Annotated in this window: 43 protein-coding genes and 2 pseudogenes (1 of these 45 cut by a window edge); 25 read left to right on the top strand and 20 right to left on the bottom strand. The window is 41.7% G+C overall.

What is annotated here, in order from left to right; genetic code table 11:
* Nucleotides 1–130 precede the first annotated feature (130 nt).
* The 3 genes from ACYRY3_RS27275 to carA are packed head-to-tail and all read right to left on the bottom strand — an operon-like array spanning nt 131 to nt 1,971.
* On the bottom strand, nt 131–307 hold the full coding sequence (locus ACYRY3_RS27275) for a hypothetical protein (protein ID WP_460204764.1): 177 nt from the start codon (nt 305–307) through the stop codon (nt 131–133).
* Between the two features lie 50 nt (nt 308–357).
* Entirely contained in the window at nt 358–759 is a 402-nt protein-coding gene (locus ACYRY3_RS27270) for an STAS domain-containing protein (RefSeq protein ID WP_460204763.1), read from the bottom strand.
* A 45-nt stretch (nt 760–804) separates the two neighbouring features.
* Complete coding sequence (carA, locus tag ACYRY3_RS27265) at nt 805–1,971, bottom strand: glutamine-hydrolyzing carbamoyl-phosphate synthase small subunit (RefSeq protein WP_460204761.1); 1,167 nt, start codon at nt 1,969–1,971, stop codon at nt 805–807.
* A 189-nt stretch (nt 1,972–2,160) separates the two neighbouring features.
* Here carA and ACYRY3_RS27260 point away from each other — a divergent pair, with 189 nt between their 5' ends.
* Complete coding sequence (locus ACYRY3_RS27260) at nt 2,161–3,288, top strand: retropepsin-like aspartic protease family protein (RefSeq protein ID WP_460204760.1); 1,128 nt, start codon at nt 2,161–2,163, stop codon at nt 3,286–3,288.
* 123 nt (nt 3,289–3,411) lie between these two features.
* Here ACYRY3_RS27260 and ACYRY3_RS27255 read toward each other — a convergent pair whose 3' ends face one another.
* A complete protein-coding gene (locus tag ACYRY3_RS27255; RefSeq protein WP_460204759.1) occupies nt 3,412–4,035 on the bottom strand; it encodes a sporulation/spore germination protein in 624 nt (207 codons plus the stop codon).
* 82 nt (nt 4,036–4,117) lie between these two features.
* Between ACYRY3_RS27255 and ACYRY3_RS27250 the strand changes: the two genes are divergently transcribed.
* Nucleotides 4,118–5,590, top strand: a complete 1,473-nt coding sequence (locus ACYRY3_RS27250) for an integrase (protein ID WP_460204758.1) — start codon at nt 4,118–4,120, stop codon at nt 5,588–5,590.
* A 14-nt stretch (nt 5,591–5,604) separates the two neighbouring features.
* Here the strand turns inward: ACYRY3_RS27250 and ACYRY3_RS27245 are convergent, their stop codons facing one another.
* The 3 genes from ACYRY3_RS27245 to gloB form a co-directional block, all read right to left on the bottom strand.
* Nucleotides 5,605–6,738, bottom strand: coding sequence for a DnaB-like helicase N-terminal domain-containing protein (locus ACYRY3_RS27245; RefSeq protein ID WP_460204757.1), 1,134 nt, complete (start codon nt 6,736–6,738; stop codon nt 5,605–5,607).
* 241 nt (nt 6,739–6,979) lie between these two features.
* On the bottom strand, nt 6,980–7,438 hold the full coding sequence (rplI, locus tag ACYRY3_RS27240; RefSeq protein WP_460204756.1) for a 50S ribosomal protein L9: 459 nt from the start codon (nt 7,436–7,438) through the stop codon (nt 6,980–6,982).
* A gap of 207 nt (nt 7,439–7,645) precedes the next feature.
* Nucleotides 7,646–8,419, bottom strand: a complete 774-nt coding sequence (gene gloB / locus ACYRY3_RS27235) for a hydroxyacylglutathione hydrolase (protein WP_460204755.1) — start codon at nt 8,417–8,419, stop codon at nt 7,646–7,648.
* A gap of 330 nt (nt 8,420–8,749) precedes the next feature.
* On the opposite strand from gloB, the gene ACYRY3_RS27230 reads away from it, so the two are divergent.
* The 12 genes and pseudogenes from ACYRY3_RS27230 to ACYRY3_RS27175 all read left to right on the top strand — a co-directional run.
* Nucleotides 8,750–9,907: a glycosyltransferase family 4 protein gene (locus tag ACYRY3_RS27230; protein ID WP_460204754.1), complete on the top strand. Its 1,158-nt coding sequence runs from the start codon at nt 8,750–8,752 to the stop codon at nt 9,905–9,907.
* A 37-nt stretch (nt 9,908–9,944) separates the two neighbouring features.
* Nucleotides 9,945–12,227, top strand: coding sequence for an ABC transporter ATP-binding protein (locus tag ACYRY3_RS27225; protein WP_460204753.1), 2,283 nt, complete (start codon nt 9,945–9,947; stop codon nt 12,225–12,227).
* A 34-nt stretch (nt 12,228–12,261) separates the two neighbouring features.
* Nucleotides 12,262–13,386: a glycosyltransferase gene (locus ACYRY3_RS27220; protein WP_460204752.1), complete on the top strand. Its 1,125-nt coding sequence runs from the start codon at nt 12,262–12,264 to the stop codon at nt 13,384–13,386.
* A gap of 17 nt (nt 13,387–13,403) precedes the next feature.
* Nucleotides 13,404–14,561, top strand: coding sequence for a glycosyltransferase family 4 protein (locus tag ACYRY3_RS27215; RefSeq protein WP_460204751.1), 1,158 nt, complete (start codon nt 13,404–13,406; stop codon nt 14,559–14,561).
* Between the two features lie 861 nt (nt 14,562–15,422).
* Nucleotides 15,423–16,466: a glycosyltransferase family 2 protein gene (locus tag ACYRY3_RS27210; RefSeq protein ID WP_460204750.1), complete on the top strand. Its 1,044-nt coding sequence runs from the start codon at nt 15,423–15,425 to the stop codon at nt 16,464–16,466.
* Nucleotides 16,467–16,505: 39 nt separating this feature from the next.
* On the top strand, nt 16,506–17,669 hold the full coding sequence (locus tag ACYRY3_RS27205; RefSeq protein WP_460204749.1) for a glycosyltransferase family 4 protein: 1,164 nt from the start codon (nt 16,506–16,508) through the stop codon (nt 17,667–17,669).
* A 35-nt stretch (nt 17,670–17,704) separates the two neighbouring features.
* The gene (locus ACYRY3_RS27200; protein ID WP_460204748.1) at nt 17,705–19,984 is read left to right on the top strand and encodes an ABC transporter ATP-binding protein; all 2,280 of its coding nucleotides are present in this window, start codon (nt 17,705–17,707) and stop codon (nt 19,982–19,984) included.
* A 290-nt stretch (nt 19,985–20,274) separates the two neighbouring features.
* Nucleotides 20,275–21,495, top strand: coding sequence for a glycosyltransferase (locus ACYRY3_RS27195; protein WP_460204747.1), 1,221 nt, complete (start codon nt 20,275–20,277; stop codon nt 21,493–21,495).
* A gap of 3 nt (nt 21,496–21,498) precedes the next feature.
* A complete protein-coding gene (locus tag ACYRY3_RS27190; RefSeq protein ID WP_460204746.1) occupies nt 21,499–22,461 on the top strand; it encodes a glycosyltransferase family 10 domain-containing protein in 963 nt (320 codons plus the stop codon).
* A 15-nt stretch (nt 22,462–22,476) separates the two neighbouring features.
* Complete coding sequence (locus tag ACYRY3_RS27185; protein WP_460204745.1) at nt 22,477–23,472, top strand: Npun_R2821/Npun_R2822 family protein; 996 nt, start codon at nt 22,477–22,479, stop codon at nt 23,470–23,472.
* 10 nt (nt 23,473–23,482) lie between these two features.
* On the top strand, nt 23,483–24,415 hold the full coding sequence (locus tag ACYRY3_RS27180; RefSeq protein WP_460204744.1) for an Npun_R2821/Npun_R2822 family protein: 933 nt from the start codon (nt 23,483–23,485) through the stop codon (nt 24,413–24,415).
* A gap of 478 nt (nt 24,416–24,893) precedes the next feature.
* A pseudogene (locus tag ACYRY3_RS27175) lies at nt 24,894–25,049 on the top strand (winged helix-turn-helix domain-containing protein); the annotation flags it as partial.
* A 169-nt stretch (nt 25,050–25,218) separates the two neighbouring features.
* Here ACYRY3_RS27175 and ACYRY3_RS27170 read toward each other — a convergent pair.
* Together ACYRY3_RS27170 and ACYRY3_RS27165 are read right to left on the bottom strand one after the other, a co-directional pair.
* Nucleotides 25,219–26,337 (bottom strand): 3-oxoacyl-ACP synthase III family protein, encoded by a 1,119-nt coding sequence (locus ACYRY3_RS27170; RefSeq protein ID WP_460204784.1) that lies wholly within the window; start codon nt 26,335–26,337, stop codon nt 25,219–25,221.
* A gap of 13 nt (nt 26,338–26,350) precedes the next feature.
* Nucleotides 26,351–28,177: a ScyA-related TPP-binding enzyme gene (locus ACYRY3_RS27165; protein WP_460204783.1), complete on the bottom strand. Its 1,827-nt coding sequence runs from the start codon at nt 28,175–28,177 to the stop codon at nt 26,351–26,353.
* A 777-nt stretch (nt 28,178–28,954) separates the two neighbouring features.
* Here ACYRY3_RS27165 and ACYRY3_RS27160 point away from each other — a divergent pair.
* Nucleotides 28,955–29,200 (top strand): transposase, encoded by a 246-nt coding sequence (locus ACYRY3_RS27160; protein ID WP_460204743.1) that lies wholly within the window; start codon nt 28,955–28,957, stop codon nt 29,198–29,200.
* 8 nt (nt 29,201–29,208) lie between these two features.
* On the opposite strand, the gene ACYRY3_RS27155 is transcribed toward ACYRY3_RS27160, so the two are convergent.
* From ACYRY3_RS27155 to ACYRY3_RS27145, 3 genes are all read right to left on the bottom strand, one after another.
* Nucleotides 29,209–29,541: a hypothetical protein gene (locus tag ACYRY3_RS27155; protein WP_460204742.1), complete on the bottom strand. Its 333-nt coding sequence runs from the start codon at nt 29,539–29,541 to the stop codon at nt 29,209–29,211.
* Nucleotides 29,542–30,284: 743 nt separating this feature from the next.
* Nucleotides 30,285–31,466, bottom strand: coding sequence for an alkene reductase (locus ACYRY3_RS27150; RefSeq protein ID WP_460204741.1), 1,182 nt, complete (start codon nt 31,464–31,466; stop codon nt 30,285–30,287).
* 786 nt (nt 31,467–32,252) lie between these two features.
* The gene (locus ACYRY3_RS27145; protein WP_460204739.1) at nt 32,253–33,056 is read right to left on the bottom strand and encodes an alpha/beta fold hydrolase; all 804 of its coding nucleotides are present in this window, start codon (nt 33,054–33,056) and stop codon (nt 32,253–32,255) included.
* Between the two features lie 621 nt (nt 33,057–33,677).
* On the opposite strand from ACYRY3_RS27145, the gene ACYRY3_RS27140 reads away from it, so the two are divergent.
* The 6 genes from ACYRY3_RS27140 (at nt 33,678) to ACYRY3_RS27115 (ending at nt 40,331) form a co-directional block, all read left to right on the top strand.
* Nucleotides 33,678–34,706: an SGNH/GDSL hydrolase family protein gene (locus ACYRY3_RS27140; RefSeq protein WP_460204738.1), complete on the top strand. Its 1,029-nt coding sequence runs from the start codon at nt 33,678–33,680 to the stop codon at nt 34,704–34,706.
* A gap of 61 nt (nt 34,707–34,767) precedes the next feature.
* Nucleotides 34,768–35,688, top strand: coding sequence for an SMP-30/gluconolactonase/LRE family protein (locus tag ACYRY3_RS27135; protein WP_460204736.1), 921 nt, complete (start codon nt 34,768–34,770; stop codon nt 35,686–35,688).
* A gap of 63 nt (nt 35,689–35,751) precedes the next feature.
* Nucleotides 35,752–36,606, top strand: coding sequence for a glycine betaine ABC transporter substrate-binding protein (locus ACYRY3_RS27130; protein ID WP_460204734.1), 855 nt, complete (start codon nt 35,752–35,754; stop codon nt 36,604–36,606).
* A gap of 119 nt (nt 36,607–36,725) precedes the next feature.
* Nucleotides 36,726–37,982, top strand: coding sequence for a glycosyltransferase family 4 protein (locus ACYRY3_RS27125; protein ID WP_460204732.1), 1,257 nt, complete (start codon nt 36,726–36,728; stop codon nt 37,980–37,982).
* A 57-nt stretch (nt 37,983–38,039) separates the two neighbouring features.
* Nucleotides 38,040–39,620, top strand: coding sequence for a GMC oxidoreductase (locus ACYRY3_RS27120; RefSeq protein ID WP_460204731.1), 1,581 nt, complete (start codon nt 38,040–38,042; stop codon nt 39,618–39,620).
* 585 nt (nt 39,621–40,205) lie between these two features.
* Nucleotides 40,206–40,331, top strand: coding sequence for a hypothetical protein (locus ACYRY3_RS27115; protein WP_460204787.1), 126 nt, complete (start codon nt 40,206–40,208; stop codon nt 40,329–40,331).
* Between the two features lie 152 nt (nt 40,332–40,483).
* On the opposite strand, the gene ACYRY3_RS27110 is transcribed toward ACYRY3_RS27115, so the two are convergent.
* Nucleotides 40,484–40,831 carry a hypothetical protein gene (locus tag ACYRY3_RS27110; RefSeq protein WP_460204730.1) on the bottom strand — a complete coding sequence of 116 codons (348 nt, stop codon included), beginning with the start codon at nt 40,829–40,831 and terminating at the stop codon, nt 40,484–40,486.
* 242 nt (nt 40,832–41,073) lie between these two features.
* Nucleotides 41,074–43,767: pseudogene (locus ACYRY3_RS27105) on the bottom strand (MGH1-like glycoside hydrolase domain-containing protein); the annotation flags it as partial.
* A 275-nt stretch (nt 43,768–44,042) separates the two neighbouring features.
* Between ACYRY3_RS27105 and ACYRY3_RS27100 the strand changes: the two are divergent.
* A complete protein-coding gene (locus tag ACYRY3_RS27100) occupies nt 44,043–44,447 on the top strand; it encodes a hypothetical protein (RefSeq protein ID WP_460204729.1) in 405 nt (134 codons plus the stop codon).
* 107 nt (nt 44,448–44,554) lie between these two features.
* Here the strand turns inward: ACYRY3_RS27100 and ACYRY3_RS27095 are convergent, their stop codons facing one another.
* From ACYRY3_RS27095 to ACYRY3_RS27075, 5 genes are all read right to left on the bottom strand, one after another.
* Nucleotides 44,555–44,698 (bottom strand): hypothetical protein, encoded by a 144-nt coding sequence (locus tag ACYRY3_RS27095; RefSeq protein ID WP_460204786.1) that lies wholly within the window; start codon nt 44,696–44,698, stop codon nt 44,555–44,557.
* Nucleotides 44,699–44,776: 78 nt separating this feature from the next.
* Nucleotides 44,777–45,634 carry a nitrate ABC transporter ATP-binding protein gene (locus tag ACYRY3_RS27090; protein WP_460204728.1) on the bottom strand — a complete coding sequence of 286 codons (858 nt, stop codon included), beginning with the start codon at nt 45,632–45,634 and terminating at the stop codon, nt 44,777–44,779.
* Between the two features lie 36 nt (nt 45,635–45,670).
* Nucleotides 45,671–47,677 (bottom strand): ABC transporter ATP-binding/substrate-binding protein, encoded by a 2,007-nt coding sequence (locus ACYRY3_RS27085; RefSeq protein WP_460204727.1) that lies wholly within the window; start codon nt 47,675–47,677, stop codon nt 45,671–45,673.
* 100 nt (nt 47,678–47,777) lie between these two features.
* Complete coding sequence (gene ntrB / locus ACYRY3_RS27080) at nt 47,778–48,614, bottom strand: nitrate ABC transporter permease (protein WP_460204726.1); 837 nt, start codon at nt 48,612–48,614, stop codon at nt 47,778–47,780.
* 86 nt (nt 48,615–48,700) lie between these two features.
* Nucleotides 48,701–50,053 carry a CmpA/NrtA family ABC transporter substrate-binding protein gene (locus ACYRY3_RS27075; protein ID WP_460204724.1) on the bottom strand — a complete coding sequence of 451 codons (1,353 nt, stop codon included), beginning with the start codon at nt 50,051–50,053 and terminating at the stop codon, nt 48,701–48,703.
* Nucleotides 50,054–50,861: 808 nt separating this feature from the next.
* On the opposite strand from ACYRY3_RS27075, the gene ACYRY3_RS27070 reads away from it, so the two are divergent.
* The 3 genes from ACYRY3_RS27070 (at nt 50,862) to sir (ending at nt 55,064) form a co-directional block, all read left to right on the top strand.
* On the top strand, nt 50,862–51,725 hold the full coding sequence (locus ACYRY3_RS27070; protein ID WP_460204722.1) for a DUF6671 family protein: 864 nt from the start codon (nt 50,862–50,864) through the stop codon (nt 51,723–51,725).
* 488 nt (nt 51,726–52,213) lie between these two features.
* Entirely contained in the window at nt 52,214–52,753 is a 540-nt protein-coding gene (locus ACYRY3_RS27065) for a hypothetical protein (protein ID WP_460204721.1), read from the top strand.
* Nucleotides 52,754–53,027: 274 nt separating this feature from the next.
* A complete protein-coding gene (gene sir, locus ACYRY3_RS27060) occupies nt 53,028–55,064 on the top strand; it encodes a sulfite reductase, ferredoxin dependent (RefSeq protein WP_460204720.1) in 2,037 nt (678 codons plus the stop codon).
* Between the two features lie 150 nt (nt 55,065–55,214).
* Here sir and ACYRY3_RS27055 read toward each other — a convergent pair whose 3' ends face one another.
* Nucleotides 55,215–57,671, bottom strand: partial view of an ABC transporter substrate-binding protein gene (locus tag ACYRY3_RS27055; RefSeq protein ID WP_460204719.1) — the 3' portion only. 255 nt of this gene lie beyond the right edge of the window; only the last 2,457 of its 2,712 coding nucleotides appear in the window; its start codon lies beyond the right edge, outside the window; its stop codon occupies nt 55,215–55,217.

The following is a 57,671-nucleotide window of genomic DNA, read 5'->3' as shown; positions in this document are numbered from 1 at the left end:
GTATCTTGTCTGAAGGGCATGGGCAGAAAAACAGAAGGCTTTTTTGGGGATTGGTAACCTTTTTAATTGAAGATTGCCCAACGGAAGAGTCACTCAGCTAGGACGCGAAAAACTTGCCTGGGGTGCTGACTCACCAAATCGAAGATTTGGGTGAAGGCTGAAACTCAATTCGGGCAAGGCAAAAAGGCAAACCAAAAAACTTTTTCTTCCCTTCTGCCACGGCAGTCGCGTGGCAGAAGGGGAACCCGTCCAACGCGCTGCCTCCTCTGCCAAGTGCAGTCGCGGGGCTGCGGGAAAACCCGTCCAACGCGCTGCCTCCTCTGTCCTCTGCCTTGCCCAAAGAGATTAGTCAAGCAATCAAGACTGTTTAACGTTCTCTAGAGCCGCATCTACTGATGGTTGCAGGGCTAGAAACTTCTCTAGGCGAACAAGCTTGACTGTTTGAGTGACACGGGCATTGGTGACAATTTGCAAGGTACCCTCAATGCCTTGAGCCTGCTTAGCTAACTGTACCAAAGCACCCAAGCCGGAACTATCAACAAAATCAATTTGCGACAGATCTAGAATAATGTGCTTTGGTCCCTCGTTTATTTTGCTACCAAGCACCTTGCGAAACGTCGGTTCGGAAAAGGCGTCTAACAAACCTGTGAGGCGGAATAGCTGACAGTTATCCCGAACTTCACGAGTGCCTCTCAGGCTTACCGTTAGATTAAGTGGCTCAGCAATAATTCCCTCCTCATATTTATGATGAACGCTCAAGTATAGATGGTTTTGGTGTATGTTGTCTACAACCTTTTTCTATTTTTACCTCACACCGCTCATTCCGGATTGACGAAATGTTCGCATTTGTTGTGTAAATTGCTCAAACAAATAATCAGCATCGTGAGGACCGGGGCTGGCTTCTGGGTGATACTGCACGGAAAACACTGGCAGCGATTTGTGACGGACTCCAGCAACAGTGCGATCGTTTAAGTTCAGATGGCTCACTTCTACAACAGCCCCAGGTAAAGAATCGGGATCGATCGCAAAACTATGGTTTTGGCTGGTAATTTCTACTTTCTGTTGCAAACCGGCTGGCTGATTCAAGCCCCGATGACCGAATTTGAGCTTAAAAGTTTCAGCGCCTAACGCATGACCTATAATTTGGTGTCCCAAACAAATACCAAACATGGGTTTTTGAGATCCAAGAAGTGCCTTTGCGGTTTCAATGCCTTCGGTCACAGCAGCAGGATCGCCAGGTCCATTAGACAGAAAGATCCCGTCGGGATTGTATTTCAGAATCTCATCAGGTGGGGTATTAGCGGGAACAACAATAACTCGACAGCCATAGGAGGCTAATCGGCGCAAAATATTGCGTTTTACACCAAAGTCAAGAGCAACAACAGTGAACAGTTCCCCATTATTGGCCCCATGTGTGGGATTGTATTCCCAGATTGGGTTTGTTGGTTCCGACCATTCATATATATTTGATGTGGTGACTTCTCGGACAAGATTCAACCCTTTCATGCTAGGCGCTGCCTGTACCTGTTCGAGCAGTTCCGCCTCATCCAGAATTGACGTGGAAATGCCACCGTTCATGGCTCCAAACATCCGAATCTTGCGAGTCAAAGCACGGGTATCAATTCCATAAATACCCGGAATTTCGTGGTGCTTCAGGTAATCGGGCAAGGACTGTGTCGAGCGCCAGTTGCTTGGTCGGGTACAAATATTTCGAGCCACTGCACCCCGCACTTGCGGTCTATTTGATTCCTCATCCTCTGGATTAACGCCAGTATTTCCCAACTCAGGGTAAGTGAACACGACTATCTGACCGCAGTAACTGGGGTCGGTCAGCACTTCTTGATATCCGGTCATGCCAGTGTTAAATACCACTTCGCCAATTGTGGTTTTGGTGGCACCAAATGACCAACCGCGATATGTCGTTCCATCTGCCAAAACTAGAATAGCAGGTATTGCGTCAGACAGGGGCATAAGCGATTAAAGTATAAGAGTAGGGGGTAGGGAAAACTGCGATGCATAATTATGCCATAAATCGGTGGTTTCGTCACTCGATCGCAGAATTAATCAAAACTTAAGAAATTAAAACACAAAATCTTTAAACATCCATGAGGAGTGATAGTAGATTTATAACAGCCCAGACGGGTAAAATTTTAATTAATTATGCTTCAGCCTATTTTATCCCGTGTAGCGTTAATTATTGTCTCATCCACACTAGCGGTTCTAGCGGTTGCCTGTCAGAAAGGTCAACAAGCTGCCAACGAGACTAGCGGAGATGAGTACGTGCCTACTGAAAAAAAGGTTGCCCCGCCAACTGCCATAACAGCAGACAAGCAAATTATCCCGCAACTAGAACCAGTCAGGCAACATCCGTCTGAGATTGAACTGAGTTATTTTGAACAGGGATTAGACAAAGCAGTTGGTGCTTTAAGCATCAGCCAATCTGCTCAATCTACAGAAGATTGGAATTTGGTGGCAGGTCAGTTGCAAGATGCGATCGCGCTGATGAAAAAAGTGCCAGCAGATAGTCCTTATTTCAATAGCGCCCAAGCAAGAATTATAGACTACCAGCGACAGCTGAAGTACGCAGAAAAAAAAGCAAATCCTCCGGTAAGCCAGCCCCCCTTACCTCCACCATCTAAAGCGGTAGCTGTCGTCCCTCGCCTCCCAGAGCCACCCATTCTCGATAGCGAACCACCTGTATTGGCACCACAAAAACAGTCAATAGTCCCATCAAAAACCACTGTCGTGCCAGTTAAACAAAAACAAGCATATTCGGTTCCGATACAAGTCAAACAGCCAAACGAACCACCAGTTTATAGAGCTCCCATCAAGCGAAGATTGGGTGGTACGCCAATTATTGAAGTAACCTTCAACGGCATTCAGCCTTTTGAAATGATTCTCGATACCGGAGCCAGCGGAACAGTCATCACTCAGAAAATGGCTATCGCTTTGGGAGTTGTCCCAGTTACAAGAGCAAAAGCAAACACTGCTAGTTCAAAAGCAGTCGAATTTGACGTCGGTTACGTAGAATCAATGGAAGTTGGAGGGGCTAAGACAACCCAAATTCCCGTCGCGATCGCAGGCACAGAACTAGAAACAGGGCTACTAGGACACGACTTTTTTGGCAATTACGATATCACCATCAAGCGCCACATTGTAGAATTTCGCCCGCAATCGCACTCGCCAGTCAAACCCAAAGAAGAACTTGAAGTTAACATTCCAACTTTGCCTAAAGAGCCCCAATCACGAGAACCGCTACCAATAGAAGTTCCCGAACCCAATTCTTGACGTACTCCCTGGTGTGGTCTCACTTCCATATTATGTTTGATAGTTCTCATGGTGTAGGTAGTTAACCGTGCGGGATTGACAGGCAGATCCCCGTCCCACAAGAACTATCTTTGCTTTTGCGGATTACAAAATAAGTTCCTCACCACGTTCGGTAAAGCGAACTTCCCTAATCTTCCATTGAGAATTACTCAAGAGAGTTTTGCGGAGACTGCCAAATAAAGCAAACTGCTCGCAACTTGAAAGAGAAGTGAATTGCCTCTGGGAACCCGGAGAGATTCGTAAATCAACAGTAGCAACACCATCTTGGACGTTGACACGATACCCAGACAACATAAAGTCAGCAGAGTCGCGTTCCTCAATAATTTTGCCGACAGCACCTTCTACAGGTTCCTCAGCAGGTACTGACACTTTCTGTGGCACAAGTTCTTGACATTGAGAATCACTTGTGTATAGGGTGACGTTAGTAGTTTTGTCAGAAGAAGTTTTGTTCTGCCTGGGGGAGGTATTGAGGAAAGACTCAGTTGCGGGAAATTTTGCCCTTGGCTGAAATGGTTCTAAGGTTGTTGTCGGGGTTGGAGTTGGGGTTGATGTGGCGTGTGTTTCGATGTTGTTGTTTGTACCGGCTGCTGGCGTTGTAGTATCAAGATTTTGAGAGTTCGGTCCAGAACTACAACTGCTTAAGCTAACAGCGATCGCGGCAACAACAAACGGAACAATAGGAACAATATATTTTTCTCTTGGGATCATCGCGTTTTATCCTGTTGTCCCCAAATTCTGCTAACAACTACAATTTCACTGCTATGGAATCCGTAAAAATTTAGGAAAACCTATGCCAAGCAACCAAACAAGTTCTGACGATCCCCGCAAAGCTGAGTGGGATGGTGTTCCTATAGAACAATGGGAACCATCCAAATGGAAGCAGTGGAAAGCCAAATACCCTGCTACAGACGAATTGGCAAAAATTGAACGGGAATACCTTAGAATCAAGCACGTTATTGCACAAGCGAACTCTGCTCTCAGGTTTGATAAAGTCAAAATAAAACTCAAGCTAACTAGTAGTAAAACCATTGGTTTACAAGGGACTTTTCCTTGCAAGTCAGGTGATGCTGGCAAAAATGGTAGCCCAAATAAGCAGTACACTCTTTCCTTGGGTTATGTAGCTAATGATGTCGGTGTGAAAGCCGCCGTCATGAAAGCAAGAGAATTAGATTTACTGCTCATAACAAAGCAATTTCAATGGACACCGACATTACTGGGTAAGCAAGCGCAAAAGCGCTCGCAACCCAATGAAGAAAAACCGACAAAACTCATTGGGGAATTTATTCAAGAATACGAACGGGAATTTTGGAAAACTCATGAGAAAAACCGGCAAGGAGTACGAACTTGGGAAAGCCATTACATGAGACATTTAAGAAAGCTTCCTCAAGATGTACCTATCTCTTTACAAGCAATTGAAGCAGCCTTAAAAAAAACCAATCCTCATACATCATCTCGTTTTTACTTAACTTGGCAACTAAAAAAATTCTGTAAATTTTGTAATTTTGATGCCGATAAAATTATTGATTCTTATACAACCCCACAACCATTACCTACTATTCGGAGAATCCCTTCCGATGAAGAAATTGTTCAAGGATTTACCAAAATAGGAGAACCTGTATCGCCATTCGCCAGTAAAGAAAATATCATTCTACCAGAACAATGGCAATGGATGTATGGGATGTTAGCAACCTATGGTTTAAGACCGCATGAATTATTTGCAATCAACCTAGAAGCCTTTACTCATTCCACAAATACCTTTCATTTGGTGACACTTAACTCTCAGCTAACAGAAGGAACCAAGACAGGCGATCGCAGTTGCGGCATTCCTCCAATACATCCCCACTGGGTAGAATTATTTGATTTAAAAAATATAAAGTTTTCTCAGAATAGTGGAACATTAAGTAATAGAACTGCAAAAATCTCTATTAAATTTAGAAATGGAAATATAGGTTTCAGACCTTACGATTTGCGACACGCTTACGCCCTGCGCGGACATCGCTTGCGAGTTCCCATTAAGACAATGGCAGATTATATGGGTCATACCGTGCAAGAGCATACCAAAACTTATCAAAGATGGATGAATGAAAATGCAAATTTAGAGATTTACCGGGAAGTTGTGATTCTCAGACAAGGCATGACAAAGGAAGCATTAAAAGAAAGAATTAAAGAATTGGAAGCAGAGAATCTTGCCCTAAAAGCCGAGAACGAATCCTTGCGAGGATTATTGCTTCAATATCAATTAAATCAAACTATTTCTGGTTGACCTGCATCTGTAAGCTATTCCCGACTTATGTGTACATCGTCACCAATGCTTTTGGCAGAGTGCCCGATGGAATCAAGCAATTGTGCAATTGCCTGCACTAACTTCTCTGGTTCAACAGGCTTAGAAATATGCATCATAAATCCAGCAGCTAGGGCTTGTTGTTGGTTAATTTCCCCCGCATAAGCAGTGAGGGCGATCGCAGGAATAGTTCCTCCCTGTTGGGGTGACCACTTTCTCAAAAGCCGAATCAGGGAATAACCATCCATTTCTGGCATACCAATGTCACACAGTAGCAAATTGGGAACAGACTGATTCAAGAGAGCTAATGCCTGTGCTGCCGAAGCAGCTGTTGTCACTTGTGCCCCAGCTTGCGTCAGAATGAATTCTGCCAATTCCCGCATATCCGCATCATCATCCACAACCAATATCTCTGGTAATCTATATGAAGCTGCAATATTATGGGCAAGGTTCAAGCAGAATGCAGTTTTTCCCATGGATGGGCGACCGGCGACAATAATTAAATCAGAACGTTGAAAACCACTAGTCATGGCATCCAAGTCATAGAAACCGCAGGGAATACCTGGTAGAGCGTTGCCTTGATGTCGGGTTTCGATATCTTGGAAAGTATTAATCAGCGTGTCAGAAATGTGAACTAAACCGACTTGGGGACGTTTCTGAGTCACGTTAAAAACTTTTTGTTCCGCTTGGTCGAGAACAATTGGCAGATTGGTTTCTGTCTGATATCCTAGCTGTACAATGTCGTTACCTGCTTTGATTAACTGTCGTCGTTGGTATTTTTCCATCACCAAGTCAGCTAAGGCATCAATGTTAACTGCTGATACGGTGCGGTCTACCAACATTGCCAGCTTGTTTCTACCGCCAACACGAGCTAGGATATCGTGGTCATTCAGCCAATTGATAACCGAGAGTAAGTCTGTGGGTTTACCTTGAGACTGCAGCTGTAACGCGGCTTGGTAAATATCTTTATGAGCGTTTATGTAAAAAGCGTCTGGAACTAGGCGGTCTCTTACCCTGCTAACCGCTTCCGGATCTAGCAAAATCCCCCCCAAGATGGCTTCTTCCGCTTCAATGTTTTGGGGTGGGAGACGATCCATACCGTTGCTTTGAAAGTTTAGTTCATCAAACATAAGTGAATTTGTTTATGACTTTTAGATACAAATGAACTAATTACCTTATAAACTAAAATTTGTATTTAATGCGTAAAGACGTTGCAATGCAACGTCTCTCTAAAGTTTGTATAAAATCTTACGACGAGTTCACATTTATTATCAAAAAACCTGAAAAACTGGGTTTCTCAAGGAAGATTCAGGTTGGCAACCTGAATAGCCCACTCACAACCCAGTTTTTGAAATTGATGTAAGTATCGCTTTAGCTGGCTACTACTTGAATGTTGACTTTTGCTGTTACATCTGTGAACAGCTTGATTTCAGCTTCGTAAGTCCCTAGCTTGCCAATGTCGGGTATGGTAATACCGCGACGATCTACTTCCAGCCCTGTGATTTGTTGAATAACGTCTGCTACATCTTGGGTGGTGACAGTACCGAAAATAGCTTCGTTTTCACCAACTTGTTTGGCAATGCTGAAGTTTCCTGCTTTTTCCAAAGTCGCTTTTTGCTCTTGGGCTTGTTGCTTCAGCTCTAGTTGCCGCTGGCGTTCTAATTCACGCCGACGCTCAAACTGCTTGAGAATTCCAGGAGTTGCCTGAGTTGCTAACTTTCTGGGAAGAAGATAATTTCGAGCATAGCCGGGAGCTACATCCACTAGGTCGCCAGATCTTCCGAGCTTGCTCACATCTTGGGTTAAAACTAATTGTATGCGTTTCGCCATCGTTTTTCTTGTTTCTGGTGCTTTCTCTAAAAATCTTAATCGCTTTGGCTTCAGATCGTGGCTGTATCCTAAGAAGCAAGAGCAGATATCATCAAACCTAAAGATTTTAGCGAAACCTGTGGTGCGATCGCAACTATTTTTTGTGACTATCTAACAGCTAATGGTTAATTGCCTCAAAACCACAAGCACTAACCAGTTAGCCATCAGCTAGAATTTGTCTTTCATTCCCCGCAACCACGCAAAGGTTTGTATGGGATCGTTAGTGTTTGCGGATAATTGTAATGTTGGCTGCTCCCAACGTAAAAAGGGGTTTGTCAGCTTTTCGACTCCCAGCAATGAAGGAACGGTAGCTTCTCCCCGATTGCGGAACGCCTTAACTTCTTGAAAGCGGTTTTGTAAGTCAGTGTTATCAGTATCCACAGTTAAGGCAAATTGCAAATTTTTCAAAGTATATTCGTGAGCGCACCAAACACGGGTCTTATCAGGTAACATACGAATTTTGCTCAGGGAGTTGACCATTTGGGCTGGTGTCCCCTCAAATAAACGTCCGCAACCGCCAGCAAATAGAGTATCCCCACAGAATAAATCCCCTATTTCACTGGGGTTGTTCGGAGCAAAGTAGTAGGCAATGTGAGCGCGGGTATGTCCGGGAACAAAGAGCACCTCAGCTTCTCGGTCTGCAAATTGTACGCGATCGCCCTCCTGTAAAAACACCTTTTGTCCCGGTATCCTGCCTTTGTCTTCGGCTCCACCATAAACAGTTAATTGAGGAAATTTTTGTATCAGTTCCCGGTTCCCACCTACATGGTCGTGATGGTGGTGTGTGTTAAAAATCGCTACTAACTCAGCTTTCATTCCTTGAAGTTTCTCCAAAACTGGTTCTGCTTCGGCTGGATCGACAACAGCAGCAATGTTTTGCTTCGGATCGTGTAGCAAAAAGATGTAATTGTCTGAAAGTGCTGCCAAACGGATGACTTGCATTTTCTGTCACTCCTGACGAATTGATTTATTACATTTCCAATCTTCAACAACCGTAATTTCACTGTTCTTATCTTGATTTTAATTACGATTGTCATCAATTTATCAGTAAAATTGCCCTGGGAGTCAAAGTAAATACAAAGTTACATTTATTATGTTTCCTTTTGGATTTTTATGAAAACCAAAAAATCAGTATTTTTCTAGACGGCTAATAGAAAATTATCGATTAAAATCTTTGTTCATAGCTAAATTATGTTGGAGGTGAGATGTTAAATAATTGCCATAAAACACATCCCAAAACCCTCATTTATTAACACAATCATCTTCTAGCATATGAAAGTATCCTTAGTTGTTAGTGATTTGAGCGGTGGTGGCAGTGTACGTGCATTTTTACTAGGACAGGTTCTACTTAAACTTAACTACGAAGTAGAAATTGTTGGTTTTCTCTTTGGTAAAGAATTATATGCAATTCCTCCTAAGGGCATCAAGATTGTTCCTATCCCTGGTGACAATTATCCTAAATTTCTTGGTGCAACCCGACAACTTTTACAAAAACTAGATGGAGATATTATTTATGCTGTCAAACCTAAACCTACAAGTTTTGGTGTTTCTCTCATAAAAAAAATTAGCAGCAACCGTCCTTTACTTCTTGATATGGATGATTGGGAACTCAGTTGGTACGGTGGTTTCAGTTGGAAGTATCGTCCAAGCCCCAAACAATTATATAGAGATATATTTAAAAAGGATGGAGCATTGAGGTTTCCCGACCATCCACTGTACATCAGTTGGCTGGAAAGTTTAGTAAATCAGGCAAACAGAATAACTATAGATACTCAATTTCTCCAAGACCGTTTTGGCGGTGTCTACTTGCCTAATGGCAAAGATACTGCAATGTTCGATCCCAGCCGATATGACCCTGAGGTCAGCAGAAAGCGTTATGGTCTTTCGGAGTATCGCGTTCTCATGTTTCCTGGGGCACCAAGACCACACAAGGGAGTTGAAGATGTTTTGATAGCTTTAGATCTCTTAAACCAGCCAGATTTAAAACTGGTGATTGTTGGTGGTAGCCCTTATGATGACTATGACGATCGACTCATTCAAAAATGGGAACGCTGGATTATTAAGTTACCAAAGTGCCCTGTTGAATTAATGCCTGAAGTTGTAGCAGCTGCTCATGTTGTGGTTGTTCCTCAGAGAGATACGATAATTGCTCGCGCTCAATTCCCTCTCAAATTGACAGATGGTATGGCAATGGCTAAACCTGTATTGTCAACTCGAGTTGGAGATATTGCAGAAATTTTAGGGGATACAGGTTTTCTCGTAGACCCTGGTAGTCCAGAGCAAATTGCTGAGCAAATCAAATCGATTTTTGAGGATTTAGAGGCAGCAAACGAGCGAGGAATAAGAGGACGAAAAAGATGTGTTGAATATTACAGTGTCGATAGTATGGCATCTACTATATCTCAAATCATAGCCGAAATAAAAATGTAGGCACAATTATTTCAGTGGCGGCAATAAAATATTGCATATGTTACTTACTAAAAATTCTCATTTCCAAAATTTTCTATTCATAAAACCAGTACTGCTTAAGTTTGCAAAACCCTACCCTTTGTTAATTCTATTAACAATAATTTTGGGGTTTTCTGGAGCTTTGTTTAATGGTATCGGTACGACACTCATTGTACCAGTTGTTCTTAAAGTCGTAGGACAAAAGGTTAGTTTTGATGGTGCGCCTCCGATTCTTCAAAAAATTATGCAGCCTTTTGATAATGTGCCAGAAAATAACCGTTTATTGGTTATGGCTGGGGCAATTGTCTTGACAATTTTTTTCAAGAATGTAACAAGTTATGCCAGCACATTGGCATCAAGTTCTTTGTCACGCTTGTTAACATCTGATATGCGTGCAGCAGGCTTAAAGATTTTACTGGACGTGGATCTAGACTTTTACACAAAGATGAAAGTTGGCGATCTGATCAACCGTCTTGGTTCAGAAGTTGCCCGTGCTGCAAGTACATTAGGAAATTTAGTTAAAGTATTTATACTAGCCAGTACGATTCTAGTTTTTATAGGGTTGCTATTGTCAATTTCTTGGCAGTTAACAATTGCTACTACAGTTTTACTATCTTTGGTTACGTTAATCAATCATTATTCAATTGCTCGTTCGGCAAAGTTTGGCAAGTTACTATCAGAAATCTCTCAAGCGTATTCTATTACAACGTTAGAGACTCTGATGGGAATTCGCCTCGTTAAGGCAACTGGTAATGAAGAAAGAGAATATCAAAAAATTCTCAAATTGATTCGCGCTCGGGAAAAAGCAGATTTCAATTCTCAGGTTTATGCAGAGTTAATTACACCAGTTAGTGAGGTGACAGGCATTATTACCTTAATGGTAATTGTCTTCTTAGGTCGGACTTTTTTTGCCGATCAAGTAGCTTCTCTCTCGACTGTGCTCTTGACATACTTATTGGTGCTCCTACGACTGTTACCCCTTGTTTCTCAGTTAAATGCTCTTCGCAGTAGCTTTGCTAATTCCGCCGCTAGTGTGGATATTGCAGTTGATTTCTTAAGCCATGATAACAAGCCAATAATGGCTAAGGGTAAGGTGCAATACTCAAGATTACAAACTGGATTGCATTTTAAGGAGGTTTCTTTTACTTATGCGGGTCATGAGAAATTGGTCTTGAACGATCTCAATTTATTTATACCTCGCGGGACAACATTGGCATTAGTAGGTGCTTCTGGTGCTGGTAAATCAACGCTAGCAGACCTTTTACCTAGGTTTTATGACCCTACATCTGGTTGCATTACTATTGATGACACCGATTTGCGTGATTTTGACATTCAATCGTTGCGAAGAGCAATGGGAATCGTCAGTCAAGATACTTTTCTCTTTAATAACTCGGTGCGGTACAACATCTCTTATGGACGACCTGAGGCGACAGAAGAGGAAATTATAGAAGCAGCAAAACAGGCAAATGCCTATGAGTTTATCTGCAAATTACCTCAAGGCTTTGATACTCTGATTGGCGATCGCGGTGTCATGTTATCTGGTGGACAAAGACAAAGATTAGCCATTGCTCGCGCACTACTGCAGAATCCAGAAATTCTCATACTAGATGAAGCAACAAGTGCCTTGGATACAGTTTCCGAGCGTTTGGTGCAAGCAGCAATTGAACAGCTAAGTAAAAATCGCACAACATTGGTTATTGCTCACCGTCTTTCCACAGTGCAAAAAGCTCATCAGATTGCTGTGATGGAACAAGGGAGTGTTGTAGAGCTAGGAACCCATGAAGAACTTTTACGAAAAGCTGGCTACTACGCCCGCCTCTACTCGATACAATTTGCCGACCAAGCAGAAACTCAAATTACCCGGAATGAGAAGTTAAACCATGTTGCAGGTGAAGTGCGAACAAAACTCAATTCTATGATTGGTCACTTGCACTTATTACTAGATGAAACTGTAAAAACATTCCAACAGCGGCAGGAATCCATTGAAAATTCTTACAGTTTAGCTGTTGAAATTCTCAAAACTTTGGAATCTTTTGAAGATACTGTAAAGCTGCAAATAAGTTTGAACAAAATGTTTTTTGCAGATAAACCAAACTCTACCAAAACTCAGCATGAAACCTTAATTTACATTTCTCACGAAATTCGAGTTCGCCTCAATCCAATCCTTGGTTTTCTGTGCTTACTAGCAGATGGTTTTGTAGACGATCTAGAAGAAGAAAATGAATTAATTCAAGGTTCTTATTATTCTGCTATAGATTTATTAAATAGTATGAATATTTTTGAGAATAGTGTGAAATCCTGAAACAATAAATTTAAAATATATAGGAATTTCAAGTATGAGAAAAATTGCAATTTATTGCCCCTATTTTATAGGAGGCGGAGCAGAAGCAGTCGCTTTATGGATTTTGCAAGCATTGAAAGCAAAGTACGATATCACATTATTTGTTCTGGGAAAGGTTGATTTTGAAGCCTTAAATTCTCTCTATGGAACGAGTTTGTCAAAACAAGATATAAAAATCAAAACCTTTGTGCCAAACTTCCTAACTTATATTTGTTATTTTATGATAGCAAATAGCAATGAGATGAGAATGATATTTTTACATCTCTTGCTCCGTTTCTTTAAGCAGAATTGTGATGATTACGATCTTGTTATGTCTGCACATAATGCGGTGGATCTAGGTAAGCCTGGAATTCAATATATACATTGGGTTAAGGTTGTTGAGGGCACTCGTTTGCATCGAAAAATCTCCAATTTTTCAGAAATACAGTTAGCCAAAAATCTTTCTTTAACAAATTCTTATTGCGTTGCAACTGCTGCTAAAGAAACCTATGGTGTTGATACCAAAGTTGTTTTTCCGCCTGTTGTGATGGATACTCCAAATGTAGCTTGGAGTGATAAGGAAGACGCTTTTATCTGTAGTGGTAGGATAGTGAAATCTAAAGAGCCTCATAAAGTGATTCAAATCCTCCAGCAAGTCCGCGAGCAAGGCTTTGATATCAAACTACATATTACAGGTGGAGGCGGTGGAGTTTATGAATGGCAATACAACCGTTTAATCAGAAAGATGGTGGCAGAAAATTCATCTTGGATTACGCTGTATGAAAATCTTCCCTACAAAGAATATATTCAACTTTTAGCTAAATGTAAGTACGGCATTCACTTTAAGAAAGAACCATTTGGAATTTCTATTGCCGAAATGCTTAAATCAGGTGCTATTCCCTTTGTGAGAAGTGTAGGCGGACAGGTTGAAATTGTTGGTCAGCACAATGAAGAATTATTTTTTAATAATGAAGAGGAAGCTGTCAAGAAAGTTGTTGCTGTTTTGAAGAGTTCTACCACTCAAAGCAAGCTAATTCACTCTTTAGCAAAACAAAAACCTTTATTCTCTACTCAGAAATTTATGTCTGAGATTAATGAGGTTGTTGATTCCTATTTTGACAAAACGTTTCAATACGAGTGATTTTCTATTGATAAACGATGAGAGTAGCATTTATTACGAATTTCGACCTAAAACAGCAACCTTCTTCAAATGTTGGGAGATGGCTATCGATTAAGCGGATTGCACAAAGCTTAGAGAAGGCTGGAATTGAAGTGATTTATGTTGGGCGCTTGATAGAAACCCAGTGGCCCAGACATTGGACGATTCGCCTTAAGTCTTTTGTTTACTCTAAGCTTGGTCAACATTATATGCCCGAGGTTACTCAACGAGTTCTCAAAGATTACGCCAAGCAAGTTGAGGCAAGGTTAAGTCAGCAAAACTGCGACTTAATCTTGTGCCCGCATAATGCAAAACCAATCGCCTACTTGCAAACCAAGCAACCTATCATACTTTGGCAGGACGCACCTTTTTATTCCTTAGTAGACACATATCTGAAAAATTTGTGTCCTGAAACAAAGAGGTCAATTTATGATATGGAAGAGCTTACGTATAAAAAATGCTCGAAAATTTTCTTCTCATCTGATTGGGCAATTTCAGAGGTAAAAAGATTTTGGCAAATTTCTTCATCCCTTCTAGGGATGTTGTCCTACGGTGCCAATTTTGAGAGCGGTCTCAATTATGATGAAGTTTGTAAGATTGTTGCTCGAAGAGTGACTGACGAAGTTTGTCATCTTCTTTTCGTAGGTTTGGATTGGTACCGCAAAGGAGGAGACATTGCATTAGAAGTTCTTAAACGCCTGCTAAAACGGGGAATTCCAGCACAACTAACCATTGTTGGATGTCAGCCGGATCTCCCAGTAGAGATAGAGCCATTTGTGAATCGTCTTGGTTTTATAAATCTCAATGTTAAGGAAGATGCCAAGAAAATGGCTCAGGTATTTCAGGATGCACACTTTTTCATTTTCCCATCCCAAATGGATTTCAGCCCACACGTTATAAATGAAGCAGGTTCGTTTGGAGTTCCTGTTCTAACAAATAATGTTGGCGGAATACCATCGCTTATTTCTGAAGCCGAGAATGGATTTATTTTCGCTCAACATGAAATTGACGGGTATGTTGATGTGATTGAAAGGTATTTCAACAACAAGTTGGATTACAAAGATTTAGCTATGAAATCTTTTGACTGTTATTGCAATAATTTAACTTGGGATGCTTCGATACAAACATTAATTTCGGAAATGAAAGCACTGGTTTGAGCTAGCCTCGTTTGCTTTGCATGACTGGTAGGTCAATGTTAAGAAGCATTTACGGCATTTCGTTTGATGCTAATTTTTGGTGTATCTGCTTCCCGTGCTATTTAAGTACGTCAGCAAATTGTTACAGCTTATGGTGGCAAGATTAGTGTCATAATTGATACTCCTCACAGAAGACAGTTGGGGAATTCATGAATCTTCAATGGTGCTATCAAAGACACCCTAGACGCTCATGACGACTGCCAGTACGAGAGGCATCGCAATTGCGCTTACTTTTCATTTTTTCTGCTTTCTGAGTCCATCACTACGCCAGTTAGGTACGTTCAACATCCTGCCATTGTTTGCTTTTTAACTGTTCCAAATCAAGTCGGATATGTCGGTTGCCGGGATTGCTCCGTACTAGGATGAATCAACACGTAGATAGTTGTTCTTACTTACTTATTTTCCTTATATATTACAGTGGCTGAAGCCACACAATCGTTTTACGGCGACTAGAGTCGCTCACCGACTTATTCCCGCGTCTAAAGCCACGGGCTTGGGTCTCGTTTTCCGGTCAACCGGGATCTGGGTCACTTTTTTGGTTTACGTTACCATTGTAAAACGGTGACTAAGGGAAATTACTTAATAATTGTAATGTTTTGGTAATGACTTTTTAAGCGGGTTTTACCTGCGATCGCCACAACAGTATCGTAAAGAGCGCGAAATATAAATATTGCGTGTTGCACTTCCATTGTTAAGGCAGCCAATGACTTAATTAATTTATAATGAAGCTGTTTCTGGTTTCTCTGTATATCTCCGGATACTGGCAGATATTGCTGAACCAGTAGCAATGAGGACTGGCTAAAACACAAGAGAGCTGAATTTATGACTCCACTTGTTTCTATAGTTGTCACCTGCTTTAACCAAGGGCGCTATTTAGAACGCTCGGTGCAAAGCGTACTTTCACAAAAGTTCACTGACCTTGAGTGCATTATCGTAGATGATGGCTCGACCGATCGCACTAGAGAGGTAGCTCAAAGCTTAATGAGTAGAGATTCCCGTGTGAGTTACTTCTATAAAGAAAATGGTGGCGTCTCTTCAGCCCGTAATTTTGGTTTTAGACAGGCGAAAGGTACGTGGATACAGTTTTTAGATGCAGATGATTGGATTGATGAAGCTAAAATTAGTTCTCAATTAAGCTATTTAAATAGTTTAAAGGGGGAAAATACTGTATTTTATACAGATTATGAACGGGTTTTTTTAGATCGAGAAGACAAGATTACAAATAGGGTAAAAAATAGAGTTGGTTCTCTAACAAGGGAGCAATTGATTCAACGATTATTGATACCCGACTTTTTAGCTAATTCTCCATTTCCCCTACTTCAACAATGTTTGTTGATGCATAGAAGCGTTTTTCAGAAAAAAATGTTCGATGAACGGCTTAAAGCTCTCCAAGATAGGGATTTTTGCTTGGACTTACTTTTAGCTGGAGTTAATTTTGTCTATGTTCCTCTTGTAGGAGCTTTTTATACAAAACATCAGTCCAATCGAACCAATAATTGGTCTTACATGAAAGACTACTATATTCTATTTTATGAAACTGTTTGCGGCAAGCATCAGGAATTCATTCCCCTATCTCAAATTGGTATTAATTATTTATTAAGAGAAGCAATTAGAGAAAAGGAGGAAAAGAATTTTAACAGACTGCTAAAATTGGTACACACGCCCTTTTATTTGCTAGATAGCAACAAAATTAAGATTAACAGTATCTATATCCTCAAACTGATTTACAGCATCCGACTAATGACTCCGAGCTTCTTATTATATGAAAAATATAGAGGACCGCGTTCAAAAAAAATTATCTCTACCTTTGCTAGATTAACAAATTGGCGCACGAGGGCAAATGAGAATTATGTCAGCAGTCAGTAAGAAATTAAAAGTCTTGTTTAAAAGTTAAGTGAGATTATAGTGGCACCTAAAGTTTCATTAGTTGTGAGCGATCTATCTGAAGGTGGGAGTGTTAGAGCATTCTTACTAGCTCAGGTTCTGCAAAAGCTAAACTATCAGGTAGAAATCGTCGGCTTTCTCTTTGGAAAAGAGTTGTATGTCATGCCACCATCTGGCATTCCAGTCAGTTCTGTGACGGGCAAAAATTATCCCAACTTTTTTACATCAGCTAGGAAACTTTTACAAAAACTAGATGGCGATATTATCTACGCAGTTAAGCCTAAGCCTACAAGTTTTGGTCTGTCTCTCATTAAAAAAATGAGCGACAATCGTCCCTTACTGTTGGATATGGATGATTGGGAACTGAGCTGGCATGGAGGTTTTGAGTGGAAGTATCGTCCAAACCCAAAACAATTATATAGAGATATTTTTAAGAATAACGGAGCATTGAGGTTTCCCGACCATCCACTGTATATAAGTTGGCTGGAAAATTTGGTTAAAAAGGCGGATGCGATAACGATAGATACTCAATTTCTGCAAAATCGATTTGGTGGTGTTTACGTTCCTAATGGGAAAGATACCGCGATGTTCGACCCCAGTCTATATGACCCTGAGGTTAGCAGAAAGCGTTACGGTCTTTCTGAATATCGCATTCTCATGTTTCCAGGCGCACCGCGACCCCATAAAGGTGTGGAAGATGTGCTCATAGCATTGGATTTGCTGAATCAACCAGATTTGAGACTTGTTCTTGTAGGTAGCAATCCTTATGATGACTATGATGACAAACTCATTCAGAAATGGGGGCGTTGGATTATCCAATTACCCAAACGACCTGTCGAGGTTATGCCAGAGGTTGTAGCTGCTGCTCACGTTTTGGTTGTTCCCCAACGCGACACGATTATTGCTCAAGCTCAATTTCCTTTGAAGTTGACAGATGGCATGGCAATGGCTAAACCTGTATTGTCTACTAAAGTGGGTGATATTCCGGAGATTTTGGGCGATACTGGTTATCTTGTCGATCCTGGCTGTCCAGAGCAAATTACTGAGCAAATACAATTGATATTTGAGGATTTAGAAGCAGCAAACAAGCGAGGACAAAAAGCTAGAGATAGATGCATCAAATACTATAGTGTAGATGCTATGGCAGATACTTTGTCGCAAATCATTGCCGGAATTAAGTTTTAGACATAATTATCAGTTGCGGCAATCACTTGTTGCTTATGTTATTTAGTAAAAAGACCTACTCAAAACGCTCCATCTTAACCAATCCGGTGCTGCTTAAGTTTACCAGACCTTATCCTTGGTTAATTTTATTAACGATCTCGCTGGGGTTTTCTGGAGCTTTATTTAATGGTGTGGGGACAATATTAATTGTGCCGGTTGTTCTGAAAATTGTAGGACAGGAAGTCAATTTTGAAGGCTCGTCTCCCATTCTTCAAAAGATAACGCAGCTTTTTGATGAGGTTCCCGAGGATTTTCGCCTGTTGATTATGGCTGGGGCAATTATCTTTACAATTTTTTTAAAAAATGCAGCAACTTATGCTAGTACGTTAACATCCAGCTCCTTATCTCGTTTGCTGACTGCGGATATGCGCGAGGAAGGTTTAAAGGTATTGCTAGATGTCGATCTAGAGTATTATACCAAGATGAAAGTTGGGGATTTAATCAACAGTCTTGGTGGAGAGGTTGCTCGTGCTGCTAGTGCTGTGGGTAACTTAACTAAAGTCGTTATACTTGTCATTACAATTTTAGTTTTTGTGGGATTGTTGCTCTCAATTTCTTGGCAGCTAACAATTGCGACAACAGTTTTATTGTCTTTGGTAACGTTAATTAATCAATTTGCTATTTCCCGTGCAAGAGATTTTGGTAAGCTCCTATCGGAAATGTCTAAGATTTATTCTTCGACTGTTCTAGAAATTCTTATGGGTGTTCGCTTGGTAAAAGCGACAGGTAATGAAGGGAGAGAATTTCAAAAGCTTAAGAAAATTATTCGCGATCGCGAAAAAGCAGATTTTGAATCTCAAATTCATTCAGAACTCATTACACCAGTCAGTGAAATTACTGGTATAGCAACTCTCATCTTAATTGCCTTTTTGAGCCGTACCTTTTTTGCTAACCAAATCGCTTCTCTTTCTGCTGTTCTTTTCACATATTTATTGCTCCTCCTGCGTTTGTTACCAATTCTTTCTCAGTTAAATGCTCTTCGCAGTAGCTTTGCAAATTCTGCAAGTAGTATTGATATTGCAACTGACTTTCTCCGACGAGATAATAAACCAATCATGGTGAGTGGGAAAGTGCGTTACTCAAAATTACAGGGTGGCGTGCATTTTAAGTGGGTTTCCTTTTCTTACCCCGACCATGAGAAAACAGTCTTAAAAGACATAGATTTATATTTACCGTGCGGTACAACACTTGCTTTAGTAGGTGGTTCTGGTGCAGGTAAATCCACATTGGCAGACCTCTTACCCAGATTCTATGACCCAACATCTGGCTGTATCACCATTGACGGCGTTGATTTACGCAATTTCGATCTCCAGTCGTTGCGAAAAGCAATGGGAATTGTCAGCCAAGATACTTTTCTGTTTAATGACTCGGTGCGGTATAACATTGCTTACGGCCGACCCGAGGCGACAGAGGAGGAGATTATTACCGCAGCTAAACGGGCAAATGCTTATGAGTTTATCTGTAAATTACCACAGGGATTGGACACCTTGATTGGCGATCGCGGCATCATGTTATCTGGTGGACAAAGACAGCGTTTGGCAATAGCGCGTGCTTTGCTGCAAGATCCAGATATTCTGATTCTAGATGAAGCCACCAGCGCCTTGGATACTGTTTCCGAACGTTTGGTGCAAGCAGCAATAGATGATTTGAGTCGCGAACGTACAACTTTGGTCATTGCTCACCGTCTTTCCACGGTACAAAGAGCTCATCAAATTGCCGTGTTAGAACAGGGGCGTGTGGTAGAGGTGGGAACCCATAACGAACTTTTACAAAAGGGTGGTTATTATTCTCGTTTGTACTCAATGCAATTTGCGTCTCAGTCTGAAGCAACGAGTAAGCCTTACCAAAGCTTAATTCGCCTTTCCCACGAACTTCGCAATCGACTTAACGCTATGATTGGTTTGCTGCGCCTGCTGCTTGACGACATGGTAGAAAGTGTCCAAGAAAGGCAGGAATTAATTGAGGAATCTTACAAATCTGCAGGCAAAATTCTCAATACAATTGACGTTTTTGACGACATTGTTAACTTGCATGCGAACTGCCAAACAGCACTTTTGCTAGACACAAATCATGTAGACAGCATTGACGATCGGAATTTGAACCGCATTTCTGATGAATTCCGCCGAAGCTTGAATCCCATGCTTGCTTCTTTGCGTTCTCTATCCGAAAGTAGGACATATACATCTAAGAAGAAACAACATGAATTAATTCAAGATGCTTACCAATCTGCCATGTATTTAATAGACAATCTCAAATCTTTGGAAGCCCATAACTGAATAATTCGTAATCTGCGCTTCGCCCACGCTTCGCGAACGTAATTCGTAATAAAAAATGCAAGAATTATGAATTGGAGCGAAGCGACTTGACAGGATATGACTTTTAGAAGGTGACACGCTATATACCTAAAATAAAAATCCCTTTAAAGGTAGAAAAATTAGTATATCTTAAGATAGGTCTGCCATCGGGTAGTAGTCACAAAGAAAGACAGGGTCAAAAATTAACAAAGTACAAGCTTTTGTAAAAGCCTTGTAAATGACTAATCTTGATTTTCCACTCACTACGAACCATGAGAAATTATAACTTGAGGAATTTGTACATCTTTTTTTCTGGTAACTTGTCTCTCCAACCAGACAGCGCTCACGAAATCCATGATGTACTGTGTGCTAATGCAGCCGCTAGCTTGGGTTATGATTCAGTTTTAGTTTACCTTGAGAAAGAAAATAAGTCCTTAAACCCAGCTGCGTGGATTTACCCTTTTCAACCAAAACAACCAGATGCTAAGTTTGTAGAGTTCTATGACGTGGGCGAAAATCTCAAAGTAGCCCCACTGCCAATACCTTGGTTTACCGAAAAACTGGCTAGGAGGTGGAATAATACTATTACACTCATATCAAAATACTATTTCCCATTTCATATTTTATCTCAAACAAAGATAGTACACACAAGGGATTGGAACTTTGCCAAAATGGCAGTTATAAACAAAGTACCAGTCATCTACGAGCGTCACTATTTTCAAGAACATCAGTTTGAACCAGAAATTGTCAATAGCCCGTATTTTCAAATTGCTATAACCCAGTCCGATCTAATCAGACAAAGCCTTATTAAATATGGTATGCCGCCAGAAAAGGTTATATGGTTGCATAATGGATCTGAGCGATCGTTCTTTATCAGAGAACCTGAAGCAGCGGAAGCATGGCGTAGAGAACTTCTTTGTGAAGGACGCAAGCATCTTGTTGTTTATTCTGGTGCTTTATATCGTTTTAAGGGAATCGATCTTTTAATTGACGCTGCTAAAGAATTGCCAGAAATTCAGTTTGCAATTACAGGAGGAAAGGAATCACAAGTAAAAGCTTATCAGCAGTTAGCTCGGGATAAACAGGTAGAGAATATTAAGTTTTTAGGCTGGGTCTTGCCACGCAAAAGATTAGTTAGTTTGTTTCAAGCTGCTGATGTTTTGGCGCATCCGCATATCTCTGGGAAAGAAGCAAAGTTCACAAATCCAGTGAAATTCTTTCAGTATATGGCATCTGGAACCCCAATAGCTGTTACTGAAATTCCACCTCTTATGGAATTCAAACATAAATCTTTAGTAGCTTGTTGGTGTGAACCAGATAACCCTCATAAATTTGCTCAATCTATTCAGTATGTTTTAGAAAAATATCCAAGAAAACTGGCAGGTTACTCAGATAATATCAATTTTGCCCATCAGTATTCTTGGGAAAATAGAACAATACGAATTCTCAATTGTGTTAATGAATCTTTTCGTCCCTCTAAACGTATTTGTTAAATTATGACTAAGAAAATAGTAGGAATGTTAACTTCCTATTCTGCTATTAAAAATATTGATTGGCTTTGGCAACAAACCCCTCACTCTTTTGGGGACTGGGGCAACATTCAAATGCTGGCAAAGCACCCAAAGCCAGATTTTTTACTAATGTACCAGTTTGATTTCCCAAAACCACCCCAGCCGCAGCCCTGGTTTAAAAGGATTCGCCCCCGACAAAAGCAGGCTGAAATGCCAGTAGATGTGAATTCTCTTTTGCGTGGTGTTCCTCAAGAGCAAATTGTTTACTTACTCCGGGAACCTCCCCTAGATGAGGTTGTAGAAATCAATAAAAGAAATTATCAACAAGCCCAGAAGTACTGTGGTTATATATCAGGTCCTGACGACTTTGCTCCGACACCTGATTATATGCCAGCTATTTGGTATCACGGTGTTCCATTTCAGGTCTTGGATGAAATGCCTCCTATGGAAAAGGAGAAACCTTGCAGTTGGATCACTTCTGGAATCAATCGTACAGCCAGCCACAAACACCGTCTGGCTTTCTTGCAGTCTTTGCAGGAAAGCGACGTGAAATTCGATTTATATGGGCGTAACTTGCCTACTTGGGCAAAAGCACCAGGAGAACTCGGTAATAAATGGTATGGTATGGCACCATACTATTACAACTTGGCAATAGAAAATTATGCTGAAAATAGTTGGTATGTGAGTGAAAAACTTTGGGATGCTTTGCTTGCGTGGTGTTTGCCGATTTATTATGGTGGACCTGCCGCCGACAAGTTATTGCCACCTGGTAGTTTCTTACGGTTGCCTAGCTTGGATGAAAAAGGTATTGCCTACATTAAAGAAGTAACAGCGACCCCAGATGCTTGGTATGCAGCAAAGGAAGCAATAAGAGAAGCCAGACAAATTATTCTTCACAAACTCAATTTGCTCAACTGGTGTTCGGAATACGTTGCCAAAATTTCCTAATTAATTTTTAGCTATATGGATGGTATTTGCACTCTTGCTAATGACCGAGTTTACGATCAACTAGTTGCCTTACTCAATAGTATAGAAGCAATCTATGGGCAAAGTATGCCAGTTTGCGTCTATCCCTATGACGATAGGACAACACAAATTGCCGCAGAAATTGCTCGTCGTCCCAACGTACAGCTTTACAACAATCAAGATTCAATTCAAAAATGGGATAATTTTGTTCGTAAAATTTGGGATACTCACCCCTCAGCCCAAACTCATTGGCAGCAAATCGGTGGCGATAAGTATTACAGAGTTGGCACTCACCGGCGTTACGGTGCTTTTGATGGTCCTTTTGACCGTTTTGTCTACATGGATGCCGATACTCTGCTCATGAATTCCCTCAATGAAACTTTTGCTCAGCTTGAGGGACATGACTGGGTTGTTTATGATTTTCAGTTTAAAGATTTATCCCATGTTTACAACACTTCATCAGCAAAATTAACACAACTATTTCCACTAGAGCGTTTGCAGGCGGAAACGTTTTGTTCTGGATTCTATGCATCAAAGAAAGGTATATTTGATGCTCAGAAGTGTTTGTGGCTTTTGGAACAATTACGTCAGGGTGAAGCAGAAGTTCTTTATGATATGGCTCCTGACCAAACCATTCTCAATTATATGGTTATGCGGTTAGGAGTATCTAGCTACAATTTTGCAGTGCATTTACCAAAAAGTGAAATAACAGGCTGTTGTGTGACTTCTAAGCATTTTGAAGCGAAAGACAACATTTTGTATGACAGGGGAAACCGCTTAGTCTACATTCATTACATTGGTTTGTCTTCTAGTTTATTTAGCCGCCTGTGTTCTGGTGAAAATATTGATTTTCCTTATAGAGATATTTTCTTGCACTATCGCTACCTCCATGAACCAGAGAAAAAACCAAAGTTTACAACTAAACCAAAGCCTTACAATGCACGACCAAGTTTTGGGGCACGAATTCTAAGAAAGTTAGGACTAGTCAGTTGAGGAGAATTTTATGGCTCGGGGGATTTATATTACTGCTAATGATAAGGTGACCGATCATGCGATCGCACTCCTTAACAGTATCCGATTGTGCGATCGGGAAACACCAATTGTCATGATTCCATATGATGATAATTATCATGGCATTGCAGATATTCTTCATAGACATTACGGTGTACAGCTTTACGAAGACTTAGATTTTATTGATAGATTATCGAAAAAACTACACGAAACCTTTGGCGGTAAGTTTTTCGCTCGTCCCAATCAATTCCGCAAGCAAGCCTGCTGGTTTGGCCCCTTCGATGAGTTTTTGTATATAGATACTGATATAGTTGTCTTTGAAAAAATTATTGATAACCTTAACTACTTAGCTGAATACGACTTTATTTGTTGTGATTATCAGTATGCAGGCGGTATTAAAAATGTCTTCAGTTCTACAGTCTTAGAGGAAAAAGTCTTCAGTGAAACTGAAGTCAAGGACATTTTCAACGGAGGTTTTTGGGGGTCAAAGAAAAACTTAATCGCCGAGCAAGATTTGTATGACATCTTCTCTGAATGTGCTGCTCATCCAGAATATTTTGACTTCTCGCAAAAAACTTCTGACCAACCCATCATTAATTATATGCTTCTGAAGCGCATTCCACGCCGCTTCAATATTGTTCGCAGACCGGGGAAAGCTCCAGGTAACTGGGGAGGAAGCCCTCATTTTCAAACACAAGGACATATTCTGATTGACCCTTCAGTCAATCAACCCCTGCAGTATCTTCACTGGGCAGGCATTCGGATTGAACCGGGTTGTCCTTACTGGGAGATTTGGGAACATTACCGCAATCTCAATCCAGAACTGCCACCAGCAGTTTTTCCCGTTAAACCGAAGAAAAGCCTGTGGGAGCAAAGGCTAGATAACCTTATGAATCAACTGCGGCACATTAAAGCTAAACTTTGATTTTATTCGTGTCCTCACACTCCAGATTTTTTTGCTATAGTGGTTGAGTGTCGAAGGGAAAAGACCCTGAAGATACGCCGAACCAAGAAAAAAAGATATAGTTTGAAAGCCAAAAACGAGATGCGAGAGCTTTGAAACTATTGCAGGGCTTAGGTTGTGAGGTCACCCCCATCTAGAAAAAAGAAACGGGTGAAAAAAATTTAGAGAAACCCCTTGACAAAGAGAAATGAGGTTGTTACTCTAGATAAAGTGTGAAGCGCGAAAGAGACGCGAAGCACGCAACCGAACCAAGATAAAGTAATAGTTTGAAAGCCAAGCATTTAAAGTCCTCGTCAAGAAATTAAGTCGCGGGGAAAGCCCCAAGACAAAAAACAAAAATTAGCCAAAAATGTAGAGACGAGCCACGGCACGTTTCTACAATAGGAATCAAAACGGAGAGTTTGATCCTGGCTCAGGATGAACGCTGGCGGTATGCTTAACACCGCCAGATGGAGGACTATGGACCGGTCGAAAGGTAGCAGACTGGTTAACTGAAGTAACAGGAAATCAGATCGGCCGACAGAGGGGATGGGAGATATTACGGCAGATGACTTTTAGGCTCAGAGTACCTCGCCCGTCTCACACTAAAAGCGATCGTTTTAACCTCCCTTCCGCACCCCTAACTCTCACAAACGGAAATTACTGAGAACAAAAAGCCAAGAAAGAATAAAAACAAACATCTGAAATCAAAAAAGACATTTGAGCATTAAACTTTTTGATTTTTTCCTGTTTTAGTTCATAAGTACTAATAACACGCCTTTTTACTAATGTGTAACAGTTGAGGGTGCGGAAGGTGGGTTATGGGGATAGGAACCTAGCGCCACATCACCCCAGCGTAACACACTTGCAGAAGCAGAACTAGCTGCACCAAAGCCGTAGATGAGAACTATATCATTTTCGCGAATCTTACCTTGCTGTGCAGCGTGATACAGACCTGCTAAAGTTAGTGCTGGACCAATGTTTGCATAAAGAGGGTAGATGTTAATTGTGCGCTCTGGGTTAATCCCCAGTACACTTGTACAGAAGCTTGCAAACCAAGCAGTAGGTGTATTAAAAATAAAAAAGTCGATTTGCTCTAGCGTCAAACCAGCAGAAGCAATTGCGCCAAGACAACATGTACGAAGAAAGTCCATAGCAGTTTCACCGACCATCTTGTTTAAGCTTTTGGTTACCTGTAGGCGGAGCCGCGTATGACCCTGCTCATCCTCGACAAGTTTAAACAATAATTGGTCACACAACACACTGGTGTTAACGGTCTTCGTACCAAGGATTCCCTGAGTTGGTTTGAGTGAACTAACTACAAAAGCTCCAGCACCGTCACTAAAAAACCATGAGAGAGTATCGTCTTCATCGAAAAAGCGAGAGTACGTACATGAAATAACCACTAGCACATTGCGATACCCTCCTGCTTGTACCAAGGCACAAGCAGTTTCAAGTGCAATTGGAGTACTCCCGCAGGCTGCATCAAGATTCCATGCAGCACAATTCAGACCTAGTTGACGGGCAAGAAAAGCTGCATTGCCAAAGCCTATTTGTTCAGGTAAAAACGAGGCGACCAGCAAGAGATCGACGTCGTTGGGAGAAAACTTAGTCGCGTTAAGAGCGTCCATTGCTGCGCGATACTCCAACGTTAATGAAGTCTCACCTGAACCTAGCATCCACTTCTCGACAGTGCCCCTCAAGGGATCTGATAGATAGGGCATCATCTTTGAGTCAAAATTGTTACTAGGAAGCGAGCTATTGAGTGACATTAACTTTGCTAAGTTTTTTTGTTCGGCATGAGCAACCATTTCAGGGTAATGTTCTCTGTAGTAGTCTTTTGTACGCTTAATACTTGGAAAGGTTAGAGCAAGTGAGCGAATCCCTACAAATTGATGCAACATCATAAGCTTTCTCTTAAACGGTAGCGCTTTGCGAAGTTAGTTTATCAATACGGTTCTTGATTGGTGCAGACCGAGTCGGGTCTATGACTACATCAATAACAAACGGACTACTGCAGACAAGCGCTTTTTCAAGCGCTGCTTGAATGTCAGACTCCCTTTCAACGCGGATGGCGTCAGCTCCCATCCCGTGAGTAATCTTGACAAAATCTGTCTGTGGAATGTCTACATTCATATCCTTGTAACCCTGCATTGTTGATCCCTGACCGCACATATTGTAATGCGAGTCATTGAGTACAATCCAGACAGCCTTAATCTGGTGTTGCACAGCTGTGCTGATTTCGCTGTTCATTAACATGGCACCATCCCCGACAATGGCAACAGCTTTGCCATTTCGCGCCACTGCAGCACCCACAACGCCTGTGACGAAATGACCCATAGCCCCGAACCCAGTACTGACCCGATAACGTCCCGGTTTGTTAAAGCGCAGCATATGATTTCCCCAAGCAAAGGAGTTACCTGCTTCAGTCATCACTACTGCATCGCTTCCCTCAACAATGACTCTTTGAATCACATTCATTAGTACCTCAGGTCGTACTAGACCACTCGCGTTGGGATTAATTACATGACGTTGAGGTCTTGGTAGCAACACAGTCTTTGACTGACTTTGACGTTTCGGGAAATGCTTCAACAGCGCCTTTACAAATATTCTCACATCGGAATGAATGGCGAAGGTTTCGACAGATGGATACGAGGTTCCTGGCACCTCCGGGTCAATATCAATATGTACAAATCCTCGCTTGGGGATCATTACTGGGTTCCAGAATGAGGTAAATTCACCAAGGCATGTTCCGAGTACTAGCGTCCGCAAAGGACAGTACTCTTGCATATACTTCAAAACCGACTCATGCCCAGCAAAGCCCGTAACGCCAACAAACTGAGGATGATCCTCCGGAAAAATACCTTTGCCACGCGGTGAACACATGACTGCGGCTCCCGTGCTCTCAGCCAGCTGGCGAATTTCTTCAGCTGCAGAGCGCGCACCAAAGCCAACCCAGATGGCAAACGGTCCTTCCGATAAGAACCGCGCACATTTTGAAATAGTTGGCTCACTTGCGGTTGCGGGAGCAACAGAGAGAGGCGCTCGTGGCAATGATGTCCCAACTGAACTGGTTTGGATGTTGGTAGGGATACTCAAGTGTGCTACAAACGCATCTGGTCGGGCTAAGCCTAGAGCAAGCCGTCGGTAGACCTCTGGGAATTCATCACTGCATCCAAGAGTGGTGGCATAATGAAACAGTGGCTCTGAGGTAAACAACCCCGCAGCTGGCATGGTATACGCGCTAGTTTCTTGAAATGCCCATCGCCCGCGTTGTGATGTTGACGTGGAAGCTGATAGGAAAATTACTTTAGCGCCCTCCCAACGTGCAGCGAACAATCCAGTCAGTGCGTTCGTGATCCCCGGACCAGTGGTGGTAAAAACTACGACGGGACGACCGCTTGCAAAGTAAGCTTCGGTGGCTGCAAAAGCTGCTCCTGCTTCATGACGAAAGTGAAGTACCTTGATTGAACTGTGTTGCAGTGCGTGCCATATAGGAGCGATCGCACCCCCCGAAACACCAAATGCATACTGCACTCCCATATCCTCCAGCATCTTGACTACAGTTTCAGCTACCGAGACGGGTGTAGATTGCTGCTTACTAAAGCAAGATGAGTTATCCAACGAGGGATTGGAATGAACATCTGCAATAGGCGAAGATGTCAAAGCTGACCTTGATGGCGAAAGTATAGAAGAGCCAAATGAACAGTTTTGGTACAAAACTGGACTTGGTGTGCATGACATAAGAGAGCCTTGTTCGATGTTTTCAGTCGTGCTCGTGTTGATTGGAAGATCTGTAGCACTCATATTTGGTAAAGTGATTGCACATAGGTTGACAATCTGCCGAACGTGTATAGTAGGAGTATGGGGAATCTGTAAGAAAGGCTATTAGAGAACCGTTGCGTCTGCAAAAGGAGACCGTTGTATACCCACTACAAATCTCAATGACATCGCATACATTATTGACTTAATTGATGTTACTACCAAAAAATTCCAAAGATTGATAAATCTGAACAAGCAGTAGATAACAAAGGTGCATAGCCTTAATCGACAACATTGCACCTCTCATTTTGCGGTGGCTTGTTTTTCCTAAACACGTATATATTACCTGTAAAGAGAGGTTTTGTCAACAACTGTATGATTTATATTCATAATAGGATGCAAAGTAAATAGAACTTAGGTATTGACGTAAATTCGGTTATGTTGATTAGACTTACCGGACAACCTGAACGGAAATTAAGTTTGGTGGTATTTCCTTCTTTATTCTTCATGGGTGTAAGCAAAATCTATTTATGCAGTTTGAGCTTGGTGATGGAAACAGTTTTGTTGCCAGCAAATCGCTTACAAACTGGATGTTTCACAAGTATGCTACCGTGCTGCTCAGTGCAAGCTCTTTGAAGCACGAGCGCATATTTGCCAACTACTTCAGCCCTAATTTTTTTAGAACGAAAGTACTTTTTCAGCGTCTAAAGTTTTTCAGGACGAAAGCATTGACTAAATATCGTTTATTACTTGCTATGGATGTTAACACCCAGGCAATGTCAACAAATTGCTAAATTTTCAGCCAATACTCTAATAATGAATTGCTCCGACCAATACAATGGCTTTGTTATAGTCCCTAACAGTTGGGTTGTTGAACGAACTTTTGGTTGGTTCAATTTGTATTGTCGATTCAGCAAGAATTATGAGGTAGTATCCGAAACTGCAGAGTCATTTATTCATATTGCAATGATTCGATTGACACTCAAAAAATCTGCACAATCATAATCACTCGCTCAACACTTTCCGTCATCCGCCAAAAGAGAGATATTCATTCTATTTTGGAATTTTGGTGCTAATACAGCTGTGGTCTCCTGAAAGAGATTTACTATTGCACCTAAATTCAGTAAAATGTAATTTGCATTCGGATCGCCCCAAATGCCCTTGTCGTTCTGGTTGCGTAATAGGATCTCCACAGTACCCTTTGGTTGCCGGCATTGCAACCAAAGGATGGCGGGTGAGACATCTGCACAAGCATCAATCAAACTCTCTCGAATTAGCCGTTGAACAGCGGGATCGCTCTGCGAACGCAAGAAATAATTTCCAGGCAAAGCGGAAGAATTAGACATGATGCACCCTTCCTTTATATGAAGACATACTAAATTTACAAGGGTATATAGCAGCGAGCCGTCAATGAACAACTCGCTCCAACACAATTTTTCAAAACTTTCAGAGATGCTCTATTTCATCTGCTTAAATGACAACGACTGCAATATGTTCATATTTTATATCTCAATAAACTGCTTTTTTGGGTAGGTTGGTATACAAACAATTGCATACATACATAAAAAACTAGCCTCCGTAACTTAGGAAGAAAAAATTTAGCTACGGAAACATCAACCAACAATTTTTAAACTATTTTTAATTTTACTTTACTTTTCCAATATTATTCTACTACATTTTTACAATTTTATAACCACCTAAATTTTTTTAATTTTGATATTTAACCTAGATTCTGTCGATATCTTTGGATTCCAAATCATTTTTCGCATTTTTACTTGAAATTCCCAGTCATTGTTACAAATATTTGACTTCTATGCACGATTTTTTGTATCTTGTTGATAAATTTCTTTATTATTGAAAAATCTTATGAAGTGCATAGAGCCTGATTATGGGAGAATACATTTGTGAGACTGCAAATGTAAGCAATGTATAATTTCAAGCCAAACGCTCAATTGTACTGCAGACGATATTCTTCATAGACGTATTAATGGACTGACATTTTTGTTACAAAGTTTTGCAAGTTCCTAAAGTTTTGTCCATTAAAGATCCATAATTTAAGGACAACCTTAACAGCAATAGGCAGAATGTGCTAAAAAAGTTGGTTTGTTTTTATACTCTCTACTTGGGGCTGTCGCATCACGTATTTTCCAACTAAAGGAAGCTGGTTCTGTTGCAGTTCTTCGAGAGTTGGATAGTCAATGTACCCTCGCTCGCCACTGGTGTAGAAAGTGGAGCGATCGTATTTGTTAAGTGGCGTATTCAAGGCAAAGCGCTTAGGCAAATCGGGATTTGCCAAAAATAAACGACCGTAGGCGACCAAATCGGCAAGCCCCTCTGCCAGAATTGCTTCTCCTGTCTCGCGGGTATAACCTCCGGCTGCAATCAAACTACCCTTAAAGATGGGGCGAAAATAACGTACACCAAGTCCTTGTCCTTCATCGTCAGTAGTTTCGTTACCCTTGATTCTGGGTTCAATGATATGGAGATAAGCTAGGTCAAAGCGGTTTAGGGCATCAACAACATAACCGAAAGTGTTTATTGGATTAGAATCATGCATATCTTTGTAAGTACTGCTGGGAGAGAGACGAACTCCAACTCTGTTTGGACCCCAGACACTCACCACTGCTTCAGTAACTTGTAATAAGAGACGGGCGCGGTTTTCAACTGAACCACCATACTTGTCTGTACGCTGATTGGAATTGTCTTGCAAGAACTGATCTAGGAGATAGCCATTAGCACTGTGGATTTCAACGCCATCAAACTCAGCGGTTAAGGCATTTTTTGCACCTTGACGGAACTGTTCAACAATCTCTGGGATTTCCTCCATTTTTAAAGCCCGTGGGGTAGGAAAAGGTTTCTCACCTTCGGGAGTGACGACCGTGCCCTCAGCTTTAATGGCACTTGGACCAATAGGTAGCTCTCGATCTGGTTGAAGTAGTGGATGTGATGCTCTGCCTGCATGCCATAACTGCAGGAATATATGTCCTCCTTTGGCATGAACTGCTTTCGTAACCTGTTTCCAACTATTTACCTGTTGCAGTGTGTGGATTCCAGGAACGTTAGGATAGCCAGCTCCTTGAGGTGATATCTGGGTTGCTTCTGTAATTATCAGTCCAGCTGAAGCTCGCTGACCGTAATACACAGTACTTATTTGTTCTATGATGTTACCTACTCCTGCGCGACAGCGGGTCATTGGTGCTAGGAGCATTCGGTTTGGTAGCTTAAGGGAACCGAGCTTGAAAGGTGATAAAAGCTTCAGGTTGCGGCTCATAATTTTTGTAACCTCACTAAAATTGTGTTGATACTTGTACTAATGTCAAGGACTCCTAGTTGAGCTGGAAGCCCATGCAGAAATAGATAAATGCATGAGCTTTCAAGGAGAAGACTTTTGGTAAACAATCAAAGCAGTTTGAACTGTAGCAGAAACAGCAGATGTTAAAAACAAATTCAATTAACCAACGACGGCGTAAAATCTGCTGCTCGGGCAATTTCTTGATAATTTCGGGAATCCAGCTTTGCTTAAAACTATAAGAGTGCTCATTCTCAAATAATTCTAAGGTTGTTTAGTTGTGTAGCATTTACTAAGGAAAAGGCTATTATGCTCTAAATCGCTAACAGGTGGCCAATTTTGTGCAATGAAATCTATATGTTTGGAATTAGAAATGTAACTTTCAACATAGCCACAATTAAGGCAGACGTAGTTGTCAAGTGGAGCATAAGATGGGCTTATGACACAACCTTTTAACAAAATAGAGTTATTATTGTGCATTCCTGCTTTAAAAGGCAATTTTGCTCCACTACGAACGTCAAGTGAACCACACTTGGGACATTGACCGTTTTTCATAAGATGACTGCTCCAGATAGTCAGTAATGAGTATTTCTAACACTAACCTACCGAAGTCCCGATGCTGTTAGTGCTTGTGCTGTCCTGGTTCCCGTATCTTTCTACCAAAAAAAAGATAAAAAATTACACCCCTATCGAAAAAAGGCGTGCAGAGTTGAAACATCTGTGGCAAAAACGTCGCAGATGGATAGCGAACTCCTAAGCTAAGTAAAATTAGCCAACAAAGCGCATCAACTCTTCATTAAATTTATCCTTTTCGTCGTAGAACAAACCGTGACCGCTGTTCTGAAAGAGAATCAGCTTGGAGTTTTTAATTCCCTTGTGATGAATTTCAGCGGTTATACTGCAAGGAGCAACTTTATCGTGAACGCCATGAAAAATGGCTGTTGGTACCGTAATTGTCTCTAAGTCTGGTCGCAGATCCGAATCACGCAGTGCAATGACAGACATTGCTGTAGCGTGGGGGGATGCTTCCATACCCATGCTTACAAACCAATCACTCAACTTAGGACTGATGGGTTTGTAAAAAGTGGCGTTTCCGAAGTCAGCATTCATTTGTGCTCGGTCAGTATAACAAGCATTAATGAAGTTATCATAGGGCGCATTGTCTAAACCTTGGAAGAAGTCAGGCTTCTTGGTCAGGCATGGCCCAGCAGCACCGAACAAGACTAGCTTAGCGACCCGAGCGCCTGCATAACGGGCCATATAACGGATAGCAATCGCCCCCCCCATAGAAAATCCAGCCAAAGTAACATCAGCTAAATCCAGTGTTTCAAGAACCTTTTTGATATCATCAGCAAAAACATCATAGTTGTAATTACCCCAAGGCTTGTCGGATTTTCCATACCCACGCAGATCGATCCCGATACAGCGGTAACCATGCTTTAGCAGTTGTGTAAACTGATACTCGAACATCTGGTGGTTAAGTGGCCAGCCGTGGATAAAGACTATTGGCGTTCCTGTGCCCCAATCATTAACGAAAACCTTAACTCCTGGTTCGACTTCTACGTATAGCATTTTACTTTCTCAAATACTTGTTTTATTAACCTATCGTTTCTATCCAGCTTGCCAGTATAACCAAATTTTGCCTAGTTAAAATCCGGAAGTTAAAGCAAAATTTAAAGCTTGGAGTTTTGTTAACTTCAGTTATTTAGAGTTTGTATCGACTCAGTGTCTGCAATTACTGCAGTTGGTTGTTTATCTTTATTAAGATATCAGCGTACTTTTTGTTGTAAGGCAGGGTTAATGCGCTCCCACACATCCAGTTTTTGCAAAAGTGAAAGTACTTTTACACTGTCTGCCATACAGGTTTGTTATGCGCTAATCGCTGCTATGTATACTTTTGATACAGAAAGCCGATTATACTTAACATTTCTTGAAAAACAGGCTTTTAGTAAAAGGTGAGCAAAATTTATAGCTCAAAAACTTAAGTTTGTTCTTAACTTCCTCAAATTACTTAGGTAAAAACTTCTTTAACTGAGAAACTAAACACAAGAAAGATTGCCAAGAATAACTTGCTTAATCCAGTTTTACACGCTTTTCACTGAGAGATAGTGTCGGTTTCTAGAAAATTTAGCAAAGACAAGGCTTTTTAGTCAGAGCTAGAAACTTACAAAAAATACTACCGAGAAATCAACCATGAAACAGCTAATTCTAGCAACAGGATGTGTTGCATTGTCTCTGATGATTCCCCTAAAAGCTTCAGCGGCAAGTATGTATAGCGAATTATACGTGTTTGGAGATAGTCTTTCAGATAGCGGTCGGTATTACAAAGCTACAAATGGAAAGGCACCACCATTGAATGCTTTTCCTAACAAACTCTACACGAACGATCAAATTTGGCCGCAATACTTAGCATCTAGATTGGAACTAAGCTACAATCCAGATACTAACTTCGCCATTGCTGGTGCTTACTCTGGACGTGGTAATGCTCGTTCTAGCGTGGCTGGTATTGATTTACCAGGGGTGATAGACCAGATTGATAACTTTATCACAGCAAATCCCGTTACCGATCCAAATGCTCTCTATACCATATATGGCAGTGTTAATGATTACTTCTATGGTGGTCAGACAAACACCAATGTGCCAGTCGCAAATACCATAGAGGGAGTCACAAAGCTTGTAAATGCTGGTGCTAAAAATATAGTGGTGTTTAATTCAGGCGCTTTACAAGTAACACCAGGTGCAAGCCTTGGTGAGTCTGTTCAAACACCTGAAGGTTTAAAAGCTTTAGTAGAAGAGCATAATTCTCAATTGAGCAAAGCTTTGGAAGATTTGAAACAGACTCTAGACCCTAGTGTAAATATCATACCTTTTGACATTTATTCTGTATACCTCGACCAAGTCAATAATCCAGAGAAATACGGCTACACCAATGTAGACAGTTCTTGCGTAAATAATCCCCTTGCTCCCACAGATATACCAGAAGATTGTAGAAAAAAACCAGAGAATTATCTTTGGTGGGATACCGTCCACTTTAGCAGTCAGGGTTACAGTGTAGTGGCAGATGCAGTTTATTCAAGAGTGCATGCTACGAAAGTGCCTGAACCTTATGCAGGATTGGGTTTATTCTCTGTAGCTACTCTAAGTACAGTTTTGTTGCTGAAGAAAAAACAGAAAAAAGTGAACCTGGTTCAAGACATAGTTAAAGAGGTATGTGCATCTTGACAAACTGTATGTAGAGAAGAATAGTTAACTCTTTGGTTATTAACAATAAAAGGATGGAAAGATGACTAGTTTAATTCAGAACAACTCCCTAACACAATCTACAATTTTGGCAAAGGATGCTACGGTCGAAAAAGTTGCTAATGAGTTTGCAAAATTTGCTGAAGGTCCCATCTGGCACCCGGACGGATACTTACTAGTCAGTGACATTGTTGGTGATGTGATTTGGAAAGTTTTTCCCTCTGGTTCATTTGAAATTTATCGTAAACCCTCAGACTTTTCTAATGGGCGTACCTGGGATCTTGATGGTAATTTACTGACTGCTGAACATGCAAGCCGGACAGTAACACGCACTGCAGAAAACGCCTCAATAACAGTTGTAGCTAGCCATTTTGAGGGTAAGCGTTTTAACAGCCCGAATGATGTTATAGTTCGTGCTGATGGTAGTATGTATATCACCGATCCTCCTTTTGGACTTGCACCACCTTATGGTCCTTCTAAGCAGGAACCAGAACTTGACTTTAGTGGTGTGTTTCGTATTGATGGTGTAACAGGGGCTGTAAGCTTATTATCACGAGACTTTAAGTATCCAAACGGTATTACATTTTCTCCTGACGAGTTACGGTTGTACGTAAATGATTCAGCTACTGGAAATATCACGGTGTTTGATGTCCAACCAGATGGTGGTGTGACAAACCCACGCTTATTTGCCAATTTGTCTGTTCCAGGTTCACAGGCTGTCGTAGATGGTATGAAGACTGATATTGCTGGAAACGTGTATTGCACAGCGCCTGGTGGAGTGGCTGTTCTTAATGCTCAAGGGATACTCCTTAGCAAAATAGCGGTACCAGAACAACCAAGTGCGATCGCTTGGGGAGACTCGGACTATCAAACGCTTTACATCACGGCAGAGACAGGTGTTTATCGAATCCGTATGCAAATCAGGGGCACTGGCTCTGGTATACGCAAAGATGCGAAGCGTTAAACGAGGCAGTTGAAGTACTACTGTCGAATGCCATGCTACTAGCTGAAAAAGGACAAAAAGATCATGCTTGCTAGACCTATCGAACAAGTAATTTCAGATTCCCGAGTGAGTTCCAACACTATTGTGCTGGGTCGAATCGATGAGTCATTCTATCAAGCCGCAGCTGCTGTTGTCGTCAATATACTGAATCGGCTAGGTCATGCCATTAAGGTGATTGATGGCTCACACACTGAAGTGTACAATGCTGTGGGAGAGGGTAATGTGGATCTTTGTGTAGCTTTCTGGCTACCAGAAGGTCATGCCCAGGTTTGGAAAAGATTACAGGAGCATGTAGAAGAAGTATCTACGCTTTACAGTGGTGCTCGGTTTTTTTGGGCACTGCCCGAGTATGTACCTGTGGAAGTTGTAAGCTCTATTGAGGATCTTGCTAAACCAGAAGTAGCCGATAGAATGAACAAAACTTTGCGTGGTTTAAGTTTGGATACCACAATTACCACTGCTTCTATGAAGATGATTAAGGAATACGGACTGGATCGCCAAGGCTATGAGTTGATACCGGGCTCATTTGATGATTGGAAAGCTTCCCTTATTCAAGCAGAAGCCTCTCAACAGTGGAGTATCATTCCCTTGTGGCAACCATATTACTTCAACCAGCTCTATCGGCTGCGCCCTTTAGATGAGCCCAAAAATTTACTAGGTGGATTGAATCGAGTTGTACTTGCTGCCCATCGAGGCGTGCGTGAACAGTTACCGAAAAAAACGCTCGAATCGCTGGCACGTATGCGATTAGACATAGCGGCGATTACCGCTATGGATTACGCCATTAACATGGATGGCAAGACACCAGAGGAAGCGGCAGCAGACTGGATATCGAATCATGCAGCCCTAGTCAATACCTGGCTTGTAGATGTGATTTAAGCGATTGTGTTGCAAAAACTGCCGAGTTCAAAAAACAAAGTTTTTGCAACACAACAATACCATCCTAGTAACTGATGAGAAAACTTTAATGCAAGCGACAAGACCTACAAACTCAGGTTATGCGGATATTAATATATTCCTACAACTACCATCCAGAACCTATTGGCATTGCCCCCCTCATGACTGAACTAGCAGAGGGTTTAGTCAAGCGCGGTCATTCTGTCCGCGTTATTACTGCTATGCCTAACTACCCACAACGCCGTATTTATCCAGAATACAGAGGTAAACTATATAACACAGAATACAAAAACGGTGTGAAGATTCAGCGCAGTTATGTTTGGATTCGCCCCCAACCAAGACTAATGGAGCGAATATTTTTGGAGATGAGTTTTGCAAGCACTAGTTTTTTGCAAGCCCTTAACGGTCCTAAACCAGACATCATTCTTTTAACCGTACCGTCATTACCGATTTCTATCCCAGCGGCCCTCTTAGGATGGTTGTACTCTTGCCCTGTCATCTTAAATCTCCAAGACATTTTGCCGGAAGCCGCTGTTTGCACTGGTCTGCTCAAGAACAAATGGCTCATCCGTATCTTTACTACCCTAGAAAAATTTGCCTACCGTACAGCAACCAAAATCACCGTTATCGCTGATGGTTTCGTTGAAAATCTTCTCGGTAAGGGCGTTCCTGCAAACAAAATCGTGCTTTTATCCAACTGGGCAGATATCACTTTCATCCGCCCCTTACCGAAAGAAAACAACCGCTTTCGCATCACCCATCATCTTGCTGGTAAATTCGTGGTGCTATATTCCGGTAACATTGCCCTCACTCAAGGTTTAGAAACGGTTGTTAAAGCAGCTAAAACTTTGCAACATATACCAGACATTATCGTAGTCATAGTGGGAGATTCTTTTGGATTGCAGCAATTGCAGCAATATACGTTGCAGTCTAAAGTTTCTAACGTTCTACTGCTGCCTTTTGTAAAGCGCGAACATTTGCCAGAGATGTTAGCTGCTGCGGATGTGGGGTTGGTGGTGCAAAAGCGGAATGTCATTTCCTTTAATATGCCTTCAAAAATCCAAGTACTACTTGCCTGCGGTCGCGCTATTCTAGGGTCTGTACCACTCAAAGGTACGGCAGCTTTCACGTTGCAGAAAAGTGGGAGTGGAATTGTAGTTCCTCCAGAAGACCCTGATGCATTAGCGGCAGCGATTTTAGATTTATATAAACATCCAGATAAAGTAGAAACTTTAGGTCGGAAAAGTCGGCAGTACGCTGTTGAGCAATATGCTCTAGAGCAAGCATTAAATCAATATGAAACGCTATTCTACCAAGTCACAGCCGACCCAGTCTTTGTACCAACACGGTCAACTTAACAAAGATATCGCGTTCATCAACACCAAACAATTAAGCAATTATCAGGAGCTATAACTATGCTTTATAAAGTACATAGTCGTCGTCGCTTTCTTCAAAATACCGCCCTATTTTCTACTAGTACTTTAATTACCTTACTCTCCCATACTCATCATAGTAGAACTAGTGCTCAATCTGTAAAAGATGAACCCATAGATGCTTTGATTATCGGAAGTGGCTTTGGCGGAGCTGTTGCAGCTCTACGTTTGGGACAAGTTGGTATGAAGACATTAGTGATAGAGCGAGGTCGTCGGTGGTCAATTACACCTGAACAAAATACTTTTGCAACTTTACGTAAACCTGATGGTCGAGCTGCTTGGTTAAGTTCAAAAACTTTCGATGGAAATTCTATAGATGTGTATACAGGAGTTTTAGAGCTTAAGCAGGGAAATAGGATTTCTGTTTTGTCTGGTACTGGGGTTGGAGGTGGTTCACTCGTCTACAACGCTATTCTTTTTCAGCCCTCTCGTGAATTCTTCTATAGAAGTTTTCCTAGGACACTTGACATCTACGACGAGTTGGATAAAACTTATTATCCTCTTGTTAATTCAATTATGAAACCAACACCAATCCCAGAAGATATTTTGAATACTGATTACTATTTATCAACTCGAGTATTTATGAATCAGGCGAAGCAAGCTGGATTCAAACATCGTTTATTAGATCTATCTATAGATTGGAATGTAGTTCGTGAAGAAATAAAAGGAACTAAAGTCCCTTCTATCATTAACGGTGAACATTGGTTTGGCTGCAATAGTGGTGCAAAAAACAGCCTAGATCGCAATTACTTGGCTCAAGCAGAAAAAACTGGATCTGTAGAAATTCTCCCTTTACATATGGTAACAGAAATTGCTGAGATACCCGGTGAATCGAGATATCGCGTTTTTTGCAATCAAATTGATGAATCTGGGCAAGTTGTTGAAATCAAATCTTTCACATGTCGCTTTCTATTTTTAGCGGCTGGCTCACTTGGTACTTCTGAACTTTTAGTTAAAGCTAAAGCAAAAGGGACATTACCCAAGTTAAACGAATACATCGGGCAATTTTGGGGAACTAATGGAGATACTTTAGGTATACTTTCAAATTTATCACAAACCAATCCAACTCAAGGAGGGTCAGCAGGTGCTGCTATTTTAAACTGGGATAATAAAACCCCAATTACCCTAATAAATTTCCCAAATGTAACCGCTTCCGAAAAAACAATACAATGTCTTGGTTTAGCTATAAGCCCAGCAGAAGGAAACTTCACCTACAATATGGCTACAGACTCAGTCAATTTAAACTGGCCTGCAGATTCTAAAAGAAATAAAGAACTTGAGAAAGCCACAGCGCAAACTTATAAAAATCTAGAGCCGAAAAACCCTGTCTCAATGCCTAACAATAAACCTGCATCAGAATTTAGTATTGGTACTACTGCACATCCTCTTGGTGGAGCAGTTCTAGGCAAAGCATGTGATGAGTATGGGCGAGTACGTGGTTATCAAGGACTTTACGTTGTTGATGGTGCACTCATTCCTGGCTCTACAGGTTGCGTAAATCCTGCGCTCACTATTGCGGCTCTAGCAGAACGTTGTATGGATAAGATTGTGAGAGAAATTTGACAGCCCTTTCCAGCACACTCACTTTCGCAAGTTTCGTCAAATTATTCTGGCTTGTTATTGGGACAAATAACCAAGAACCGCTAAATGCTGAGCCCCGTTAAGTTACCCTTAAGATAATATAGTCCAATCTTTGACGATTCGGTATTAACTGGTAATAAATTGATGCTCCCACAGTTTGATGAAGTAAAGCCGTGGGGGCATTGCATAATATGGGAATGAACTGTCTTTACTGTACATCTAACTATAACCGCAAAAGTGGTTATCAACGAGTTACTCCCTTCCTAGTAGAGGATTACCTATAACGTAGGAGAGAGTAATACATAACGTTTCCAGGAAGAGAAGATTGGATAAATTGAGGAGAAGGCGAAAATTTGAGCTATGCGAATGCCTATGGTACGCTTCGCGATCGCCAACTAGGCTGGGGTTTGTGGCAAAAACTGTACTAAAACATCAGCAAAAATATCTGCGTCTAAAGATTACTGGCAATAAAATATTTGTATCAGGTAAAAACGAGAAATGTTAGGGTGGTTTCAAGAAAAAAATCTTATCAAGCAGCGCAGTAAGCAACGTACAGACTCAACTTAAGTGTTAGCAGCAATACGTCAAGTCAATCGGTTAGAATTGGTAGGAGAAGCATTAAGAGCAGCCCTAAACGGAATTGCGAAGGTGGTTCCATTATGGCTGAAAGAAATTATTAACCCAAGTTGCTAGTTACTCTTTGCGATCGCTTCGCGTTAACTCCTCAGGTCACGATTCATAATAAAATCTCCTCCAAGTAGAAAAACGGAGGAGAATATGTTAAACGAAATAATTACTTAACTATATGCTATTTTGTCTGATGGGGTGACAAAGTAACAATTTGGTTAGAGCAGTAAAGAGTCAGAACTAGAACTGCCCGTTTCCACCCATTGCTTGATGAGCTTGTATAAAACAGAACGTATTGTAACTTGTTTCTGAGTGCAAAGTAATTTGAACTGAAGCTTTAAAGATTTTGGGACGTATGCTTTAACATCCTCAGAGTCTTGATTAGATAGATAGATCGAAGATTCAGTAACAGGCTCGTTTGCTCGTATCCATTGCGCGATCAAATCCTTCAACACCTCACTCATGTCCAATTCTTGCTGTACACACAAAACCTTGAAGTCAAGCTTTAAAGTTTTTGGTATAGCTCCCTTAATAATTACAGTTCCCTCATTATCTTTCTTAGCCACAAACTGATAAATTATGCTTTGATGTTTTGTTAGGTAATTTGCCTTGCTTCTTTTCACAATTGGTGGGCAGTGCCCACCCTACAGTTTAACCAATTGGTATGCTGCCCCTTGTCACAGACCTATACGCCCTGACAATCCCGTGTAACTCATCCAAACGAAAACCGCTCTATTAAGCAATTCTACTTAGTTATCACCCAGGCTGAAAATTTTGACCATTGAAGAACCATAAAATAAGGCACAACTTAAACGGTGCTTTTCAAGCTATCAAGACGATCGCCGAAGGCGTAATGTAAGTTCTGAACTGATACTAGAGTATCACCAGTTTTTGCAACAAAACCATTTTCTCCACCATATTTTGCGTACTGCTGGATGAGTTTTGCGACCAAACCCGTCCAGCCCGTTTGATGACTCGCACCAATCCCGGCACCGTTATCGCCATGAAAATACTCATTAAAAAGAATTAAATCACGCCAATGAGGGTTGGTTTGGAATACTTCTGTGCCGCCATAAACAGGCCGACGAGCAGACGAATCTTGTAAGAAAATCCGAATCAGTCTTTGAGATAACTCAGCAGCAACTTCCCAGAGAGTCATCATTTGACCAGAACCAGTTGGACACTCCACTTTGAAATCGTCGCCTAAGTAATGATGGAACTTTTGGAGTGACTCGACGATCAGATAATTCATAGGTAACCAAATCGGTCCGCGCCAGTTAGAATTGCCACCAAATAGATTGGTGCTGGATTCGGCAGGTTCGTAATCCACCCTGTACTCCTGGTCGTCTATTGCCAGAATGTAGGGATGGGACGCATGGAATTTAGAAACAGCGCGGATACCATAGGGACTTAAAAATTCTGTCTCATCTAGCATTTTTTGCAGGATGCGGCGGAGTTTATCTCGATAGACTATCGCTAGCAGTCTTCTGGCACCAACACCTGGTGTTTCCATACAGGCGACATTTCGGCTCAAGTCAGGGCGATTGCGAATAAACCACTCCATCCGCCGTCTAAAACCTGGTAACATCTTTAAATCTTCCGGTTCCAAAGTGGTAACGCCAAACAATGGCGATAACCCTACTATTGAGCGCACCTTCATGGGGCAATGAGTACCATCAGGCAAATGCAGTGCATCATAGTAAAAACCATCAGTTTCATCCCATAAAGCTATCTCTCCCTCGCCAATGCCGTCTATGGCATCAGCAATGTAAAGAAAATGTTCAAAAAACTTGCTGGCAATATCTTCATAGGTAGAATTGCATTTTGCGAGTTCTAGTGCGATCGTTAGCATATTCAGACAGTACATTCCCATCCAGCTGGTACCATCTGCCTGATTAATATGCCCACCAGTGGGAAGTTCAGCACTTCTGTCAAAAACACCGATATTGTCCAATCCCAGGAAGCCGCCCTGAAAAACGTTGTTTCCTTCTACATCCTTTCGATTCACCCACCAGGTAAAATTTAGCAGCAACTTCTGAAACACGCGTTCCAGAAAATCTTTATCGGTGCGACCATACATTTTTCTCTCTATCTGATAAATACGCATGGCAGCCCAGGCGTGAACGGGCGGATTGACATCGCCAAAAGCCCACTCATATGCTGGAATTTGACCGTTAGGATGCATATACCACTCTCGCGTCAGTACATCCAATTGGTACTTAGCAAAATCTGGGTCAATCATTGCTAACGGGATCAGATGAAACGCCAAATCCCAAGCTGCAAACCAAGGGTATTCCCACTTGTCCGGCATCGAGAGAATGTCATCATTAAACAAATGAATCCACTCGTGATTTCTGCCACGCTTGCGCTGTGGGGGTGGCAGTGGACTAGCCGGATCGCCCTTAAGCCATTCTTCTACAACGTAGTAATAGAATTGCTTACTCCATAGCATACCAGCAAATGCCTGTCGTTGCACATTCCGCATATCCTCAGATAGCTCGAAGGGACAGATACGGTGATAAAATTCATCTGCTTCCGAGATCCGATTTTGAAAAATTGTCTCAAACTCAGCACCAAACGGTTCCACACCCTGTTCCGATCCCCCTTGATAAGTTGGGGTGTTGGTTAGGCGCAATTGCACTGTTTTGGTTTCACTTGCACCGATTGACAATTCATAATAAGCTGAAGCTTTTGTGCCGATGAGATCGGGATTAACAACTTCTTTTCGACCATGCACCACATAATCGTTAATTCCATCTTTGACGTAGGGAGAAGCATTGCTCACCCCAAATAATCTTTCATTGTTAGTTTCATTTTCTGTAAATAGCAATTGAGTTGCACCATCACAGTAAAGCCATCTCTCTCCTAGAGTTGGATGAGAGGCTTCGATGATGCTTAAATGAGTGTCAGATTTGAAAACTTTTAGAAAAGGCTTTTCTTGATTGGAAGCCCAAGACCAGGTATTGCGAAACCAAATGGTTGGCAAAAGATACAGGGTTTTTGCTTCCGATCCCCTGTTGATAACACTGATTTTAATCAGAATGTCTTCAGGTGAATTCTTTGCATACTCTACGATAACATCAAAGTAGCGATCGTCGCTAAACACACCCGTATCTAGCAGTTCAAACTCTGGACTATTGCGATCTCTGCGTCGATTTTCTTCAACTAATTGAGCATAGGGAAAAGCAGCTTGAGGATATTTGTAAAGATATTTCATGTAGGAATGGGTGGGGGTATTGTCTAGATAAAAGTAGTATTCCTTGACATCTTCCCCATGATTGCCTTCGGTTCCCGTTAAACCAAACATTCTCTCTTTGAGAATGGCATCCTCACCATTCCATAGGGCAATGGCAAAACAAAGTCGTTGATGGTTATCGGAAATGCCAGCAATGCCATCCTCTCCCCATCGATAAGCGCGGGAACGGGCTTGGTCATGGGTGAAGTAGTTCCAGGCTTCCCCAGTCGCACTATAATCTTCTCGCACCGTTCCCCACTGCCGTTCAGCACGTATGGAGCCAGTGGAATCAACTGAATAAAATTCTTAAGTCTCGTACTGATATTAAGAGTAGGCACTCTTTTTACAGTATTTCTAACTGGGGATTAGTGGTCAAGGAACCTGAGTCACGGGGCAAATGTTCCAAGCAGCAATGCACTTCTAATTGAGCGAACTTACACCGTGGAGTTGGGTTTGTCCAAACTTGTCTAATTGTAGGTAACTTTGTCCAGACTTTTAGAAGCGGTTGGAAAGGTCAAATTAATATCACTCCTTCCCAATTTGTGATTGTTAAACGTCCTCCGGTATCTCGTCGCCAACTACACCTCATGGTTCCGACTAAGGGTGGAGTGAGACGCAAATATGGCGGTACTGTAACCCGTCACAATTTCCGTAAGGGCGATTGCGTTGAAGCCACCCAAGGAAGCAAAACCTATCGCGGATGGGTGAGTGGCGACACTGAAAAACAAGTTTCTGTCAGTGATAGCGCCTGGCGTAGGTTAGGGCAATTCACAGCAAAGAAAGTCCGATTGATACAGCGAAGCACGGGGTTAATCGTGCTATCAACCCGGAAATTGTTAAACCTCCTCCCGCCCTTAGGAGTCGGTTTAACCCGCTATCCCTCCCTACCTTGCTTCGCTGAAGGTAGGGTATCTCGCGGAAAACCAGATGAAGTTATCTTTTTTTAAAACTGGAATTGCTTTTCTGCTCTTTATTATGACTTGGTATAGTCATATGCTAGAGTACGCGATTCATAAGATTGGCGATCGCGATCTGCTGCTGTGCTGTAGCGAAGCTATCGTTCGGCACGGCTTGTGAATTCTACGGGAACACCTAAAGCATCTCCCACACATATACCTATGAGCCCTGATAAGACTTTTGCAATTATGCAAATAAAATAGGTGGGCATTGCCCACCCTACAACAATATTTGTATTCATATTTTGTATTTTTCTAAAGGACAACCCCACAATTTTTACCTTTTGTAGGATGGACATTTTGCCCATCCTAGTATGAGTTTACTCATCATGAGCAAAGCGGCGGAAGAGGAAGTCAAGGGCGTAGTTTCGCAGTTGGTAGTATTTTGGATCTTCCATAATCCGGGCACGATCGCGAGGACGGGGGAAAGGAATGTTGAGAATTTCACCGATGTTGGCAGCAGGTCCGTTGGTCATCATCACCAAACGGTCTGCCAAGAACAGCGCTTCATCAATATCGTGAGTAATCATCAATACCGTGCATCGCCGTTCGTTCCAAATTTTCAACAACTCTTCCTGTAATTCTTCTTTTGTGATAGCATCTAACGCTCCAAACGGTTCATCCAAGATGAGAACTTGAGGACGAATCGCCAAAGCTCTAGCGATCGCAACCCGCTGTTTCATCCCCCCAGAGATTTGTGTTGGCTTTTTATCTGCTGCTTCTGTAAGTCCCACCAGTGCTAGGTGATCGCGGGCGATTGCTGACTTCTCTGCCTTTGTCTTATTGGGGAAAACAGCGTTCAGAGCCAGGTAAATGTTTTCAAAAGTAGTCAACCAAGGCAACAAAGCATAGTTTTGGAAAACCATCATGCGGTCTGGTCCTGGCTTTGTAATCGGCTTAGAGTTAAGCAGTACCGAGCCACTGCTAGGCTGAGTAAAACCCGCAACCATGTTCAACAGAGTTGATTTCCCGCAACCAGAGTGACCGATGACGCAGATAAACTCACCTTGGTTTACAGTCAGGTTAACGCCGTCCAATACTACGAAAGGACCTTTTGGTGTGGGATAGACTTTAGAAACGTCTTCCATTACCAAGAAAGGAGCGGGGCGGGTGGGGATAGTGAGAGGTTGTCTGGATGTTTTGGTGGTTTCGCCGGAAATAAATCTACGCTCGTACATTGTTTTATAATTTTGATTTTAGATTGTTGACAATTCTTAGGCGGCTGCGGTTGTGAGGCTTGAGTTGATAGCAACTTCTGCTACTGAAACATTGCGTTTAATTTCCAAACTGTTGAGATAGGAGATTGGGTCATCAGCATTAAACGCAGAGCCATCAAACAGTTCGATAGGACCGCGATGGTATTTGATATCCAGCAGACCTAGTTCTCGCGCTGCTGTGCTGAACACGCTAACTCGACAAACGCGTTCGAGAATTTCCATCCAGTTGCGGGGGAAGGGAATATCACCCCATCGTGCCATCTGGGTCATTATCCATAAATGTTCGGTACGGCTGGGACGATTGACGCCATCTCCAAAGAAGAGATGATGGGCGTACTCTCGCATTGGTTGTTCGAGGTTGCAAACATTGGAGTTTGGATCGCCAAGCTGGATGTATTCCTCATTAGTGCTGACATATTCCCGACTGGCCAAAATCTGACGTACTTCTGGGAAGTTTTTCTCATTAGCACAGAATTGGCAAGCTTCCAATAAAGCTTTGACTAGAGCAATGTGGGTGTTGGGATACTTACTTGCCCAATCTTCGCGGACTCCTAAAACTTTGCCTGGGTGTCCTTGCCAGATTTCTAAATCTGTGGCGATGGTAAAGCCAATACCTTCTATTGCCGCCCGCAGATTCCAAGGTTCGCCCACGCAGTAGCCGTCTATACTTCCTGCTTGCAGGTCAGCGACCATCTGAGCCGGAGGAATAGTTTTGAGGGAAACATCGCGGTCGGGGTCAATGCCACCGGCTGCTAACCAGTAACGCAGGAGCAGATTGTGCATTGAGGAAGGATGAACCATCCCCAAGGTATGTTGTTTATCTGCTGACTCTTGCAACAATTTTCTAAAATCTGCGAGGGTGTAGACCCCTTTATCATAAAAATGTTTATCTAGGGTAATAGCATTGCCATTGCGGGTGAGGGTGAGAGCGCTGACAACTGGTACTGGGCGATCGCCATGTCCCCCGACAGTTAACCAAACGGGCATCCCAGCAGGCATTTGCGCTGCATCTAAATATCCACCAGTTATGCCGTCGGTAATTCCGCGCCAGCTTGATTCGCGCACGAGGTTAACTTCATCTAAACCGTACTTGGTAAAGAAGCCCTTTTCTTTGGCAACAGCAAGAGGAGCGCAGGCAGTTAGGGGGAGGAAACCAATATCTAAGTTAACTTTTTCTAAACCGTGACGGGCGATCGCAGCTGTTTTCCTTGCTCTGAGTTTCTTAATCCGTTTTTGTTGATTGAGGAAATAAATCATTTCACTCCGCAAACTGTAGTAGCTCGGATGTTCTACCACTTCCATCCGCTTGCGGGGTCGGGGGATATCTACCTCCAAAATTTGTCCGATTTTGGATTCCGGACCATTAGTCAGCATCACAATCCGGTCTGACAGCAACACGGCTTCATCAACATCGTGAGTCACCATAACGGCAGTGACTTCGTTTTCCTGACAAATCTGCATCAACTGCTCTTGCAAATTACCTCGTGTCAGGGCATCTAATGCACCAAAGGGTTCATCTAGCAAGAGTAATTTGGGACGAATTGCCAGGGCACGAGCGATCGCAACGCGCTGTTTTTGTCCCCCTGATAACATTGCTGGAGCTTTGTCAGCATGAGGGCGCAACCCAACTAAATCGATATGTTGCTCTACGATTGCTCTACGTTCACCCGCAGGTACATCCTTCATGACCGAATCTACAGCAAGGGCAATATTCTCGCGTACTGACCGCCAAGGCAGGAGAGAATAATTCTGAAACACGACCATCCTGTCGGGACCGGGTCTGGTGATTCTTTGTCCTTCTAAAGTTACGATACCGTCAGTTGGTAAATCCAGACCCGCAACCATATTCAACAAAGTGGACTTACCACAACCAGAGTGACCGATCAGACATACAAATTCCCCTTTTTTAATCTGAAGGTCTATCCCTTTCAGAGCAATATATTTACCACCATCTGATAAAGAAAAAACCTTCTCAATTTGGTCAACACCTACAAAAACGCTCATTATCTTTTGTCCTTTGTCATTTATCTTTTGTCATTTGTCCTTTGCCATTAGTCACTTGTCCGTTACATAGAACAAATGACTAATGACTGATGACGAGTAACTATTTTTGTTCTTCTGGCAGAATTTTTGACTGTAACAAGAGCATCAACTTGTCAAGTATCAAGCCAACAACACCGATATAAACCAGAGCTAAGATAATTTCACTGACATTATTATTTTGATAGGCATCCCAGATGAAAAATCCAATTCCGACGATACCGGACATGATAATTTCTGCAGCAATAATCGCCAACCAAGCCAATCCAATCGCAATCCTTAACCCTGTAAAAATGTAAGGTAGAGCAGCAGGAATAAGGATGTTCAAGAAATATTCCTTGCGAGAAAGTTGCAGAACTTTAGCTACGTTATTGTAATCTTGAGGAATTTGCTTAACCCCAACTGCTGTATTAATTAAGATGGGCCAAATTGACGTAATAAAGATAACGAAAAGGGCAGCAGGTTCGTTTTGTCGTAAGGCAGCAAGAGAAATTGGTACCCAAGCCAGAGGCGGTACAGTACGGAATAATTGGATCATCGGATCTAAAGCTTTGGACAGAGCTTTATTCGTACCGATCGCGATACCCAAGCTAATACCAAGAACTGCTGCTAATGAGTAACCAATTGCTACCCGTTGTAAACTAGCCAAAATTTGCCAAAATAAACCCTTGTCTATACCGCCTCTATCATAAAAAGGATACAAAATCAATATCCACGTATCTTGAACAACCTGGATTGGACCTGGTAGGGTTGCGCCAGGAGTCCAAGCAAATAACTGCCATAGGACAAGGAAGATAGCGATCGCTGCAAGTGGCGGTACAAGATCGGGAAATTGCTTTTGCAAACGGGCTAACCAGACATTTTGAAAACCGTTTGATGAGCGTCTTTGTAGTGTTACCATTGTTAACCCCTTCTCAAATTTGTCGTTAGTTGTTATCTTTAGGTAGTCAGTTGTTAGTTGTTAGTTGTTTTCCAACTAACTAATCACTAAACATTAACTTTTTTAATCTTGAGGCTCTGTAAGTAAGCCTTAGGATTCTCTGGGTCAAACTTAATGCCATCAAAAAATTCTTCAACACCACGAGATGTACTGGTGGGAATCTCTGCAGCAGCAACGCCCAATTCTTTAGCGGCTTCTTTCCACAAATCCTCACGGTTCACTTTATCTATAAGTGCTTTGGCATTTGTTAAAGTATCTGCTGGTAAGAAACCCCAGCGCACGCTTTCTGTTAAGAACCAGAGGTCATGGCTCTTGTAGGGATAAGAAACACTCCCTTTTTCATCTTTCCAGTACAAACTTGCCATTTTTCTGTCGTCAATGGTGCGACCATCACCCATGTCGTACTTACCCATAAAAGGATCGCTCAGAACTGCCACAGGAACGTTAAAATAATTGCGTCTTGCAAGGATTTCCGTGAGTTCTTTTCTGTTATCGAAGTTATCGCACCATTGCTGTGCTTCCATCAAACCTTTCAAAATGGCTTTGGTTGCTTTTGGATGCTTATCAACCCAATCAGCCCTCATTGCCAAGTATTCTTCAGGATGGTTTTTCCAGATTTCTGCAGTTAATGCAGCCATGAAGCCAATCTTATCTTTGACAATTCGGTAAGGCCAGGGGTCACCAGTACTGAAGGCATCCATCGTTCCCGTCTTCATGTTTGCAACTGTTTGAGCTGCCGGTACTGTTAGCAATTGAATATCTCTGTCTGGATCGACACCCGATGCTGCCAACCAGTAGCGAATCCAAAAATCTTGATTGACGCCTGGGAAAGTTTGTGCTGCTTTGAATGTAGCGTTTGCTGATTTCAGTTGAGCGAAAAATGATTCTTTCCCAGCAATTTGTACCCCAATTCCCTTACCTATATGCTTGCTGGCGAGAGCAATACCATTACCCTGGGTATTTAACTGGGCTAAAACATACATGGGAATTTTTCTGTTGCCCTTGGTAATGCGTCCTTCGGAAATTAAATAGGGCATGGGCATCTGCCATTGACCACCATCAATTCCTCCTCCTGCCGCCCCAATTTCGACGTTATCTCTAGCGGAACCCCAGTTAGCTTGTTTGGATAGATCGACATTGGTCATGCCATACTTTGCAAAGAAACCTTTCTCCTTTGCAATAATTAGAGGAGCGGCTTCAACAATTGGAATATATCCTAGTTTGACAGTGGTTGTTTCTGGAGCATCTGCTGCACTGACATTGGTAGCAACAGCTTGCTGTGCTTGAACTCCGGTGTTGTCAAATTCGGGAGGATTTCCCAAACAACCTTTAAGAAAGATAGAGCCTGCAGCAGAAACTCCAGCAGTTAATAAAAATTTACGTCGCGAAAATTCAGTCATAACTTTGTCTTGTGTCAATTTCAGTTGTTTTTAGTTACGGTCATACAGCAATCGAACAAAGACGTTCTTTGCTTGAAAAGACATTATTTATTTGTTATTTGAAACTTATAGCAGCCTCAACACCTTTAATTAGGTATTTTTGACTAACTTGAATTATCTGTTGTACATAACAATATCACTTCTTGAGAAGAATTTGCTAATTTTGAATGTCAATCATTAAAAAAATCTTATATCTTAACCATAAGGAAAAGTTTACTTAAAAAGTCTTATAACCTGCACTCAGTCTATATATCGGAGGAATCTGATGGTATCTATTAATTAGAATTGATTGTATTGCATACTTATTTTACGCAACTACGTTAGTTTTCAAGCGTCGATAGAATTTTTACTATGGTATGTATTGAATATAATTAACATTCGTAGGTTGGGTTGAGGAACGAAACCCAACATTTCTATGGAATGCATTGGATATATTGACGCATCGCAGCTTGGCTTGAGGAACGAAACCCAACATTTCCACCGAATGTATTGGACGTAGCTTGGCTTGAGGAACGAAACCCAACATTGAATCCAATTGTTAGCTCATCAAGCAAGTCAGCGAAAATGCCAACGACATTAAACAACAAGACGCAACACTTAATCGAATTGTTTCTACTACCAGCCCTAAAGCCAACTTGTGTTTACACTGACTTACTTATAGTAACCATTAAGTTTAATCTATAAATATTCGTTCTAGAGAAAAATTGCTCAAGCCATCGCCCCAGCCAAGTATCTTGAACGTGAAAACAAAATTATTATATAGATAGCTATGGAAAAACATCCGCTCTTTGCCAATCGCGTGGCAGTACTGGCAACCATGCACCATAAAGAGACAGCCATTGCTCCAATTCTCGAACAAGAGCTAGGAATCAAAGTCACCGTACCCCAAAATTTTGACACTGACCGTTTTGGAACATTTACACGAGAAGTGCAAAGGGCAGGAACCCAAATTGAAGCAGCAAGACGAAAAGCAGAAACAGCAATGTCTGTGATGGGTGAGTCTTTAGGATTGGCGAGTGAAGGTACATTTGGCCCCCATCCCAGCAGCCCGTTCATAGCCTGCAATCGAGAAATTATCATTCTCGTGGACAAAACAAATCAAATAGAAATTATTGGTGAAGCATTTTCCACCGAAACCAACTACAGCCATCGTGCTATCAAAACGATTGCCGAGGCGCAAGAGTTTGCAAAGACAGTTGGCTTTCCCGAACACGCCCTTGTCGTTATGTCTCATCCTTCACCCAAACACCAAGATGAGATTATCAAAGGTATAACTACAACAGATGCACTGGTAGAAGCAGTGACACTTGCTTTAAAGCGTTCGGAAAATGGCGAAGTATTTATAGAAACAGATATGCGAGCGCTTTACAACCCTACCAGAATGAAAAATATTGCGATCGCAACTCATAGTTTGGTAAAAAAGCTCCTAAATGCTTGCCCCAACTGTTCTTTTCCTGGTTTTGACGTGATGGAAAGGAAAAAGGGGTTACCCTGTGCCTATTGCCACTCACCTACACGGTTCACTCTTGCAGCAATATACAAATGTAAGAAATGTGGATTTTCTCAAGAGGTTTTGTTTCCAGATGGGTTGCAAGAGGTAGATCCATCGCTATGTGATTATTGTAATCCTTAATTAGCCAACCCATCCTATATATTAGGCGGACAAGGATGCCCACCCTACAAAACCGTGGTGGTGTACTAGTTGAATTTACCCCCCTTATAAAGCTACGGTGGTATACACAAGTTGAATTTACCCCCCTTAATCCCCCCTTATAAAGGGGGGGAAACAAGAAATTGAATTCCCTCCCCTTTATGGGAACGGGGTTAGGGAGAGGTATTATCCAAGTGTTGCCTTCTTTTTTCAAGTTGGTAATAACTTCTCATCCATGATTTATGTGACACTAAAAGAAGTGTCTATTGCTTTAAAATCCCCTCCGGAAAATAAAAAATAAATCTGTAATTATAAAGCTTTCATTTATATAAAAAATACCGACATTTCCTTATAGCCTTTTCCTTCATTAGCAAGACTTTTTCGGGTAATTTTAGAAAGTTTGTGGAACATTATTGTTTCTTTTTCGACTTTGAATGTAAAAGTAATACCTAAAAAACTTGGTAGGTTTTATGAAACGGTTACTGAAGTCTTTTGTGACAATTTCTGCATTGTCTTCCATCGTAATTGCCCCTATGTTTCTAACTGCTGGTCAAGCTTCTGCGGGAGAAACACAAAAAGGTACCGATGCTAGCTATGTTGGTGCTGGTGTTTCTGCTGGTTTTACAAATGGCGGTCAAAATGGCGATGCTGCTACACTTGGCGGTAATCTCACAGGTCGCGTGAAATTAGGTAATACTCCTTTCTCTGCTCGTGCTAATCTCAACTTTAGTGATGAGACGACTGCTATCGTCCCCCATGTTTCCGCAGATTTGGGAATTGCAAAGGGTACTAATGCTTATGTCGGTGTTGGTTACCAATTTGTAGAAGCGAATGGCAAACCAACCCCAAGTGGTAACGATGATGCACTTGCAGTTATTGCTGGAGTTGAATCTGAAGTTGGCAAAAACTTCTTGATCTACAGCAATGCTAGCGTAGGAATTGAGGCTTACGAAAATAGCCCTGCCTCTTCTGTCAGCGTCAATGGTGGTGTAGGCTATCGCTTTAGGTAAACAGAAATGCTTAAAGGTAAAGAGCGAGGGTAAGTTAATAAACTTTTCTTACCCTGACTCCGATCTCCAAAAAATAGGAACATAAACATAGTATAAGTAATGTTGCTGGGTTTATTTATGTGTTGCGTCACTCGTAAACTCAGCTTTTTGCCGTGTTAAAATTACACTATTCCTCTAAATTCCGAGCGGATTTTGGGGAAATAGAAGCCGTAAGGGTGCTACCAGTTCCGCTTCGGCATATTAAGACGCATATTGGTAATCTTTTATTACTCCAATGGTTAAATCTGCTCCTTCCCTGACAACAAGCCGCAAGCCTTCCAAAGTAGAAGCTATTAAGGAACGCAGCAATTTTTTGCGTGAACCTGTGGCAACCGAGCTCCTTCAGGATACAACTCACTTTAGCGAAGACGCAATACAAATCCTGAAATTTCATGGCTCTTACCAACAGGATAACCGTGACAATCGCGTTAAGGGACAGGAAAAGGATTACCAGTTCATGCTGCGGACAAAAAATCCGGGTGGCTTTGTTCCACCACAGCTATATCTGACTTTAGATAAGCTGGCTGATGAATATGGCAATCACACCTTAAGAGCAACCACCCGTCAAGGGTTTCAGTTACACGGAATTTTAAAGAAAAATCTTAAGGCATCCATTGCCGCTATTATCACAAGCATGGGTTCTACCCTAGGGGCGTGTGGTGACTTAAACCGCAACGTGATGGCACCTCCAGCACCTTTTAAGAATAAGCCTGAGTATAAATACGCATGGGAATATGCCGATCGCGTTGCTCAGTTGCTGACACCCCAAACAGGGGCATACTATGAAATCTGGCTTGATGACGAAATGGCAATCAGTGCCGAAGAAAGCCCAGAAGTCAAGACAGCACGGCAAAAAAATGGGACGGGAACAATCTTCCACGATAAGGAAGAACCCATCTACGGCACATACTATATGCCGCGTAAGTTTAAGGTTAGCGTTACAGTTCCTGGCGATAATTCCATAGATTTGTACAGCCAAGACCTGACTTTGGTGGTCATCACTAACAGCGAAGGAGAATTAGCAGGATTCGACGTCTTTGCTGGTGGAGGTTTGGGACGAACCCACAATAAAGAAGAAACTTTTGCAAGGTTGGCAGATCCAATTTGCTATGTCGATAAGGAAGATGTTTACGACATAGTTAAGGCAATCGTTGCAACTCAAAGAGATTATGGCGATCGCACTGACCGCCGCCATGCTAGATTGAAGTACTTAATCCATGATTGGGGCGTGGATAAGTTCCGTTCAATGGTCGAGGAATACTTTGGCAAGCCACTGCAACCCTTTAAGCCTTTGCCAGAATTTAAGTATGATGATTTCTTGGGATGGAACGAGCAGGGTGACGGCAAACTGTTCTTGGGTATTTCCATCGACAACGGTCGGATTAAAGATGAAGGGAACTTCCAACTGAAAACCGCTTTGCGGGAAATTGTCGAGCAATTTAACTTACCCATCCACCTCACACCTCACCAAAACGCTCTCCTCGTTGATATCGAACCAGAGAACAAGCAAGTAATTCAGGATATTCTCGCTCGTTGTGGTGTCGTCTTTGACCCCGGTAAAATTGACCCCCTTGAGCGGTATGCAATGGCTTGTCCCGCTTTGCCAACCTGTGGTTTGGCAATCACAGAATCAGAACGGGCAATTCCGGGAATTTTGGAGCGGATACGCAGTCTGTTACATAAAGTAGGTTTACAAAATGAACACTTTGTGGTAAGGATGACAGGCTGTCCCAATGGTTGCGCCCGTCCTTACATGGCAGAACTGGGCTTTGTCGGTAGCGCCCCAGAATCTTACCAACTTTGGTTGGGAGGCTCGCCCAATCAAACCAGATTGGCTTTGCCTTATATGGAACGGCTGCACCATAACGACTTGGAAACCCAGCTAGAACCGATTTTTGTTTACTTCAAACAACAACGTAAAGCAGAAGAAAAGTTTGGGGATTTTTGCGATCGCGTAGGTTTTGATGCCATCCGAGAGTTTGCGGCTAAATATGAGTCGGAAACTGCTATTAAAACAGATGACATCACAGACGATAGCGATGGCTTGGTGGAAACGATGGCAGATTCTACCACCGCATCCATTACAGAGGACAGCGATCGTCAGATCGTAGCAATAGCCAATACAACCACCGCCACCAACAAAACACGCCGTCGCATTACCCTGAAAGAAGAGGTTTACACCAAACTTAAGGAAATCTCCGATCGCCAAGGAAAGCCCATGACCCATTTGGTTAATGACGCACTCCTGGAATACTTGAATAAACTTTCCTAAGAACAAAAAGCACTGGGCGATCGTCCATCAACCAGTGCCTTTTAATGCTGTAAAGCACTGGGGGTTGTTTGCCCTCTCAACGTACCTTATTAGACCGGGAAACGCTATAACGCCTATTTTGTAAGCATTAGCGGGCTTTTCAACCAATTTCTACTGAGGTAAAGACTGGTTTTCATTGTTTACCTTTTCAAAATGAAATCCTCCCTCTTCAAGTCCCTTGCACGCACCACCTGAACCTTGAACTACTTTCACAAGCTCAGATTCCTGAATCCTCTCGCCTTTGTTAAATTTGAGTCCATGTCCTGAAGTTTCATCCGCCGAAAGCTCAATCGAATTAAGATTTTTAAGTACAGTGTCGCGAGAGGGATTACCAGACTCTTTTATAGCCTTGATAAAAGCTTTAGTGGCATCATAACTAGCAGCTGTTTGCCAGCTAATCCCCCCTCCCCATTTTGTGCAAGCTTTCCGTGCAAATGATTGTGAGTGTGATTCCTCAAACCAAGGAACTGCTAAAACTAAGCCCTCAAGTGCCTTGTTACCTTTTTTTAAGGTATCAGCACTATACATAGAATCTCCCCCTAGCAAACGTAGCTTTCTAGGCAAGTCTGCTTGGTTTTGTTGAGCATTAGCAATGTCAATCACGGTAGAGATAAGCTCAAGATTGGGGAAAAAGACCCCCGCATCAGCCTTGTCTTGAAATATACTCAGCAATACTTCAGCAGTTGGATTCAGATTTGGATCTGACAAATCCCTGTAGCGAACAACTTCTCCTCCTTTATCTTTAAAGGATGTTTCAAAAGCTTTCTTTAAGCTTTCACTATAAATTTCATTTTTTGTATAGAAAACAACAGCTCTTTTGATATTATTAGCGATCGCGTATTCAGCTAATTTTTCACCAGTTTTAGCATCAGAAGGAACTGCTCTAAAAAAGACTTTGAAAGTGTCCGCATTTAATTCCGTACTAGTACTGCTAGGAGATATCATCGCTAAGTTCTTATCTTTATACTTAGTCAATGCAGCCTGACTGACAGGGCTACTATTATGTCCGATGACTCCTAAAACTCTTGAATCTTTAATCAATTCCTCTGCAACTCTTTGACCTTGCTTTCGGTCATTCTTATCATCAGCAATTATGATATTAAGCAACCGACCTTTATATCCGCCTTTATTATTAAACTCCGACTGTGCTTGTGCAACTCCTCTCAAAATTTCTGTAGCCCTTTCTCTTCTTGAATTTATAGGGACAGCAACTGCCAAAGTGAGAGGATTACCTCTTTCATATGCTAAAGCATTATTATAGTATATTTCTGGTTCTGGGTCATTTCGATCGCTTTGTTTTGCTTTCGTAAAGAGTTGCTTTGCCTTTAAGTAATCTCCTTTTTGAAAAACCTCCACACCCTGTTGTTGATAAAAATTACCATTTCCCAAATAAAACGTCTTTTTGCCATCACTGAATAGTTCTGGTTCTAATACATATGGAACAACCAAACTTATAATTTTTGTTGGTAATTGTTGCCATATAAGTACTCCCGTTATGGCGATCGCAAATATTATTGTAGTTATTCGCCAAATACGGTAGCTTTTTACTACAAGTTCCAAGCTGGCGTTAAGAAACTGATAATCTTCATTGCTCAAATTCTTATCTGCTTGCCATGCTAAAGCTTCATGTAGTTTTCTGCCCCGTAATAGCCAAGTTTTGTTCTTGTCAGTTTTCCAACCTGTTAACTCTTTCCCATAAGGTCGTAGAGTTAATAACATTTCTTTGACCCAATTTCTGGAGAAAACTTCTTGATAAATACGATTATAAATAACTATGTTTCTATTTTTCTCTACAACCAATCCTGACAAAATTAATTCGCTTTGTTCCAAACTCCCATCAACTTGAATTTCTTGCTTTTGGCAAATTTCTAAATAAATTTTTAGTAATTTAAAAGTAGTATGTTTACTATTAATAATTCTATCGCGAATTGTTCTCAAATGTTGGGGATTATCTTCGTCTTCCCAATTTTCGATAATATTCAATTTCACATATTGTTCCACCCAGATCCGTAAAGCCTTGTTGTCTTGAGGAATCTTATCTGGACAATCAGCAATCTTTTTACATATTTTTTGAGTTAAGAAGGGTTGACCTCCAGTCCATTCAAGAACTTCTCTAATAAGATTCTCAGTCACATTAATATGACTAACTTTGCCTTGTAAACCTTTAGTTAGAGGTCTAGCCTCTTCAAATGAAAAGCCATTCAACTTAATTTCTTGACCAATATTAAAAGGTGTACGTCGCTTATCTTGAATTAATTGGGAAGGTGTAGCGACTCCCAGCAATGCAAAAGTAATTCTGTTATAATTTAAGTTATTTGCACGTTTGTTATAATAACCTCGAATAAAAGCAAAAAAATCATCTGTGGAAAAGCCCAAACTGAGAACAGAGTCGATTTCATCTATAAAAATTACAATATTTTGAGAAACCTTTGGCAATAAAATTTCTTCAAGAAAATTGCTTAATCGTTTTACAGGAGTTATTCGATTGTGCTCCTGCCACCAAGTTAACAATCGATTTGATGGTAAATTAAAGCTATCCGATAGCTCTTTGACAAAAGTATAATACCA

The organism is Scytonema sp. NUACC21 (assembly GCF_054684315.1).
This window is presented reverse-complemented; position numbering and strand designations above follow the sequence as displayed.

What these genes read in the sequence shown, in the direction of transcription:
- ACYRY3_RS27180 (WP_460204744.1), top strand. Translation starts at nt 23,483, where the DNA reads ATGGCTCGGGGGATTTATATTACTGCTAATGATAAGGTGACCGATCAT.
- ACYRY3_RS27225 (WP_460204753.1), top strand. Translation starts at nt 9,945, where the DNA reads ATGTTACTTACTAAAAATTCTCATTTCCAAAATTTTCTATTCATAAAA.
- ACYRY3_RS27260 (WP_460204760.1), top strand. Translation starts at nt 2,161, where the DNA reads ATGCTTCAGCCTATTTTATCCCGTGTAGCGTTAATTATTGTCTCATCC.
- ACYRY3_RS27250 (WP_460204758.1), top strand. Translation starts at nt 4,118, where the DNA reads ATGCCAAGCAACCAAACAAGTTCTGACGATCCCCGCAAAGCTGAGTGG.
- ACYRY3_RS27215 (WP_460204751.1), top strand. Translation starts at nt 13,404, where the DNA reads ATGAGAGTAGCATTTATTACGAATTTCGACCTAAAACAGCAACCTTCT.
- ACYRY3_RS27130 (WP_460204734.1), top strand. Translation starts at nt 35,752, where the DNA reads ATGCTTGCTAGACCTATCGAACAAGTAATTTCAGATTCCCGAGTGAGT.
- ACYRY3_RS27255 (WP_460204759.1), bottom strand. Translation starts at nt 4,035, where the DNA reads ATGATCCCAAGAGAAAAATATATTGTTCCTATTGTTCCGTTTGTTGTT.
- carA (WP_460204761.1), bottom strand. Translation starts at nt 1,971, where the DNA reads ATGCCCCTGTCTGACGCAATACCTGCTATTCTAGTTTTGGCAGATGGA.
- ACYRY3_RS27185 (WP_460204745.1), top strand. Translation starts at nt 22,477, where the DNA reads ATGGATGGTATTTGCACTCTTGCTAATGACCGAGTTTACGATCAACTA.
- ACYRY3_RS27155 (WP_460204742.1), bottom strand. Translation starts at nt 29,541, where the DNA reads ATGTCTAATTCTTCCGCTTTGCCTGGAAATTATTTCTTGCGTTCGCAG.
- ACYRY3_RS27120 (WP_460204731.1), top strand. Translation starts at nt 38,040, where the DNA reads ATGCTTTATAAAGTACATAGTCGTCGTCGCTTTCTTCAAAATACCGCC.
- rplI (WP_460204756.1), bottom strand. Translation starts at nt 7,438, where the DNA reads ATGGCGAAACGCATACAATTAGTTTTAACCCAAGATGTGAGCAAGCTC.
- ACYRY3_RS27090 (WP_460204728.1), bottom strand. Translation starts at nt 45,634, where the DNA reads ATGTACGAGCGTAGATTTATTTCCGGCGAAACCACCAAAACATCCAGA.
- sir (WP_460204720.1), top strand. Translation starts at nt 53,028, where the DNA reads ATGGTTAAATCTGCTCCTTCCCTGACAACAAGCCGCAAGCCTTCCAAA.
- ACYRY3_RS27150 (WP_460204741.1), bottom strand. Translation starts at nt 31,466, where the DNA reads ATGAGCCGCAACCTGAAGCTTTTATCACCTTTCAAGCTCGGTTCCCTT.
- gloB (WP_460204755.1), bottom strand. Translation starts at nt 8,419, where the DNA reads ATGCAAGTCATCCGTTTGGCAGCACTTTCAGACAATTACATCTTTTTG.
- ACYRY3_RS27095 (WP_460204786.1), bottom strand. Translation starts at nt 44,698, where the DNA reads ATGAATACAAATATTGTTGTAGGGTGGGCAATGCCCACCTATTTTATT.
- ACYRY3_RS27070 (WP_460204722.1), top strand. Translation starts at nt 50,862, where the DNA reads ATGGAAAAACATCCGCTCTTTGCCAATCGCGTGGCAGTACTGGCAACC.
- ACYRY3_RS27195 (WP_460204747.1), top strand. Translation starts at nt 20,275, where the DNA reads ATGAGAAATTATAACTTGAGGAATTTGTACATCTTTTTTTCTGGTAAC.
- ACYRY3_RS27165 (WP_460204783.1), bottom strand. Translation starts at nt 28,177, where the DNA reads ATGTCATGCACACCAAGTCCAGTTTTGTACCAAAACTGTTCATTTGGC.
- ACYRY3_RS27170 (WP_460204784.1), bottom strand. Translation starts at nt 26,337, where the DNA reads ATGTTGCATCAATTTGTAGGGATTCGCTCACTTGCTCTAACCTTTCCA.
- ntrB (WP_460204726.1), bottom strand. Translation starts at nt 48,614, where the DNA reads ATGGTAACACTACAAAGACGCTCATCAAACGGTTTTCAAAATGTCTGG.
- ACYRY3_RS27145 (WP_460204739.1), bottom strand. Translation starts at nt 33,056, where the DNA reads ATGCTATACGTAGAAGTCGAACCAGGAGTTAAGGTTTTCGTTAATGAT.
- ACYRY3_RS27220 (WP_460204752.1), top strand. Translation starts at nt 12,262, where the DNA reads ATGAGAAAAATTGCAATTTATTGCCCCTATTTTATAGGAGGCGGAGCA.
- ACYRY3_RS27140 (WP_460204738.1), top strand. Translation starts at nt 33,678, where the DNA reads ATGAAACAGCTAATTCTAGCAACAGGATGTGTTGCATTGTCTCTGATG.
- ACYRY3_RS27190 (WP_460204746.1), top strand. Translation starts at nt 21,499, where the DNA reads ATGACTAAGAAAATAGTAGGAATGTTAACTTCCTATTCTGCTATTAAA.
- ACYRY3_RS27245 (WP_460204757.1), bottom strand. Translation starts at nt 6,738, where the DNA reads ATGTTTGATGAACTAAACTTTCAAAGCAACGGTATGGATCGTCTCCCA.
- ACYRY3_RS27230 (WP_460204754.1), top strand. Translation starts at nt 8,750, where the DNA reads ATGAAAGTATCCTTAGTTGTTAGTGATTTGAGCGGTGGTGGCAGTGTA.
- ACYRY3_RS27085 (WP_460204727.1), bottom strand. Translation starts at nt 47,677, where the DNA reads ATGAGCGTTTTTGTAGGTGTTGACCAAATTGAGAAGGTTTTTTCTTTA.
- ACYRY3_RS27125 (WP_460204732.1), top strand. Translation starts at nt 36,726, where the DNA reads ATGCGGATATTAATATATTCCTACAACTACCATCCAGAACCTATTGGC.
- ACYRY3_RS27200 (WP_460204748.1), top strand. Translation starts at nt 17,705, where the DNA reads ATGTTATTTAGTAAAAAGACCTACTCAAAACGCTCCATCTTAACCAAT.
- ACYRY3_RS27210 (WP_460204750.1), top strand. Translation starts at nt 15,423, where the DNA reads ATGACTCCACTTGTTTCTATAGTTGTCACCTGCTTTAACCAAGGGCGC.
- ACYRY3_RS27075 (WP_460204724.1), bottom strand. Translation starts at nt 50,053, where the DNA reads ATGACTGAATTTTCGCGACGTAAATTTTTATTAACTGCTGGAGTTTCT.
- ACYRY3_RS27065 (WP_460204721.1), top strand. Translation starts at nt 52,214, where the DNA reads ATGAAACGGTTACTGAAGTCTTTTGTGACAATTTCTGCATTGTCTTCC.
- ACYRY3_RS27135 (WP_460204736.1), top strand. Translation starts at nt 34,768, where the DNA reads ATGACTAGTTTAATTCAGAACAACTCCCTAACACAATCTACAATTTTG.
- ACYRY3_RS27160 (WP_460204743.1), top strand. Translation starts at nt 28,955, where the DNA reads ATGTTAACACCCAGGCAATGTCAACAAATTGCTAAATTTTCAGCCAAT.